52 protein-coding genes (2 of these 52 running past the window's edge) are annotated in these 56288 nt (G+C 72.6%); 21 read left to right on the forward strand and 31 right to left on the reverse strand.

Annotated elements, in window-relative coordinates; genetic code table 11:
• Positions 1–115 carry the start of an ABC-F family ATP-binding cassette domain-containing protein gene (locus ACZ434_RS08740; RefSeq protein ID WP_468453294.1) on the reverse strand. 1508 nt of this gene lie to the left of the window's left edge, so the window shows 115 of its 1623 coding nt (coding positions 1–115); its start codon is at positions 113–115; its stop codon lies off the left edge, out of view.
• A 149-nt stretch (positions 116–264) separates the two neighbouring features.
• Between ACZ434_RS08740 and ACZ434_RS08745 the strand changes: the two genes are divergently transcribed.
• Both ACZ434_RS08745 and ACZ434_RS08750 read left to right on the forward strand, forming a co-directional pair.
• The gene (locus ACZ434_RS08745; protein WP_468453296.1) at positions 265–1086 is read left to right on the forward strand and encodes a methyltransferase domain-containing protein; all 822 of its coding nucleotides are present in this window, start codon (positions 265–267) and stop codon (positions 1084–1086) included.
• A gap of 42 nt (positions 1087–1128) precedes the next feature.
• The gene (locus ACZ434_RS08750; protein WP_468453298.1) at positions 1129–1299 is read left to right on the forward strand and encodes a hydrophobic protein; all 171 of its coding nucleotides are present in this window, start codon (positions 1129–1131) and stop codon (positions 1297–1299) included.
• A gap of 59 nt (positions 1300–1358) precedes the next feature.
• Here ACZ434_RS08750 and ACZ434_RS08755 read toward each other — a convergent pair whose 3' ends face one another.
• The 13 genes from ACZ434_RS08755 to ACZ434_RS08815 form a co-directional block, all read right to left on the reverse strand.
• Positions 1359–1682: a gas vesicle protein K gene (locus ACZ434_RS08755; protein ID WP_468453300.1), complete on the reverse strand. Its 324-nt coding sequence runs from the start codon at positions 1680–1682 to the stop codon at positions 1359–1361.
• The gene (locus tag ACZ434_RS08760; RefSeq protein WP_125502909.1) at positions 1679–1867 is read right to left on the reverse strand and encodes a gas vesicle protein; all 189 of its coding nucleotides are present in this window, start codon (positions 1865–1867) and stop codon (positions 1679–1681) included. The genes ACZ434_RS08755 and ACZ434_RS08760 overlap by 4 nt, the downstream gene beginning before the upstream one ends.
• Positions 1864–2643 (reverse strand): GvpL/GvpF family gas vesicle protein, encoded by a 780-nt coding sequence (locus tag ACZ434_RS08765; RefSeq protein WP_468453302.1) that lies wholly within the window; start codon positions 2641–2643, stop codon positions 1864–1866. Before ACZ434_RS08765 ends, ACZ434_RS08760 begins: the two co-directional genes overlap by 4 nt.
• Positions 2640–2981 carry a gas vesicle protein gene (locus ACZ434_RS08770; RefSeq protein WP_468453304.1) on the reverse strand — a complete coding sequence of 114 codons (342 nt, stop codon included), beginning with the start codon at positions 2979–2981 and terminating at the stop codon, positions 2640–2642. The genes ACZ434_RS08765 and ACZ434_RS08770 overlap by 4 nt, the downstream gene beginning before the upstream one ends.
• Positions 2978–4201 carry an SRPBCC family protein gene (locus tag ACZ434_RS08775; protein ID WP_468453306.1) on the reverse strand — a complete coding sequence of 408 codons (1224 nt, stop codon included), beginning with the start codon at positions 4199–4201 and terminating at the stop codon, positions 2978–2980. The genes ACZ434_RS08770 and ACZ434_RS08775 overlap by 4 nt, the downstream gene beginning before the upstream one ends.
• Positions 4198–4827, reverse strand: a complete 630-nt coding sequence (locus ACZ434_RS08780; protein WP_468453308.1) for a DNA primase — start codon at positions 4825–4827, stop codon at positions 4198–4200. Before ACZ434_RS08780 ends, ACZ434_RS08775 begins: the two co-directional genes overlap by 4 nt.
• Positions 4824–5087: a gas vesicle protein GvpG gene (locus tag ACZ434_RS08785; protein ID WP_468453310.1), complete on the reverse strand. Its 264-nt coding sequence runs from the start codon at positions 5085–5087 to the stop codon at positions 4824–4826. Before ACZ434_RS08785 ends, ACZ434_RS08780 begins: the two co-directional genes overlap by 4 nt.
• A 4-nt stretch (positions 5088–5091) precedes the next feature.
• Positions 5092–5865 carry a GvpL/GvpF family gas vesicle protein gene (locus tag ACZ434_RS08790; RefSeq protein ID WP_468453312.1) on the reverse strand — a complete coding sequence of 258 codons (774 nt, stop codon included), beginning with the start codon at positions 5863–5865 and terminating at the stop codon, positions 5092–5094.
• Positions 5862–6296, reverse strand: coding sequence for a gas vesicle structural protein GvpA (locus ACZ434_RS08795; RefSeq protein WP_468453314.1), 435 nt, complete (start codon positions 6294–6296; stop codon positions 5862–5864). The genes ACZ434_RS08790 and ACZ434_RS08795 overlap by 4 nt, the downstream gene beginning before the upstream one ends.
• A gap of 46 nt (positions 6297–6342) precedes the next feature.
• The gene (locus ACZ434_RS08800; RefSeq protein ID WP_468453316.1) at positions 6343–6714 is read right to left on the reverse strand and encodes a gas vesicle protein GvpO; all 372 of its coding nucleotides are present in this window, start codon (positions 6712–6714) and stop codon (positions 6343–6345) included.
• A 108-nt stretch (positions 6715–6822) separates the two neighbouring features.
• Positions 6823–7749: a non-homologous end-joining DNA ligase gene (ligD, locus tag ACZ434_RS08805; protein ID WP_468453318.1), complete on the reverse strand. Its 927-nt coding sequence runs from the start codon at positions 7747–7749 to the stop codon at positions 6823–6825.
• Positions 7746–9593, reverse strand: coding sequence for a transketolase (locus ACZ434_RS08810; RefSeq protein WP_468453320.1), 1848 nt, complete (start codon positions 9591–9593; stop codon positions 7746–7748). Before ACZ434_RS08810 ends, ligD begins: the two co-directional genes overlap by 4 nt.
• Complete coding sequence (locus ACZ434_RS08815; protein ID WP_468453322.1) at positions 9590–11239, reverse strand: NAD(P)/FAD-dependent oxidoreductase; 1650 nt, start codon at positions 11237–11239, stop codon at positions 9590–9592. Before ACZ434_RS08815 ends, ACZ434_RS08810 begins: the two co-directional genes overlap by 4 nt.
• A 143-nt stretch (positions 11240–11382) precedes the next feature.
• Between ACZ434_RS08815 and ACZ434_RS08820 the strand changes: the two genes are divergently transcribed.
• Positions 11383–12345, forward strand: coding sequence for a TIGR03557 family F420-dependent LLM class oxidoreductase (locus ACZ434_RS08820; RefSeq protein ID WP_468453324.1), 963 nt, complete (start codon positions 11383–11385; stop codon positions 12343–12345).
• Between the two features lie 1113 nt (positions 12346–13458).
• Here the strand turns inward: ACZ434_RS08820 and ACZ434_RS08825 are convergent.
• On the reverse strand, positions 13459–13869 hold the full coding sequence (locus ACZ434_RS08825; RefSeq protein WP_468453326.1) for a phage holin family protein: 411 nt from the start codon (positions 13867–13869) through the stop codon (positions 13459–13461).
• 120 nt (positions 13870–13989) lie between these two features.
• On the opposite strand from ACZ434_RS08825, the gene ACZ434_RS08830 reads away from it, so the two are divergent.
• Complete coding sequence (locus ACZ434_RS08830; protein WP_468453328.1) at positions 13990–14337, forward strand: VOC family protein; 348 nt, start codon at positions 13990–13992, stop codon at positions 14335–14337.
• A gap of 9 nt (positions 14338–14346) precedes the next feature.
• Here the strand turns inward: ACZ434_RS08830 and ACZ434_RS08835 are convergent, their stop codons facing one another.
• The 6 genes from ACZ434_RS08835 to ACZ434_RS08860 all read right to left on the reverse strand — a co-directional run bounded on the left by ACZ434_RS08835 (position 14347) and on the right by ACZ434_RS08860 (position 22024).
• Positions 14347–16308, reverse strand: a complete 1962-nt coding sequence (locus ACZ434_RS08835) for a DUF5107 domain-containing protein (protein ID WP_468453330.1) — start codon at positions 16306–16308, stop codon at positions 14347–14349.
• 102 nt (positions 16309–16410) lie between these two features.
• Positions 16411–16965, reverse strand: a complete 555-nt coding sequence (locus ACZ434_RS08840) for a GNAT family N-acetyltransferase (RefSeq protein ID WP_468453332.1) — start codon at positions 16963–16965, stop codon at positions 16411–16413.
• Positions 16966–16995: 30 nt separating this feature from the next.
• Positions 16996–17928, reverse strand: a complete 933-nt coding sequence (locus ACZ434_RS08845; RefSeq protein ID WP_468453334.1) for a S66 peptidase family protein — start codon at positions 17926–17928, stop codon at positions 16996–16998.
• Positions 17925–19877: a S9 family peptidase gene (locus ACZ434_RS08850; RefSeq protein WP_468453697.1), complete on the reverse strand. Its 1953-nt coding sequence runs from the start codon at positions 19875–19877 to the stop codon at positions 17925–17927. Before ACZ434_RS08850 ends, ACZ434_RS08845 begins: the two co-directional genes overlap by 4 nt.
• Before the next feature lie 16 nt (positions 19878–19893).
• Positions 19894–21198 (reverse strand): M20/M25/M40 family metallo-hydrolase, encoded by a 1305-nt coding sequence (locus ACZ434_RS08855; protein ID WP_468453336.1) that lies wholly within the window; start codon positions 21196–21198, stop codon positions 19894–19896.
• Positions 21191–22024, reverse strand: coding sequence for a M55 family metallopeptidase (locus ACZ434_RS08860; RefSeq protein WP_468453338.1), 834 nt, complete (start codon positions 22022–22024; stop codon positions 21191–21193). The genes ACZ434_RS08855 and ACZ434_RS08860 overlap by 8 nt, the downstream gene beginning before the upstream one ends.
• 386 nt (positions 22025–22410) lie before the next feature.
• Here ACZ434_RS08860 and ACZ434_RS08865 point away from each other — a divergent pair, with 386 nt between their 5' ends.
• Positions 22411–23310, forward strand: coding sequence for an alpha/beta fold hydrolase (locus ACZ434_RS08865; RefSeq protein ID WP_468453699.1), 900 nt, complete (start codon positions 22411–22413; stop codon positions 23308–23310).
• 9 nt (positions 23311–23319) lie between these two features.
• Here ACZ434_RS08865 and ACZ434_RS08870 read toward each other — a convergent pair whose 3' ends face one another.
• From ACZ434_RS08870 to ACZ434_RS08885, 4 genes are all read right to left on the reverse strand, one after another.
• Positions 23320–24045: a methyltransferase domain-containing protein gene (locus ACZ434_RS08870; protein ID WP_468453340.1), complete on the reverse strand. Its 726-nt coding sequence runs from the start codon at positions 24043–24045 to the stop codon at positions 23320–23322.
• Between the two features lie 149 nt (positions 24046–24194).
• On the reverse strand, positions 24195–26654 hold the full coding sequence (locus ACZ434_RS08875; RefSeq protein ID WP_468453342.1) for a SpoIIE family protein phosphatase: 2460 nt from the start codon (positions 26652–26654) through the stop codon (positions 24195–24197).
• Positions 26655–26798: 144 nt separating this feature from the next.
• Positions 26799–29195, reverse strand: coding sequence for an MFS transporter (locus tag ACZ434_RS08880; RefSeq protein WP_468453345.1), 2397 nt, complete (start codon positions 29193–29195; stop codon positions 26799–26801).
• A 162-nt stretch (positions 29196–29357) separates the two neighbouring features.
• On the reverse strand, positions 29358–29801 hold the full coding sequence (locus tag ACZ434_RS08885) for an SRPBCC family protein (protein ID WP_468453347.1): 444 nt from the start codon (positions 29799–29801) through the stop codon (positions 29358–29360).
• 159 nt (positions 29802–29960) lie between these two features.
• On the opposite strand from ACZ434_RS08885, the gene ACZ434_RS08890 reads away from it, so the two are divergent.
• The 3 genes from ACZ434_RS08890 to ACZ434_RS08900 all read left to right on the forward strand — a co-directional run bounded on the left by ACZ434_RS08890 (position 29961) and on the right by ACZ434_RS08900 (position 33382).
• Positions 29961–31007: an Rv2578c family radical SAM protein gene (locus tag ACZ434_RS08890; RefSeq protein ID WP_468453349.1), complete on the forward strand. Its 1047-nt coding sequence runs from the start codon at positions 29961–29963 to the stop codon at positions 31005–31007.
• A gap of 136 nt (positions 31008–31143) precedes the next feature.
• On the forward strand, positions 31144–32727 hold the full coding sequence (locus ACZ434_RS08895; RefSeq protein ID WP_468453351.1) for an alpha/beta hydrolase: 1584 nt from the start codon (positions 31144–31146) through the stop codon (positions 32725–32727).
• A gap of 127 nt (positions 32728–32854) precedes the next feature.
• Positions 32855–33382, forward strand: coding sequence for a GNAT family N-acetyltransferase (locus ACZ434_RS08900; protein ID WP_468453353.1), 528 nt, complete (start codon positions 32855–32857; stop codon positions 33380–33382).
• Positions 33383–33390: 8 nt separating this feature from the next.
• Here ACZ434_RS08900 and ACZ434_RS08905 read toward each other — a convergent pair whose 3' ends face one another.
• Positions 33391–33996: an adenylosuccinate lyase gene (locus ACZ434_RS08905; RefSeq protein ID WP_468453355.1), complete on the reverse strand. Its 606-nt coding sequence runs from the start codon at positions 33994–33996 to the stop codon at positions 33391–33393.
• 351 nt (positions 33997–34347) lie between these two features.
• Between ACZ434_RS08905 and ACZ434_RS08910 the strand changes: the two genes are divergently transcribed.
• The 9 genes from ACZ434_RS08910 to pssA all read left to right on the forward strand — a co-directional run bounded on the left by ACZ434_RS08910 (position 34348) and on the right by pssA (position 45313).
• Positions 34348–36153: a 3-hydroxyacyl-CoA dehydrogenase family protein gene (locus tag ACZ434_RS08910; RefSeq protein ID WP_468453357.1), complete on the forward strand. Its 1806-nt coding sequence runs from the start codon at positions 34348–34350 to the stop codon at positions 36151–36153.
• A 163-nt stretch (positions 36154–36316) separates the two neighbouring features.
• Positions 36317–37129 carry a TetR family transcriptional regulator gene (locus ACZ434_RS08915; RefSeq protein ID WP_468453359.1) on the forward strand — a complete coding sequence of 271 codons (813 nt, stop codon included), beginning with the start codon at positions 36317–36319 and terminating at the stop codon, positions 37127–37129.
• A gap of 392 nt (positions 37130–37521) precedes the next feature.
• On the forward strand, positions 37522–38865 hold the full coding sequence (gene ccrA, locus ACZ434_RS08920) for a crotonyl-CoA carboxylase/reductase (protein ID WP_468453361.1): 1344 nt from the start codon (positions 37522–37524) through the stop codon (positions 38863–38865).
• Between the two features lie 10 nt (positions 38866–38875).
• Positions 38876–40903 (forward strand): protein meaA, encoded by a 2028-nt coding sequence (locus ACZ434_RS08925; protein ID WP_468453363.1) that lies wholly within the window; start codon positions 38876–38878, stop codon positions 40901–40903.
• Complete coding sequence (locus tag ACZ434_RS08930; protein WP_468453365.1) at positions 40900–41862, forward strand: HpcH/HpaI aldolase/citrate lyase family protein; 963 nt, start codon at positions 40900–40902, stop codon at positions 41860–41862. Before ACZ434_RS08925 ends, ACZ434_RS08930 begins: the two co-directional genes overlap by 4 nt.
• A 5-nt stretch (positions 41863–41867) precedes the next feature.
• Positions 41868–42437 (forward strand): MaoC family dehydratase, encoded by a 570-nt coding sequence (locus ACZ434_RS08935; RefSeq protein WP_468453367.1) that lies wholly within the window; start codon positions 41868–41870, stop codon positions 42435–42437.
• A gap of 2 nt (positions 42438–42439) precedes the next feature.
• Positions 42440–43645, forward strand: a complete 1206-nt coding sequence (locus ACZ434_RS08940) for an acyl-CoA dehydrogenase family protein (RefSeq protein WP_468453369.1) — start codon at positions 42440–42442, stop codon at positions 43643–43645.
• 170 nt (positions 43646–43815) lie between these two features.
• On the forward strand, positions 43816–44472 hold the full coding sequence (locus ACZ434_RS08945; protein WP_468453371.1) for a phosphatidylserine decarboxylase: 657 nt from the start codon (positions 43816–43818) through the stop codon (positions 44470–44472).
• A gap of 22 nt (positions 44473–44494) precedes the next feature.
• Entirely contained in the window at positions 44495–45313 is an 819-nt protein-coding gene (gene pssA / locus ACZ434_RS08950) for a CDP-diacylglycerol--serine O-phosphatidyltransferase (protein WP_030211852.1), read from the forward strand.
• Between the two features lie 230 nt (positions 45314–45543).
• Here the strand turns inward: pssA and ACZ434_RS08955 are convergent, their stop codons facing one another.
• Positions 45544–46713, reverse strand: coding sequence for a glycerate kinase (locus ACZ434_RS08955; protein WP_468453373.1), 1170 nt, complete (start codon positions 46711–46713; stop codon positions 45544–45546).
• 147 nt (positions 46714–46860) lie between these two features.
• Here ACZ434_RS08955 and ACZ434_RS08960 point away from each other — a divergent pair, with 147 nt between their 5' ends.
• The 4 genes from ACZ434_RS08960 to ACZ434_RS08975 all read left to right on the forward strand — a co-directional run bounded on the left by ACZ434_RS08960 (position 46861) and on the right by ACZ434_RS08975 (position 49676).
• Positions 46861–47943, forward strand: a complete 1083-nt coding sequence (locus ACZ434_RS08960; protein WP_468453375.1) for an ADP-ribosylglycohydrolase family protein — start codon at positions 46861–46863, stop codon at positions 47941–47943.
• A gap of 172 nt (positions 47944–48115) precedes the next feature.
• The gene (locus ACZ434_RS08965; RefSeq protein WP_468453377.1) at positions 48116–48253 is read left to right on the forward strand and encodes a hypothetical protein; all 138 of its coding nucleotides are present in this window, start codon (positions 48116–48118) and stop codon (positions 48251–48253) included.
• A 132-nt stretch (positions 48254–48385) separates the two neighbouring features.
• A complete protein-coding gene (locus tag ACZ434_RS08970) occupies positions 48386–48889 on the forward strand; it encodes an NUDIX domain-containing protein (RefSeq protein WP_468453379.1) in 504 nt (167 codons plus the stop codon).
• Between the two features lie 61 nt (positions 48890–48950).
• Positions 48951–49676 carry an SIR2 family NAD-dependent protein deacylase gene (locus ACZ434_RS08975; RefSeq protein WP_468453381.1) on the forward strand — a complete coding sequence of 242 codons (726 nt, stop codon included), beginning with the start codon at positions 48951–48953 and terminating at the stop codon, positions 49674–49676.
• Here the strand turns inward: ACZ434_RS08975 and ACZ434_RS08980 are convergent.
• The 4 genes from ACZ434_RS08980 to ACZ434_RS08995 form a co-directional block, all read right to left on the reverse strand.
• Positions 49673–50155: a methylated-DNA--[protein]-cysteine S-methyltransferase gene (locus tag ACZ434_RS08980; RefSeq protein ID WP_468453383.1), complete on the reverse strand. Its 483-nt coding sequence runs from the start codon at positions 50153–50155 to the stop codon at positions 49673–49675. The genes ACZ434_RS08975 and ACZ434_RS08980 overlap by 4 nt on opposite strands.
• Before the next feature lie 21 nt (positions 50156–50176).
• Positions 50177–51646 carry an AlkA N-terminal domain-containing protein gene (locus tag ACZ434_RS08985; protein ID WP_468453701.1) on the reverse strand — a complete coding sequence of 490 codons (1470 nt, stop codon included), beginning with the start codon at positions 51644–51646 and terminating at the stop codon, positions 50177–50179.
• A 91-nt stretch (positions 51647–51737) separates the two neighbouring features.
• Entirely contained in the window at positions 51738–52580 is an 843-nt protein-coding gene (locus ACZ434_RS08990) for a DUF72 domain-containing protein (protein ID WP_468453385.1), read from the reverse strand.
• 39 nt (positions 52581–52619) lie between these two features.
• Positions 52620–56288, reverse strand: the 3' portion of a protein-coding gene (locus ACZ434_RS08995; protein ID WP_468453387.1) for a glycoside hydrolase family 2 TIM barrel-domain containing protein. The gene runs 225 nt beyond the window's last position; 3669 of the gene's 3894 nt are visible here — the last part of the coding sequence; its start codon lies off the right edge, out of view — the gene reads right to left on this strand; its stop codon occupies positions 52620–52622.

Here is a 56288-nt window from a genome sequence, read left to right on the forward strand (position 1 = left end):
TGGGGCCCACCAGGGCCATGACCGCGCCTTCGCCGACCCGGAAGGACACATCGCCCAGAAGGGCCCTCCCGTCGGGGAGGTAGTACTCCAGATGTGCTGCTTCCAGGTGGCCCATGGTGGGGATTGTGCGGGGTCGCCGGCCTGGGTGGCAAACGGGTTTCGACACGGACCCTCGTCCCATCATGTGATATGCGGGTCTCATCATCCGGGTGGTGCGCGTAGCGTGGGAGTCCTTCTACGAGAGCCGGAAGGGGTGGGTTCGGCATGCCGGAAGCGCGGGAGACCGCCGTCTATACCCATGGGCACCACGCATCGGTCCTGCGGTCGCACACCTGGCGGACCGCCGAGAACTCGGCGGCGTACCTCCTCGGGGTCCTGCGGCCGGACATGCGGATCCTGGACATCGGGTGCGGGCCCGGCACCATCACCGCCGACCTCGCGGCGCTCGTCCCCGACGGACGGGTGACGGGCCTCGACCGGGAGCCGGGCATCCTGGAGCGGGCCCGGGCGGTCGCCGGCGAGCGGGGGCTGACGAACGTGGGCTTCGCGGCGGGGGACGTGCACGCGCTGGACTTCCCGGACGACAGCTTCTGCGTGGTCCACGCCCATCAGGTGCTCCAGCACGTGGGCGATCCGGTGCGGGCACTGCGCGAGATGCGGCGGGTGACCCGGCCGGGCGGCTTCGTCGCCGTACGGGACTCCGACTACGCGGCGATGACCTGGTACCCCCGGTCCCCCGGCATGGACGACTGGCTGAAGCTGTACCGGCGGGTCGCCCGGGCCAACGGCGGCGAGCCGGACGCCGGACGGCGGCTGAAGTCCTGGGCGCTCGCCGCGGGGTTCACGGACGTCACGGCCGGCTCGGGCACCTGGACCTTCTCGACCGCGCCGGAGCGGGCCTGGTGGAGCGGTCTGTGGGCGGAGCGCACGGTGGCGTCGGACTATGCCGCGCGAGCCGTCGAAGGGGGTCACGCCACCCGCGAGCGGTTGCGGAAGGTGTCCACGGCGTGGCGGGAGTGGGGCGCGCGGGAGGACGGCTGGTTCAGCGTGCTGCACGGAGAAATTCTCTGCCGCAAGGAAGTCTGAATCGCGGTTTCCGGGCAATCAGAGTGTCAGGAGGTTGACATTATGGTTCCCATTCTGCTCGTTCTGCTGCTGGCGCTGATCCTTTTCGGTGCCGGATTTGCGGTAAAGGTCCTCTGGTGGATTGCCCTGGCCGTCCTCATCGTATGGCTGCTGGGATTCTTCATGCGCAGCACGTCGGCAGGCGGGGGCAGGAGCCGCTGGTACAGGTGGTGACGTGACACAAGAAATTCCCCGGGACCGTGTCCCGGGGAATTCTTGGTTTTCGGGGGGAATCAGTTCCGGGGAAGCAGCGGGCCGAGCGGCCCGAGGTCCAGGTTCAGGTCCTCGGGCCGCAGGCCGTACCGGTCCCGCAGCTCCGCCATGCGGTCCTCGAGCAGCATGAGGGTCAGACCGACCCGCTCCTCCTGCTCCTCGGTGAGGTCCCCCTCGTCGAAGCGGCGCACCGCCTGGCGCTCCATCAGCTGGCGCAGCAGTTCCACGACCGTCAACACCAGTTTGATCAGGTCCCGTTCGACCGTGTCCGGCTCCAGGTCCAGCCGCTTGCGCCGGCTGCCGTGCGGCTCGACGCGGTGGTCGTGGTCGGGGGCGGCGGTCACGGTGACTCCTCGAAGGGGGACGGGACCTGCGCGTTCACCGAGCTGATGAGCGCGTTGAGGTCGATACGGACCAGGTCGACGTCCGCGATGCGCAGGGTGATGTCGCCCGTGATGACGACTCCGCCGGCCAGGAGCCGGTCGAGCAGGTCGACCAGGGCTATCTCGCGGCGTTCGACGACGGTCACGGATCCTCCTTCCCGGCCGATTCCTCACCGGCGAACGAATAGGCCGCCCAGGGCCCGGTGAGTTCGACGCGTATTCCGGGAGCGCCGTCCTTCGTCCGGTCCACCCGTTCCACGAATTCCTCGGATTTCACGCGCGGCACGAGGTAGGCGGCATTGAGCACATTGCGCCCGGAGGCGCCGGAGAGCGTGGGATTCTGCGGTGCGTGCAGCCGGGAGTCCTCGGCGCTCTCGGAAAGGGTCCGGTGCAGTTGGGTCGCGAAGGTCTCGGCCTGCTGCCACAGGGCGTCCTGCGATTGTGTCCGCATACGGCGCTGCCGCAGGTAGTCCCGGCCGGACGCGGGCTTCGCCGCCGGCGCGGCGGGCGCGTCCTGCGCCCGCTCCGCGTCGATGAACACCTTGACCCCCCACTCGACCCGGCCCTCCAGCCGGTCCAGGGTGCGCCGGAAGCCCTCCTCACGCGCCTGGAGCATCGTCCGTACGCCGCTGTCGTCGCGGAAGACGGTGCCGAGCCGCAGCGGCAGCGGGGTGGTGACGGTGGTGAGCGCGTCGATGACGCCCTGGTGGGCGCGGGCGACCGCGGTCAGCCAGTCGAGGTCCTCCAGATGGGCGCGCAGCGGCTCCTCGGCGAAGTCCCCCTCGGGCACATGGCTGACCACGGCCACCAGGTCGCCGTGCGGCAGCAGCCGGGGCGGATCGCCGCCGACCCCGGTCAGCTGTGCCTGGAGCGGCGTGCCGAAGGGGCGGCAGACCGCGTAGACGTACCGCAGTCCGGTCACGGGCTCTCCTCCCGGGCGCGACGGGGCTCCAGTTCCAGTTCCTCCAGCCGGGCCAGCCGCTCACGCAGCTCGGCGTTCTCCCGCGCCAGTTCGTCACGGCGGGCCCGTGAGGACAGGGCCGGGTCCGACTCCCACCAGTCGATCCCCATCTCCTTGGCCTTGTCGACGGAGGCGACGACCAGACGCAGCTTGATGGTGAGCAGCTCGATGTCGAGCAGGTTGATGCGGATGTCGCCGGCGATCACGACACCCTTGTCCAGCACCCGTTCGAGGATGTCGGCGAGATTGGCGCCGCTGCCCGAGCCGTAGGGGTCGGGCAGCCGGCTGGGGGTGGTCATCGGCGGCTCCGGCTCTCGTTCCGCTCGTCCCCGGGCTCGTCCTCGTACGTGTCCTCGTACTCGTCCTCGTACGCGTCCTCGGGCTCCGGCTCTTCGGCCTCGGCCGCGGGCTCGGGCTCGGCGGCGTCCTGGTCCTCGTACTCGTCGTCCGGGTAGGCGTCGTCCTCGTAGGCCTCGGCGGGCTCCTCGTCCTCGGACTCCCCCTCGTACCCGTCCTCGGCCTCGGCGCCGGGCGCGTCCTCGTACGCCGCGTCCTCGGAGTCCTGCTCCTCGCCGGATTCGCCGGCGTCGGCGTCGGCGTCCGTGTCGCCGGAGTCGGCTTCCTCCTCCTCGGCCAGCGCGTCCTCGTGGCTGCGGACGACCTCGCCGTCGCGGATCTCGCCCCGCCAGCTGTCCTCGGCCTCGCCCTTGAGGGTGATGAAACGGGCGAAGTTCTTCAGGTCCAGCCGGGCGCGGCGGCCCTGGGCGCGCCAGATGTTGCCGGTCTTCTCGAAGAAGCCCGACGGGTAGTACTCGATGACCAGCAGCACCCGGGTGAGGCCGTCGGCGAGGCGGTGGAAGGAGACGACGCCCTTGGTGGTGCCCTTGGCGCCCTCCGAGGACCAGGCGATACGGTCGTCGGGCACCTGTTCGGTGGTCTGCGCCTTCCAGCCGCGGTTGGACCACAGGACCTTCAGCTGCCAGTCCGAGGTGGTGTCGTCGGCCTTGTTGGCGCTCTTGACGCCCTTGGCGAAGGTGCTGAAGTCCTGGTACTGGGTCCACTGGTCGTAGGCCGTGCGCAGGGGCACCCCGACGTCGATGTGCTCGATGATGACGGTGGGCTTGTTGCCCGAGGAGCGCTTGCGCTTGCTCTTCCCGCCGCCGCCCAGGCCCTTCAGCTTGCCCATCACGGTGTCCTTGGCCCGCGAGGTGCCGAGTTCCAGGGCGCTGCGCAGCGGGCTCTTGCCCTCGGCGAGCTTGCGTCCGCCGTCGGCGGCGAGCTTGGCGAAGCCCGGGCTGTTGCCGTCGGCGATGTCGTTCAGTTTGTTCGTGGTCTCGCCGAGCTTGTGGCCCAGCCCGCTCAGCACGCGGGTGGCCTGGGCGGCGAGGTAGTCCTGCACTTCGGCCTTGAGCCGGTCGGCGGCCTCGCTGTGGGCGAGGTCGGCGAGCGGGTTCTTCGTGGCGGCCCCGCCCGCCCCGTCACGCGCGGCGGACGTGGCCTTTCCGAGGGTCTCGGTCATCGCTCACCGCCTCCCTTCGGCGTTCGGGGGCGGTCACCGCGGGGGGCGGGCGCGGTCTTCTTCGCGGCCGCCTTCCCGGCGGGGGCCGCCCTCTTGGCCGCGGCCTTCTTCACGGGCACGGCCTTCTTCGCGGGCACGGGCTTCTTCGCCGGCGCCTTCTTGGCGGCGGCCTTCTTCGCCGTCCGCCCGGGGGCCGGTTCCTCCTCGCGGTCCCGCTCGCGCTCCTCGTCGCGAGGCTGCCCGCGCTCCTGTTCCTCCGGCTCGTCGGCGTCGACGTCCTCGTCGTCGTCCGCCCGGTCGCGGGGGCCGCCGCCGTTCAGCTGGTCGCGCATCTCGGCGGTACGGCCGTGCAGCCGGTCGGCGAGCGAGCCGAGCTGTCGCTCGACCAGCGCGCCGGAGGCCGCCTTGCCGACGCCGCGCAGATCGCCGCGCAGCTGGTCGCCGAGCTCCTTGAACTGCGGATTGTCACGCAGCTGCTGGGACACCAGCTCGGCGACCATCCGGGGGCTGAGGTTCAGCTTCTTTCCCGCGACCAGCCCGCCGACGGCGACCGCCATCTTGAGCTTCCTGGTCCGTCCGAGAAGATATCCGGCCCCGATCGCGAGGCCCAGTCCCATTCGATTCATCGTGCCGTCCCGTCCCCGCTGCCCGCGCCCGTGCGCGTCGCGGTCTCCAACCGGTCGAGGAGTTCGTCCTCCTGCCGGTCGAACTCCTCCTCGGTGATCTCTCCGGCTTCCAGCAGTTCCTCCAGGCGGGCCAGCTCGGCACGGATGGTCGCGGGGTCGTAGTAGATACGCTCCGCTTCCTGCACCACCTGCCGGATGGCCCAGGCGCTGCCGCGCACCGGGGCGAACGGCAGCAGCAGCACCTCCGAGATCAGGCCCATGACGTCACCCCGCTCCGGTGTCCGCCCCACCGGCCGCGGTGCCCGCCGGCTCGGCCGGGCCGGGCTCGACGAAGCTGTACGGGGGGAGCGGACCGTTCAGACGGACCTCGAGGTGGGGCATGTCCTTGCGGACCCGCTCCACCGCGGCCAGGAAGTCCTCCGCCGTCTCCCGCTTCACCAGGTAGGAGACGTTGGCGAGCCAGCCCGTGGACTCGGGGCCCACGCTCACGGCGTCGGCGGCCCCTTCCAGGGCGTGCTCCAGTGCGGTGCCGTCCTCGGACTCCTTGGCCTTGACCGCCGCGGCGACCATCTCGCCGAGACGGATCTTCTCCTCGTAACCGCCCCCGCCGGACTGGCGGTTGGCCTCCGCGAGGGCACGTATCTCCGGGTTGCCGGCCATCACGTGGTGGAGGACGGCCTCCTCCACGTGGTTGGCCTTGACGTTGTACTCGACCCGGTCGTCCAGCGCGCGCAGCCGCTCCAGGTAGTGCTCGGCGCGCTCGGCGAGGACGCCGGTGACGGAGTCGTCGCCAGGGGCGACGCTGCCGAACCGCATGGGCAGCACACAGCCGGCCGCGCCGATCTCGCTGAGCACGTTCTGGTGGGCGAGCAGTTCCCGGCGCTTGGGGCGCAGCCCGTCGGGGGCGTCGCTGACGACGGCCGCCAGCTCGCCCTGGCGCAGGATGCGCACCGGGCGCGGCGGATCGCCGACCCCGCCCATGCCCTCGGGCAGCGACGGGTGCGTCACCGCCGTGATGCCGTAGACGTAGGTGCTCACTCCTGCTCCTCCTTCCGGCGGGCGGCCGTGCTCCTGCGGGCCCGCGGGCGGGACTCGGTCTCGCGCTCGGAACCGTCGTCACGCGCCTGCTTGAACGCGTCGGAGATGGTCTCGGCCGCGCCGGAGAGGGCGCCCTTCGACTTGCCGCGGGCACCGGACTCGGTGACCTCGCCGACGATCTCGGGCAGGCCCGGGCTCTTGCGGGGCCCGGCCTCCAGGTCGAGGCGGTTGCACGCCTCCGCGAAGCGGAGATAGGTGTCGACGCTGGCGACGACGACCCGTACGTCGATCTTGAGGATCTCGATGCCGACCAGGGACACGCGCACGAAGGCGTCGATGACGAGCCCCCTGTCCAGAACAAGCTCAAGCACGTCGTAGAGGCCGCTGCTGCCGCCCCCACCGCCGGTCTGTTGTGCCGGTACGACTGTCATGCCGGCTGTTCCTCCTTGTCTGTAGGTGTGTGTCCGGTCGGGCGGCCTAGCGGCCGCCGGGCCTGCGCGCGTCGGCACGTCCCCGCTCGTAGCGGCGGACCCGCCGGTAGCCGGTGAGCTGCCCGTCCGGGTCCAGCTCCACCTGGTAACTCGCCATCAGGCTCATCGTGTCGGGCACCCGCTCGAGTTCGAGGACCTCGATCTCGAGCGCCCAGCCCTCCTCCGTCTGTTCGAAGGACGACACGGACTCGGCTTCCATACCGGTGAGCTCGGCGAGCTGCCCGCGCGCCTGGCGCAGCACCTCCATCGGGCTCGGCCGTTTGCTGCTTCTGTTGTCGTCGGACTGCTTGCGGGATGTCTGTGAGCTCCGGGATTCCTGTGAACCCTGTGACTCTTCGGTGTTGTTCGTGTTCGCCATGGCCACCTCCCACTCCGTGTGGCCGCAAGTCTGTTCGCCAAACCTCCGCGGGCTCACCCGGTTGCCACGGCCGGGTGGCGCACCCGGCCGGTGGGGTGTCCGCGTCGCTCAGCCCCGCAGCCCGGCCAGCCTGCGCCGGGCGGGGCCCAGGGAGCGTCCCCGGCTCAGCAGGCCGGCCCACGGGTCGGTGCGGATCTGTTCGACGGCGTTCGCGACGGTCCAGCGGCGGGCGTGCAGCTCCGGGTCGTCCAGCTGGTCCCAGGAGACGGGCACCGCGACGGGGGCGCCGGGCAGGGCGCGTACCGTGCAGGGGGCGACCGCGGTCTGCGCGTAGGCGTTGCGCTGCACGTCGAGGTAGAGCCGGTCGCCGCGGTCCTTCTTGCGGGCGGCGGTGGTGAGCCGGTCGGGGTGGGCGCCGGCGAGGGTGTCGGCGACCTCGCGGGCGAAGGCGCGTACGTCGTCGAAGTCGTGGTTGCCGGTCAGCGGCACGACGACGTGCAGGCCCCGGGAGCCGGTGGTCATCAGCGCCGAGGGCAGGTTCAGCTCGTCCAGCAGCTCCCCCAGCAGCCGCGCCGCCTCCCGTACCGCCTCGAAGTCGTCGCCGGCGGGGTCGAGGTCGAACACCAGCCGGTCGGGGTGGTCGATGGCGCCGGTGCGGGAGAGCCAGCGGTGCAGGGTGATGCTCGCCTGGTCGACGAGGTAGAGGAGGGTGGCGGCGCTGTCGCACACCGTGTGCGTGACGGTGCCGCCCTCCTTGGGGACCTCGGCGCGGGTGATCCAGTCCGGGTAGCCGTCCGGGGTGTTCTTCTGCATGAACGACGGGCCGTCGATACCGTCCGGGCGCCGGTCCAGCATGAGCGGGCGGCCCCGCAGGTGCGGCAGCATGTACGGGGCGACGGCCCGGTGGTAGTCGACGAGGTCGCCCTTGGTGTACTCCCCGGTGTCCCGACCGCCGGGGAAGAGCACCTTGGCGGGCCGGTGGATCTCCACCGAGCGGCGGCCGGCCCGTACGGTGCGCGACCCGTCGTCGCTCACGACACGATCGCCTCCCCCACCAGCAGCCGGCCGGCCGCGGCGATCGACTCGGCGTCGATACCGGCGGCGTGCAGCTGCTCCTCCGGGGAGGCCGAGCCCGGCATGTCGCGCACGGCGAGACGCACCAGCCGCGGTACGGGCCGTCCGTCGCCGAAGGCCTCCGCGACCGCGTCCCCGATTCCGCCCTCGGGGTGGTGGTCCTCGACCGTCATGAGACAGCCGGTCTCCTCGGCGGCGGTGCGCAGGGTCTCCCGGTCGACCGGCTTCACCGAGTACAGGTCGATCACCCGTACGGCGATGCCCTCGCCCTCCAGGGCCTCGGCGGCGGCCAGCGCCTCGGGCACGGTAACGCCGGCGGCGACGAGGGTGAGCCGGTCGTTCCCGGAGGAGCGCAGCACCTTGCTGCCGCCGACGGGGAACTCCTCGTCGGGGCCGTAGATCACCCGGCTCTCACCGCGCGAGGTGCGCAGGTAGCGGATGCCGTCGAGGCCGGCCATGCCGGCGACCAGCCGTGCGGTCTGGTTGGCGTCGCACGGGTACAGCACGGTCGATCCGTGCACCGCGCGCATCATGGCCAGGTCCTCCAGGCCCATCTGGCTCGGGCCGTCCTGGCCGATGGCGACGCCCGCGTGCGAGCCGACGAGGTTGATGCCGGAGCCGCTCACCGACGCCATGCGGACGAAGTCGTGGGCGCGGGTGAGGAACGCCGCGAAGGAGGAGGCGTACGGCGTCCAGCCGCGCGAGGCGATGCCGACCGCGGCCGCGACCATCTGCTGTTCGGCGATGTAGCACTCGATGTAGCGCTCGGGGTGCTCCTTGGCGAAGAACTCCGCGCGGGTGGAGTCGCCGACCTCGCCGTCGAGGGCGACGATGTCGCCGCGGGCGGTGCCGAGCGCGGTCAGCGCCTCGCCGAAGGCGTTGCGGGTGGCCACCTCCTCGCCCTTGTCCCAGCGGGGCAGGGCGGGCTCCGCGGTGTGCCGGGCGGGCCGTGCTCCGTCGGCGGACGGCGGGTTCGCCCGGATGCGCAGGTCGCGCGGGCCGCCGAGTTCGGCGATGGCGTCCTCGGCCTCCGGCAGCGGCTTGCCGTGCAGGCCCTCGCGGTCCTGGACGGACTCGACGCCCTTGCCCTTGAGGGTGCGGGCGAGGATCACGGTGGGCCGGCCCCTGGTGGAGAGGGCCTCGCCGTAGGCGCGGTCGACGGCGTCCACGTCGTGGCCGTCCGCCTTGACGGTGTGCCAGCCGAAGGCCTCGAAGCGGCGGGCGTAGGCGTCGAGGTCGTGGCCGTGCCGGGTGGGGCCGCGCTGGCCGAGCCGGTTGACGTCCACGATCGCCGTGAGGTTGTCCAGGTGCTCGTACGACGCCTGCTCGGCCGCCTCCCACACCGAGCCCTCGGCCAGCTCGCTGTCCCCGCACAGCACCCACACCCGGTAGTCGGCGTGGTCCAGCCGCTTCCCGGCCAGCGCGATGCCGGCGCCGACGGGGAGGCCCTGGCCGAGCGAGCCGGTGGCCGTCTCGACCCAGGGCAGCTGCCGGGGCGTGGGGTGCCCTTCGAGGCGGCTGCCCTTCTCGCGGAAGGTGAGCAGTTCCTCGTCGTCGATGGCGCCGGCCGCCTTGTAGGTGGCGTACATCAGGGGTGAGGCGTGGCCCTTGGACAGGACGAAGCGGTCGTTGGCGGGGTGGTCGGGGCGGTCGAAGTCGTAGCGGAAGTGGCGGGCGAACAGGACGGCCATCAGGTCCGCCGCGGACATGGACGACGTGGGGTGCCCGGAGCCCGCGGCGGCCGCGGCACGGACGCTGTCCACGCGCAACTGCTGCCCGAGCTCGACGAGTTCACCGGTGTTCATGAGTCTCCTTCGGTAAAGCGGTCGGTGCGCCTGACGGGTCCGGGTGCGACGTCCGGGCCGGGCGGCGGCTGGTCGGGCGGCGGCACGACGGCGGGCTGGTTCCTGGCGGGCTCACCGCCGGGCTGGTTCCTGGCCGGTTCCCCGCCGGGCTGGTTCTTCGCGGGCTCACCGCCCGGCTGGTTCTTCGCGGGCTCGGCTCCCGGCCGGGCCTCGGTGGGATCGGCGTCCGGGCCGGAGGGCTCCGGGAACTTCGGGGGGTTCGGGGACTTCGGGGACTTCGAGGGGTTCGGGGACCCCTCGGACGGCGAAGCCCGTTCCCCGGGCTCCTGCTTCGACTCGGGAGGACCCGGCATCCGCGCCAGTTCCGGCGACGCCGTGTCCAGCGGCACCGACCAGGACCGTACGAGTCCCAACTGCACGGCCTGGCGGGGCAGTACGGCGTCGAGCAGCCAGTCGGCCGCCACCCGCACGCGGTTGCCGGGCATGGCGGCGAGGTGGTAGCCGCGGGTGACCGCGCCGGCCGCCACACCGGAGAGGTTCACACCGAGCGGGTTGGCGGCGGCCTTGACACCGCCGAGGTCCACCACGAACCCCATGTCCTTGTGCCGGTAGGCACGCCGCTCACCGTCGCCGAACGACGCGGCGATGTTGTGCCCGCACACCTTGCCCTGCCGCCACGCGTGCTGCGCCGTCATCGGGGTGTACGAACCCGGCTTCTCCAGATCGGGCACCGCCGCCGCGTCACCACAGGCGAACACCTCGGGCCGGCCGGGCACCTGAAGGTGCGGGTCGACGAGCAGCCGGCCGCGTTCCAGCGGCAGCCCCAGGGACTCGGCGAGCGGGTCGGGGCGTACGCCCACGCACCACACCAGGGTCTGGGTGTCGACGAAATCCCCGTCGGTCAGCAGCACTCCGTCCCGCGTGGCCTCCTTCACCGAGGTCCCCATCCGTACGTCCACGCCCCGCGCGCGCAGCACGTCGTCGGCCGTACGGGAGAGGCGTTCGTCCAGCTCGGGCAGGACCCGGTCGGCGATGTCGAGCAGCATCCAGCGCGGCCGCATCCCGGTCCGCATCGGATGCTTCCTGACCTGCGCGTCGGTGAACAGCTGCCCGTGCGCGGCGACTTCGGTGCCGGTGTAGCCGGCGCCCACCACGACGAAGGTGCAGCGGGAGGCGCAGGTCCCGGGGTCGTCGGTGGCTGCGGCGAGCTCCACCTGACGGGTCACGTGATCGCGCAGATAGAGGGCTTCGGGCAGGCCGCGGAAGCCGTGCGCGTGCTCGGCGACGCCGGGGATCGGCAGCAGCTTGTTGACGCTGCCGGCCGCGAGCACCAGCCGGTCGTAGGAGAGGGTGCCGCCGTCCCCCTCGGGCCCGGTGTAGTGGACCTCCCGGGCGTCGAGGTCGATGCGGTCGGACTCCCCCAGCACCAGCCGCACGTGCGGCAGCGTGCCGGAGAGGGAGATCGTGACCCGGCGCGGCTCCAGTATGCCGGCGGCGACCTGGGGCAGCAGCGGAAGGTACAGGAAGTAGTCGGTCGGGTTGAGCAGGACGATCTCGGCGCGGCCCCTGGCCAGGCGGGACAGGGTCTGGGCCGTGCGGTACCCGGCGAAGCCGGCACCGACGATCACTATGCGGGGTCGACTCACGGTTCGCCTCCGGCGCTGTCGCGTACGTCGGGAGCCTTCCGCGTCCCCCTGGCCGGGGCCGCCAAACGTCGGGCCGGTTTCCGCCCGGGCCCCCGGGTACCCGGCCCGGGACCCGAGCCGCCCATGTCGCGGAGGCGACCCCCATGCCCGAGTACGGTTATTTCCTCTCGTGCGAGCAGTACGGTCCCGCGGAGCTGATCGAGCAGGCGCGGATGGCCGAACAGGCCGGATTCCAGTCGTTGTGGATCTCCGACCACTTCCATCCGTGGAACGACGAGCAGGGGCAGAGCCCCTTCGTGTGGTCGGTGATCGGCGCACTGTCCGAGGCGGTGTCCCTGCCGGTGGAGACGGCGGTGACCTGCCCCACCGTGCGGACGCACCCGGCGGTGGTGGCGCAGGCCGCGGCCACCGCCGCGGTGATGTCCCCGGGGGAGTTCCGGCTGGGCGTGGGCACGGGCGAGGCCCTGAACGAGCACATCCTGGGCGACCACTGGCCGCCCGCGCACGTACGGCTGGAGATGCTGGAGGAGTCGATCCAGGTGATGCGCCGGCTGTTCGGCGGCGAGGAGGTCAACCACCACGGCACGCATTACACGGTGGAGAACGCCCGGCTGTACACCGTCCCGGAACAGCCCGTCCCGATCGACATCTCCGGTTTCGGGCCCGCCGCGACCAAGCTGGCGGCGCGGGTCGGCGACGGCTACATCACGATGATGCCGGACGCCTCGATGGTGGAGCAGTACCGCAAGGGCGGGGGCGGCGGGAAGCCGGTCGGCGGCGGCACCAAGGTCTGCTACGGCACCGATCGTGACGCGTGCGTGCGCACCGTGCACCGCCTGTGGGGGAACGAACAGCTGCCCGGCGAGCTGGGCCAGGTACTGTCCTCGCCGAAGCACTTCGAGCAGGCGCAGACGCTGGTCACCGAGGACATGGTGCGCGAGAGCCGGGTGTGCGGCGACGACGTGGACGAGCATGTCGCCGAGCTGCGCCAGTTCGCCGACGCGGGCTTCGACCGGGTCTACGTCGCCCAGATCGGGCCGGATCTGCGCGGCTTCTTCGACTTCTACCGCACGAAGGTGCTGCCGCAGCTCCAGCAGGCGGGCTGAGTGGTCGGGGGGATGACCGGCACCGGGTGCGGTGCCGGTCATCCCCCCGAACGCTCGGCCCGGACGGGCGCCCGGGCACTCCGGCCACCAGGGGCACGGTGAGATCTCGGCCGGACGGCCGGTCGCGGGATTGCGGGCCCCGGCGCCCGCTCGGCGGACAGCCGGGACCGGCCCGCGCACTTGACCATCCGGCCGGTGGTACGGCGTCGGCAGCCCCGGTGTGCGAGACGCCCGGGCCGGGCACCGCCAACCATCCGGGCCGGTGCCGGGATTCCCCGGCAGGGCCTGCGGGATGTGCGGGCAGAGGTCGGGGGCGGCCTGCTCGTGATGGCCGACTTGTACCTCGACGAGACCACCAACCCCAGGCACCGCGGGGTCCCCGACGCGCGGGACGGGTCGCCGACGACGCCGCCGCCCCGGAGCGGTACGCCGTGACGGCGCGGCTCCGGACCGACGCAGGCCCTTCCTCGGCAAAGCGCGTCACGCCGTCGCGAGAATCGGCGCGGACGGCGCCGGACACGGCTGCTCCCGGGCACGGACTGACCCGCGCCCGCCCGCCGGGCCGTTCAAGGCGGGGTCAGGCGCGCGGCGGGTGGGCGGGGTGACGCTCACCGTGGGCGGGGACGAAGGCACCGGCGGGACGTGGCGTCCCGGCCACCGCCCGGCGCGGGATCGCCCCCACCCCGGTCGGCGGGCGTTCAGGGTGGGGTCAGGCGCGGGGCGTACCCGGGTGGGGCGGAGTGGGGCCCACCGTGGGCAGGGACGAAGGCACCGGTGGGACGGTGACCTCCCGGCCACCGCCGGCGCGGGATCGCCCCACCCCGCCCGCCGGGCGTTCAGGGTGACGTCAGTCGCGGGGCGTGCCCGGGTCGGGCAGGGTAGCGCCCACCGTGGGCGGGGTCGAAGGCACCGGTGGGACGGTGGCGTTCCGGCCACCGCCCGGCGCGGGATCTCCCCCACCCGCCCGCCGGGCGTTCAGGTGGGGTCAGGCGCGGGGCGTACCCGGGTGGGGCGGGGTGGGGCCCACCGTGGGCGGGGACGGCACCGGCGGGACGTGGCGTCCCGGCCACCGCCCGGCGCGGTGATCTGCCCCCGCCCCGGCCGGCAGGCCGTTCAGGCGCGGGGCGTGCCCGGGTGGGGCGGGGTGGGGCCCGCCGTGGGCGGGGTCGAAGGTACCGGCGGGACGGGGGCGTTCCGGCCACCGCCCGGCGCGGTGATCTGCCCGGAGGGGCCCGTGGGCCGGGCCGCGCCGTGCAGGGCGTAGGCCGCCGCGCCCAGGAGGGCGGCCGTGATCAGCGCGGCGGCCCAGCCCGGCAGGACCAGGGCGAGGGCGAGCCCGACGGCCAGCGCGACGGCCGCGCCCGCGTACAGCGCGGCGGCGCCGGACCCGGCGTACAGGGCGGCCTTGCGGCGCTGTCCCCGCGCCTGCTCGCGCAGTTCCTCGCGTACGGTCTCGCGGGCCACCTGGGCCAGCTCGTCGACCAGGTGCCTGTCCAGATGCTCCAAGTGCTCCAAACGCTGCATGGCCGACGGGTACCCGTGGCCCCGGGCGCGTAACTCCCGCCCGGACACGGTGTGAAGAGCGGTGTGGAGATCGTCCGGGGTGAACCCCGGGCCCCGCCCGCTGCAACTAGGCTCGTGGGCATGGAGATTCTGGGTGCCACACTGCGCGTCTGCGTCGACGACATCGAGACCGCCATCCCCTTCTACGAGCGGCTGGCCGGCGGCAAGGCCCTCCGCTTCGAGCGGGCCGGCGTCCAAGTCGCCGCCGTGGGCTGCTTCTTGCTGATGAGCGGCCCGGCGGCGGAACTGGACGTGCTGCGCAGGGTGGCCGCGACCATCGCGGTGCAGGACGTCGAGGAGGCCGGCCGGGTGCTCGCGGAGATGGGCGCGGACATCATCGCGGGCCCGGTCCCCACGCCGGTGGGCCGCAACCTCATCGCACGGCACCCGGACGGGGCGGTCTACGAGTACGCGGACCGCCGCGCCTGACCCGCCCGCTCAGGGTGTGGGCCGCATCCGGAAGTCGTAGCGCTCCGGCAGGGGTTCTCCGGTGAGGGCGGTCCACAGCCGCCCGATGACCTCGTCCCCCTCCCGCAGGTCGGCGACCTCGAAGCCCGCGTCGAACACGGCGCGGGCCTCCTCGTGCCGCCCCTCGGCCAGCAGCAGCCCCGCCTCGGCCAGCCGGAACCGGCCCCGGGCCCGGGTCGCCGGGTCCAGCCGCCGCCACACGGACCGCGCGTCCGCCGTACGGCCCACGGTGAGCAGCGCCTCGACCGCCTCCCGGCCGAGCGCCGCGGTGACGGCCGCCCACGCGCCCGCCGTGTCGCCCGCCTCGCGGCAGAGGTCGTCGAAGGCCTCCAGGTAACGGTCGGCGGCCCGCTCGGGGTGGTGGTCCTCCTGGTCGGAGACGGCCAGGCAGCGCAGTGCCGGCCATGCCGACGCGCCGTGCCGCAGCCCCCGCTCCCAGCTGCGTACCGCCTGCGCCCGGTCACCGGCGTGCCATTGGGCGACGCCCAGGTGGTACTCGGTGTGCGGCGTGGCGGGCGCGGTCTCCAGCATGTCGCGCCAGTGCCGGGCGACCAGCGTCCCGCCGGGCGGCCGGCCGGGGGCCCGCTCGGGGAAGGAGCCGGCGCGCAGCAGGTGCAGCCAGGGTGCCTGTTCCCCGTCCAGGGTGGTCTCGTCGAAGGGGGTGCCGGGCAGCTTCCAGCCGGCACGCAGCACCTCCAGCGCGCCCCAGCCGGAACCCGTCGCGAGCCGCTCGCCCGGTTCGGTGTCGGCAGCCTGCTGCCGCCAGGCCGCGTACGCGGACTCGACCCCGGCGCGCGGAAGGTCCGCTTCGAGGCGGGCCTCCGCCTCGCCCAGTACGTCGTTCCACTGCCCCTCGGGCCGCGCGGTGAAGGGTCCGTACGCCTCCAGCCAGGACACCTCGCTCTCCGCCTCCAGCGCGACGTGTTCCAACTGGGTGCGGGCGAGCCCCGCCTGGATCTCGCAGTAGCCTCCGGTGCCGGGCTCGGTGAGCCACCGCTGCCAGCTCCGCCCGCCGGGGCCGCGGCCCCACACGAACAGCTTGCGGCCGCGCAGCACGTCGGTGGAGGTCTGCACCAGGCCGTGGCCGCCGGCGTCCAGTGCGGCGATCCAGCGCCTGCGGTGCGCGGGGACGTCGTAGAAGTAGTCGGCGGCGTAGGTGCTGTTGAGGGGGTAGGTGCGGTCGACGCCGTCGTACTCGGGGACGGGCACGCGGCGCAGTCGCTGCTCGTAGCCGAACTGGTAGGCCTCGTCGGCGGGGGCGAGGACGCGGCACTCCTCGGGGACGGCGATGTTGGACCACCAGTACGTCGGTACCGGCTTCTCGTGCGGGTTGCGGATCCGGACGCCGGCGTACAGGAAGTCGGAGCCGTCCGGCAGCCACAGGTCGACCTGGAACGGCAGGTCGCGCAGCCGCTCCCACTCCCACAGGCGCAGCATCTCCCCGCCGCCGGGGGCGGGGACGCGGGCGGCGTGCACCGGTGAGCAGGACAGGGTGGTGTGGCCGGTGGCGCCGATGTTCCACTCGATGCCGCCGGAGAACCAGGCACCGTTGAGGGCGAAGTTGGCGGGCTGGAACACCGGGTTGCGGTAGAGGAGTTCGCGGCCGGTGGGCTTGTGGACGAGGGAGGCGATCCGGCCGCCGAGCGCGGGCAGCACGGTGGCGCGGAGCCGGTCGTTCTCGATCACCAGGGCGTCGACGGGGCGGGGTGCGCGCCGGCGGTCGTAGCCGTCACGGACGGGGACGGGCAGCAGGCTGTGCAGGGGCGCGTGGCCGATCTGCCGGGCCATGTCGCGCGGCAGGTCCTCCTTGTCGCGGTCGTCGATGCGGTGCGTCTCGTCGAGCGGACGCAGTGCGGGCAGCGGGTTGTCGGGGCCCAGGTGCGCGGCGGGCAGCGTCAGTACCTCACGTCGGATCGTCGTCACGATCTCCATGGAAGCCGCCGCGGGCCCGCCTGAACAGGGGCGGTACGGGCCGGGGTTGCCCCGCCCGGCCCCGGGCGGCAGCGTGCCCGGCCGGCAGCCGGTGTCCGGTCCTCACCGGCCGGCCGTCATCTCCCTGGTGATCGCCCAGCGCTGGTGGTCGCACCAGGCGCCGTCGATGAAGAGCATCTTCGGGGAGAAGCCCTCCAGGCGGAAGCCGCAGGCGCGGGCGAGAGCGATGGAGGCCGCGTTGCCGGGCTGTACGTTGATCTCCAGGCGGTGCAGCCGCATCGGGCCGAAGGCGTGGCGCACGACGAGGCCGAGGCCTTCGCGCATCAGTCCGCGTCCGGCCGCGTGCGCGAAGGCGCCGTAGCCCAGCGCGCCGCACAGGAAGCCGCCCCCGACGATGTTGTTGATGTTGATGAACCCGGCGAGGGCGCCGTCCGCCTCCTTCTCGCAGACCAGGAACCCGGCCTTGGTGCGGTCCTCGATCAGCCGCCCGGCGTAGGCGGCGTAGGCCGCCGCGCTGTCCGGCGGGAACAGCCAGGGGTGGTGCAGGTCCTTGCTCTCCCGGGCGCGGGCGGTGAACTCGGCGCCGTCCGCGTGGGTGAAGTGACGCAGCCCCACGCGGGCGCCCTCGGCGAGATAGCGGGAAGCGGTGTGCGGCACCCCGCCACCCTACGCCGCCCCGGCGGCGGTTCAGCTCAGCGCCGGTTCGTCCAGTGTCAGCGTGCCCGCGTCGGCGTCGAGTTCCGCCGTCGCGCCGAACGGAACGGTCAGCGCGTCGTCGCAGTGGCCGAACCCGAACTGCTCGGCCACCGGCACCCCGAGGCCGCCGAGCCGGTCGGTGAGCATCGCCCGCACCCCGTCGTACGGCTCGCACTGCGCCCAGGAGCCGAGCAGCAGCCCGGAGACGCCGTCCAGCCAGCCGGCCCGCAGCAGCTGGGTGAGGTAGCGGTCCAGCCGGTAGGTCTCCTCCCCCACGTCCTCCAGGCAGAGCAGTCCGCCGCGCGCGGAGGGCCGGGCGTGCGGGGTGCCCAGGTCGCCGGCGAGCAGGGAGAGACAGCCCCCGAGGGTGACACCGCGGGCGCGTCCGGGGACCAGCGCCGTGCCGTCCGAGCGGATGACGCGGACCGTCTCGGGGTCGAAGAGGGTGGCCCTGAGGTGGTCCTGGGCCCGCGCGCTCTTCACGAAGTCGAGGCCCGCGGCCATCGGCCCGTGCAGGGTGGCGAGGCCGAGCCGGACCGCGAACGCCTCGTGCAGCGCGGTGATGTCGCTGAAGCCCACGAACACCTTCGGCCCGGCCGCCCGCATCGCCTCCCAGTCGAGGGAGTCGACCATGCGCTGGACGCCGTAGCCGCCGCGCGCGCAGATCACCGCGTCGACGCCCGGGTCGCACCAGGCGGTCTGCAGATCGGCGGCCCGGTCGGCGTCACCGCCCGCGAGGTAGCGGAACTCGCCGTGCCGGTCGAGGACATGGGGCGCCACCACCGGGTCGAGGCCCCAGCCGCTTAGTACGTCGAGGCCGGCCAGGAGCCGGTCCTCGGGCACCGGGCCGCTGGGCGCGACGACGGCCACCCGGGCGCCGGGGGCGAGGCGGGACGGCCGCCGCAGCGGCTCGACCCGGCTCACGTGCCCAGCTCCAGCACCGGGACACCCGGCGGTTTCATGCCGAACACCTGGGCGTACAGGGACAGTTCGGCCTCCAGCGCGCGCACCATCGTCTCCGCCCGGCGGAAGCCGTGGCTCTCGCCCTCGAAGGTGAGGTACGCGTGCGGCACGCCCCGGCCGGCCAGCCGGGCCAGGAACCGCTCGCACTGCACGGGCGGGCAGATCACGTCGTCCAGCCCCTGGAGCATCAGGAAGGGCACGGAGAGCCGGTGGGCGTGTTCGACGGGTGAGCGCTCCGCGTACCGCCCGGGCACCTCGGCGCGCGGGCCGACCAGGCTCTCCAGGTACTGCGACTCGAAGTCGTGGGTCTCCCCCGTGCCCCAGCCGGCGAGGTCCAGCACCGGGTAGATGATGGTGCCGCAGGCGTAGACGTCGGTCGTGGTGAGCGAGGCGGCGGTGGTCCAGCCGCCGGCGCTGCCGCCGCGGACGGCGAGCCGGTCGCGGTCGGCGGTGCCCTCGTCGGCGAGGGCCAGCGCGACGGCCGCGCAGTCCTCGACGTCGACCACGCCCCACTGTTCGCGCAGCCGGTTGCGGTACGCGCGCCCGTAGCCGGTGGAGCCGCCGTAGTTGACCTCGGCGACGCCGATGCCGCGCGAGGTGAAGTAGGCGACCTCCAGGTCGAGCACGAGCGGCGCCCGTCCGGTGGGGCCGCCGTGCGCCCAGATCACGTACGGGGGAAGCTCGTCGGCGGGCCCGGTGCGGTCCGGGTGGTGCGGCGCGTACACCTGCGCGTGGATCTCGCGGCCGTCCGGTCCGGTGAACGTGCGCACCTGCGGCTCGGGGTAGTACGACGGGTCCACGGCGTCCCGGTGTGCGGCGCCGATCACGCGGGCCCGGCCCGTCCTGGTGTCCAGCTCCACCACCTCGTGGCCGCTGCGCGGGCCGGCCCCGACGGCGACGACCCGGTCGCCGTGGGCGGCCACGGAGGGCGCGAACTCGGTCCAGGGCCCGGCGGCGTCGACGACCTCACCGGTCTCGGGGTCGAGCACGCCGAGCGCGGGGGCGCCCCGGCCGTGCAGGACCGCGATCAGTCCGCCGTCCAGCGGGGCGAACCAGCGGTGCCCCAGCTTCCACAGCGGCCCGCCGAACTCCTCCTCGCGCGGGCAGAGCGGCTCGCCGTCCCGGTAGAGGTTCCACCAGCCGGTGCGGTCGCTCGTCCACAGCAGCCGGCCGTCGTGGGTCCAGTCCACCTGGGGGACGGACTCCTCGGGCCCGCCGGCCACCTGGCGGGTGCCGGTCAGGGTGCCGTCCGGGGAGACGTCGGCGACGAGGAGGTCGGTGCCGTCCCACGGCATGCGCGGATGGTCCCAGCCGATCCAGGCGGCGCGCCGGCCGTCGGGCGACAGGCGCGGCCCGGTGACGAACCGGTGCCGCCCGTCGCTCAGTTCGCGGACGGCGCCGCGGTCGCCGGCGGCGGAGCCGTCCAGCGGCACGGCGGCCAGGACGCGGCGTACGTCGCTCGGGCCGTCGCCGGTGAACTCCTCCAGCACGCACCACACCTCGCCGCGCTCCGGCAGCAGGACCGGCTCGGCCCAGCGCAGCCCCTCCCCGACCGGCGAGACGGGGGTGAGCGGGCGGGGCTCGCCGCCCGGCTCGTAGCGGTAGAGGCGCTGGTCGGCGAAGTTCACGAACACCACGACCGGGACGTCGTCGCGCACGGCACCGGCCCACGGGAGGCCGCCGTACTCGATGACCCGGGTGCGCACGTTCCACGGCGCGGGCAGCACGGACTCCTCCGTGCCGTCGGCGTGCCGCCGCACCAGCGTGCGCCGGCCGCCCTCGGCGGGCCGGGGTTCGGTCCACCACACCTCGTCGCCGACGAAGCGCGCGAACTCGGGGCTGCCGTCGTGGGCCGCGGCCGTGGCCGCGTCGATGGGCGAGGGCCACTCGCCGTACGCCACCGTCTGCACTGTCTCCCCCACTCGTTCAGGCCGACCGCAGGAACCGGTCGAGGACGCGGACGCCGAAGTGGAGCGCCTCGACCGGGACGCGCTCGTCGACCCCGTGGAAGAGGGCCTGGTAGTCGAAGCCCTCCGGCAGCTTCAGCGGCGCGAAGCCGTAGCCGGTGATGCCGAGCCGGGAGAACTGCTTGGCGTCCGTGCCGCCCGACATGCAGTACGGCACGACGTGCCCCTCGGGCGCGAACTCCTGCACGGCGGCCCGCATCCGGGCGAACGTGGGCGAGTCCACCGGTGCCTGGAGGGCGGTCTCGTGGTGCGCGAACTCCCAGTCGACGTCCGGTCCGGTGAGCCGGTCCATGGTCGCGCGGAACTCGTCCTCGGCGCCCGACAGGAACCGGCCGTCGACGTGCGCCACGGCCTCGCCGGGGATCACGTTGAGCTTGTAACCGGCGTCCAGCATGGTCGGGTTGGCGCTGTTGCGGACGGTCGCCTCGACGAGTCTGCCCGCCGTGCCGAGCTTCTCCAGCAGGGCGTCCACGTCGGACAGGTCGGTCTCGATGCCGTACACCGCGGCGATCTCGGTGAGCGCGGCCCGGACCGTCGGGGTGAGCCGCAGCGGCCACTCGTGCTCGCCGATGCGGGTGACGGCGGCGGCCAGGCGGGTCACCGCGTTCTCCCGGTTGACCTTGGAGCCGTGTCCGGCCCGGCCGCGCGCGGTGAGCTTCAGCCAGGCGGTGCCGCGCTCGCCGGCCGCGATCGGGTAGAACTGCCGGCCGTCGCCGTCGTGGAAGGTGAAGGCGCCCGACTCGCTGACGCCCTCGGTGCAGCCCTCGAAGAGGTGGGCGTGGCGGTCGGCGAGGAATCCGGAGCCGTCCTCGGCGCTGGCCTCCTCGTCGGCGGTGAACGCGATGACGATGTCGCGCCGGGGCCGCACGCCCTGGCGGGCCCAGGCCCGCACCACGGCGAGGATCATCGCGTCCATGTTCTTCATGTCGACGGCGCCGCGGCCCCACACGACCCCGTCGCGGATCTCCCCGGAGAACGGGTGCACGCTCCAGTCGGCCGCCTCGGCCGGTACGACGTCCAGGTGCCCGTGGACGAGCAGCGCGTCGGCCGACGGGTCGCTGCCCTCCAGACGCGCGACGACGTTGGTGCGGCCGGGGGTGCGCTCGAGGAGCACCGGCTCCAGGCCGGCCTCCGCGAGCCGCGCGGCGGCGTACTCGGCGGCGGGCCGCTCCTGGCAGTCGCCCCCGCCCCTGTTGGTCGTGTCGATCCGGATCAGGTCGGACGTGAACGTCACGACCTCGTCCAGGGCCCGCTCGTCAGCCATACTGCTCCTCCACCGCGTTCGAGGCGATCGTGGTGACCGCCTTGAAGGTGCGGATTCCCTCGTACATGGTGCGGCTGGTGTACGCGATCTTCCGCTCGCCGGTCCGGGTCACGCCCGGGACGACGGTGGCGGCCATCGCCAGATGCTCCGCGTCGAACTCGACCGCGACGGTGAAGGGCCCGCCGTCGACCGGCTCCCTGCGGACCGCCAGCGCCGCGGCCTCCTTGGCCGCCGCGCGGATGTCGGCGGCGGTCCGGGAGGGCGTGCGGCACACCGCCGCGTACCGGGACACATGGTCCTTGACGGCGACCTTCCGTGCCTCGGGCGCGTAGCCCAGCGCGTCCTCGCAGGCCACGTCGTCGCCGGTGACCAGGACCACCGGCACTCCGTACTCGGCGACCACATGCGCGTTGAGCAGGCCCTCGCTGGCCCGTACGTCGTCGACCCACACCCCGGTGATGGAGTTGGCGAGGAAGGTGTGCGCGAGGACGCCCTCCATGCCGGCGCCCGCGTGGTAGCCGATGAAGGCGATGCCGTCGACGTCTCCGTGCTGCACGCCTTCCACCATGGACAGGGGCTTGTGCCGGCCGGTGAGCATCTCGGCCCGCTCGTCGAGCTGTTCCAGGAGCAGGTTGCGCATGGTCCAGTGGGCCTCGTTGATCAGCACCTCGTCGGCGCCGCCGTCGAAGAAACCCTGCACGGCCGCGTTGACGTCCGAGGTGAACATGGACCGGCACCGCTCCCACTGGGGAGTCCCCGGCAGCACGTCGGCCGGCCAGGTGACACCGGTGGCGCCTTCCATGTCGGCGCTGATGAGGATCTTCATGCGGATGACGCTACATGCCGAAGAATATGCTGACCAGGGGCGACTCGACAGTCATAGGTCCACACCACTGACACGCGTCACGGCCCCTCCCCCCTCGGGCCGCCACACAGGTGCCGCCTGCATGGCAGGGCCGTGCCCCATGCAGTCGCACCACATGGTGGCGGTCAGTGGCGCGCAACACACTGCCGGGTACCGCCCAGGACCCGGTGATCCGATCCATGACGGACCCGCGTCCCCCGGGCGTATCCACCGCCGCACCGAGGAGCCGTCCGGTCGTGCGCGGATCCGTCATCCTTCCCGCCGCCGTGGCCGTGGTCGCCACCGCGCTCACCGCCTCGTGCTCCAGCCCGGGCAGCCGCACCGCCTCCGGGCCGGAGGAGGAGCTCATGACCGCGTCCGGCCCGGGCACCCCGGGGAGTCTCACCGTGCCGGTGAGCGGCGGCGGACTCACCGTCACCCGGTGGCCGGGCGACGGCCCGCCGGTCATCGCGCTGCACGGCATCACCGCCAACTCCCTGGCGTTCGCCGCCGTGGCCGACGCGCCGCCCGACACCGACCTCTACACCCCCGACCTGCGCGGCCGGGCCGGCGGCGCGGAGCTGCCCGGCCCGTACGGTCCGGCCGCGCACGTCCGTGACGCCCTCGTGCTCCTCGGCCACCTCGGTCACCGGCAGGCGGTGCTCCTCGGCCACTCCATGGGCGCCTTCGTCGCCGCCCTGGCCGCCGCCCGTCACCCGGAGCGCTTCCCGCGCGTGGTCCTGGCCGACGGCGGCCTCGGCTTCCCCGCCCCGCCGGGCACCGACATCGACGCACTGCTCCGGGCCGTCATCGGCCCGGCGATGCAGCGGCTGTCGATGACCTTCGAGGACCGGGCGGCCCACCGGGAGTTCTTCCGCGCCCACCCCGCGCTCGCCGCGCACTGGAGTCCCCAGGTGGCCACCTGCGTCGACCGCGACCTCACGGGCCGCGCGCCCCGGCTGCGCAGCAGCTGCGTGCTCGACCCGGTCCGCGCGGACGGCGCCGACGTGCTCGGTGACCCCGAGGTCCTGGCCGCGGTCCACCGGCCGCGGGTGACCGGCACCCTGCCGTGGGCCGGGCGCGGACTGCTCGACGAACCGCGGGCCCTCTACGATCCGGACCGTGTCGCCGCGGCACACCTCGACCCCGGCCGGATGCCCGCCCACCGGATCGACGGCACCCACCACTACTCCGTCCTGTTCCCGCCGGCCGCCGGCGAAGTCGCCGACGCGGTACGGGACTCGGCGCACGCGCTGGACGGCCGGTGAGGCCGGAAACTACCCGGTGCGCCCCGCCACATGCCACGTGGACGGCAGCTCGATGCGGCTGCCGTCGGGGGCGTACTCGGTGGTCGCCAGCGGCAGGGTGCCGCTCGCGTGCACGGTCAGCCCGGCCGCGGTGAGCAACTCCGGTATCGCCGAGTCGGCGACCTCGCCGGGCGCTATGCCGTGCCGGAGGACCGGCGCGAGTTTCGGCGGCGGGCCGCCGGGGCCGGCCGCCACGCGGCGCAGTACCGCTCCGGCGGTCTCGGACGGCTCGACGAGGAAGGCCCGGCCGTGCTCGCCGACGAGCGTGGCGATGCCGTCCGCCAGCGCCTGCCGGTCGCCTGCCTCGCACTGGTGCAGCACACCGCGCACATACACGTTGGCGTCGCCGAGTTCGGCGTGCAGCGTCTGCGTCGCGGCCTTCTCCACGGCGTCCAGCAGGCGGTAGCCCGCCCGGCCCGCCGGGTCGGCGGCGCGGGCGTGCTCCAGGGCGGCGGCCGACAGGTCCGCGCCGAGGACGTACGGGAAACGCCCGGCGAGGAAGCGGGTCTGGGTGCCGTTGCCGCAGCCCAGGTCGACCAACGGCAGTCCCGGGTCGACCAGGTGGGGTTCGAACAGGGCGAGGTGGCGGGCCACGGTGATCGCGGGCTCCGCGTCCCAGAACACGGCCCCCTGCTCGCCCGGTGCCTCACGCCAGAAGCCCTCCCAGGCCTCCCGGTACCGACTCGTCACGCTCATGACCGACTCCCCAGGGTGCAGCACCGGCCCGCCCGTGCGGCGGGCCAGTACGGTGTATCGCGCCCCGGGCGCGCGGACAAGCGCGTGAGCGCGTCCGTTGCCGGCTCGTCCGCCGTCGAACGCGCCGTCGTACCGACGAAAGTCCGCGCTCAGCGGCGCGGCAGCGTCAGTTCGAACCACACGCTCTTGCCGGCCGTGGTCCGGCTCGTGCCCCACTCCCTGGCGAGGGTGGAGACCACGCGCAGTCCGCGCCCGGTCTCGTCCGTCGGGCGCGCGTCGATCAGCGTCGGCAGCTCGTGGTCGTCGTCCTCCACCTCGCACAGCAGCGTGTCCCCGCGCACCAGCCGCAGGGCGACGGGGTGCGCGTGGGAGTGCCGTACGGCGTTGGTGACGAGCTCGCTCACCATCAGCCCGGCGCTGTCGACGAGTTTCGGCAGGCCCCACTCGTGCAGCTGCTCGCGGACCACCGCGCGGGCCCGGCCGGTCTCGGAGGGTTCGGGGCGCAGCCGCCACTCGGCGACGTCGTCGGGTGCGATGCCGCCGAGGCGGGCCATCAGCAGCGCCACGTCGTCCTTGCGGCCACCACGCACGTTGAGCGCCCTGATGATGGTGTCGCAGGCGTCGTCCATGGACGCGGCCGGGTGGGCGGCGGACTCGCACAGGGCGGCGAGCCCGACACCGATGTCCTCGCCGCGCACCTCGACCAGTCCGTCGGTGCACATCACCAGCCGGTCACCGGGCTCGACGCGCACCCGCACCGACTCGAAGGGCACTCCCCCGACGCCGACGGGCGCGCCCGTGGGCAGGTCGAGCAGTTCGCTGCGCCCGTCCGCGGCACGGACCAGTACCGGCGGGACGTGTCCGGCGTTGGCGAGGCACAGTTCGCTCGCGATGGGGTCGTAGACGGCGTACAGGCAGGTCGCGAGGTAGGTGTCGCCGAGGCGCTGGGCGAGGTCGTCGAGGTTGCGCAGGAGTTGCGCGGGCGGCAGGTCCAGGGCGGCCATGGTCTGTACGGCGGTGCGCAACTGGCCCATCATCGCGGCCGAGTTCAGGCCGTGCCCCATGACGTCGCCGACGACGAACGCGGTGCGGGCGCCGGGCAGTTTCACCGAGTCGAACCAGTCGCCGCCGATCCGTCCGAGGAGGGTGCCCGGCAGATAGCGGGTGGCGATGTCGCAGCCCGCCATGCGCGGCGGGATGTGCGGCAGCATGCTGTCCTGGAGCGTCTCGGCGACGTTCTCCTGGTACGTGTACATGCGCGCGTTGTCGAGCACGAGGCCCGCGCGGGCGGCGAGTTCGGCGCCGGTGACGCGGTCCATGTCGTCGAACAGGCGCCGTTCGGGGTGGCGCAGCAGGATCATGAAGCCGAGGACGACCTGCCGTGCCTTCAGCGGTACGACCAGCATGGAGCGGCCGGTGATCAGCGGCCGGATGTCGCGCTTGTCGAACTGGGAGGCGATGGCGTGGCCCATCTCCTCGCTGATGTGCGGGACCAGGACGGGTTCGCCGGTGGTCATGCACTGGAAGAACGGGGTGTGCGCCGGGAAGGGCATGGCCTCGCCGACGGGCACGACGTCGTCCCACCGGCCGGGTTCGTCGGTGTGTTCCAGGGCGACCCGGTGCCACAGGGTGGTGGTGTCGGGCACGCCCTCGTCGAACCCCTCGCCGGCGACGACCTGTTCGCGCAGATAGGTGCCGGCGACGTCGGTGAAGCGGGGCACGACGGCCTTGCTGACCTCGACGATGGTGCGGGAGAGGTCGAGGGAGGTGCCGATGCGGGAGCTGACCTCGTTGAGGAACTCCAGGCGTTCCCGGACGGCGGCGTACTCGAGGTCCTCGCTCTCGTCCCGCAGTTCCTCGGGCACCGGTTCGCCGGCCGCGAGCGCGCGGGCGGCCCGTTCGCGGCGCTCCCGGCGTTCCACCCGCCGGGGCACACCCCAGTCGGGGGTCACCGGCACCCGGTCGTTCTGGCTGAACTCGAGGACGGGGTAGCCGAGTTCGAGGACCTGGGAGGCGATCCGGGCGCCGTCGTCGACGCTCATGCTGGGGAGGATCTCGGGGAGCCGGCGGGCGAGGTCCTCGGAGCCGGGGAAGTCGGTGTGCAGGGCGAAGCCGGGCGCGATGCGCTCGAACACCCCTGGCTCGTCCGCGCGCAGCGCGTCCGCGTCGGCGGCCAGCACCAGCAGCCGCTCGCGTCCCGGGCCCACCAGTGGATAGGCCCACCACAGCACGTCGACGCGCCCGCTCCCGGAGGCGGCGAGACGGGCCCGGCCCGCGGCGGGGTAGGCCAGGCCCCCGCCGAGGGAGGCGCCGAGGCCCGGTCCCAGTCCGTCGTAGGGGGCGTACGCCCCGTACGGGGTGTCCTCCTCGTCCTCGGGCAGGGCCCCGGTCACCGGCAGCAGGTCGACCGCGGGGCGGCCGAGCGCGTCCTCCCTGGGGAGGGAGAACAGGCGCCGCGCGCCGGTGCTCCAGTGCGAGACGAGTCCGTCGCGGTCGACGACGACCACGGCCAGCGGGATCCGGCCGGCTTCGCCGTGTCCGCTCACCGTGCCGTCCCCGGTGCGCCGATCGGGAGGTTCGCCCGCGTTCCGCTCGGTGCCACGGTCCATGGCCCAGGCCCTCTCTCCCCCGGCTGTGCAAGATCTGTACCGCCGTGACCACCGTAGGGGCACGGCCGGTCGCGATGTGCGGCAATTCGGGAATTGCCCGCCGGTGCGCGCACCGGCGTGCGCTTCCCCTTGCGGAGGACCGTTTCAGTCCTCGTGACCGAGTTGGAGGTCGCGTTCCGTACGGCCCCCGCCGGCCACCTGGAGCACGGTCGCGACCGGCGGGTAGCCGGCGGCGATGACGGTGTACTCGCCGGAGGAGAGGTCGACGAAGCGGAAGGTGCCGTCGGGTCCGGTGGTGAGGGTGTCGACGACGTTGCCCGCCGCGTCCAGGAGGGTCACGCGCGCCTCCTCGACGGGCCGTCCGCCGCCGGCCCGCACGGTGCCGCGCAGTACGGCGCCGCCGGCGAGTTCGACGTCCTGGCGGGTCTCGCGGGCGGCCTGGACGGTGACCGGGAGGGCGGCCGGGCGGAAGGCGGGGGCGCTCGCGGCGAGGGTGTACTCGCCGGCCACCAGCTCGGTGATGACGTAGCCGCCCTCCCGTCCGCTGCGGGTACTGGCGACGACCTCGCCGTGGACGTTGGTGAGGGTGACGGCGGCGTCCCGCACCGGTGTGCCGTCGGCGGTGAGGACGCTGCCGGCCAGGCGGCCCGCGCCGCCGAGGACGACGTCGAGTTCGACGGGCCGCTCGCCCACGGTCACGGAGACCGCCTGCGGCTGGTGACCGCCGGCGGCGGCGATCAGGACGTACGCGCCCGGTCCCGGCGTGGCCAGCGCGTACCGCCCGTCCGGGCCGCTGGCTCCGCGTCCGGTCTGCTGTCCCGAGACGTCGATGAGGGTGAGCGCCGCGCGCGGTACGGCGGTCCCGTCCGGGTGCTGCACGGTCCCGCAGACGGGGATGCCGCCGGTGTGCGGTGAACGTGCCTGGGGGACACGGCCGTCGCTGTGCGGTGCTTCCCGGACCGGGTCGGCGATGGGGGTGTGGTGGGACACCAGTGGTTTCTCCTTGAGGAAGAAGGCGATGAGCAGGCCGAGGACGAGCACCGGCACGAGGTAGAGGAAGATGCGCGGCATGGCGTCGGCGTAGGCCTGCACATAGGCGTCGCGCAGCCCGGGCGGCAGCGCGTGCACCAGCTCGGGGCTGATGGACTCGGCGTCCGGCGTGTCCGCGTCCGCGGGGAGGCGCTCGGCGAGCGCGTCGGTGAGCCGGTCGGCGAAGAGCGTGCCGAAGACGGCGGCGCCGACGCTGCCGCCGATCTGCCGGAAGTAGTTGTTGGCGCTGGTGGCGGTGCCGAGGTCGGCGGGGCACACGGAGTTCTGCACGGCGAGGATCAGCACCGGCATCACCATGCCGATGCCGGCCCCGAGGACGGCCATCCAGAGGCTGTAGTGCAGCCGGGGCGTGCCGGTCTCCAGGCCGGAGAGCAGCCACATGCCGGCGACCGCCAGGGCGGATCCGGCGACGGGGTGCCACCGGTAGCGTCCGCTGCGGCTGATGAGCTGCCCGGAGACGATCGAGGCGACGACGATGCCGCCCATCATGGGCAGCATCAGCAGCCCGGACTCGGTGGCGGAGGCCCCGTCGACCATCTGCAGGTACGTCGGCAGGTAGCTGGCGGCGCCGAAGAGGGCGACGCCGGTCACCAGGCCGACCAGGCCGGTGATGTTGAAGACGGAGTCGCGGAACAGCCGGAGCGGGATGAGGGGTTCGGCGGCGAAGCGCTCGACGACGACGAAGAGCACGGTGGCCGCGGCGGCGCCGGCGCCGAGACCGAGTACGACGCGGGAGCCCCAGGCGTACTCGGTGCCGCCCCAGGTGGTCAGCAGCACCAGGCAGGTGGAGGCGGCGGCGAGCAGCAGGGTGCCGAGGACGTCGAAGCGGCCGCGCGCGGGCGGCTTGGGCAGCTTGAGCACCAGGGCGACGACGATCATGGTGACGATGCCGAACGGCACGTTGATGTAGAAGCACCAGCGCCACGAGAGGTGGTCGGTGAAGTAGCCGCCGAGCAGCGGGCCGGCGACGGAGGCGAGGCCGAAGGCGGCGCCGATCAGCCCCATGAAGCGGCCGCGCTGCCGCGCGGGCACGATGTCCGCCATGATCGCCTGGACGCCGATCATCAGGCCGCCCGCGCCGACGCCCTGCACCGCGCGGTAGGCGATCAGCTGGTCCATGGTGGTCGCCCGGCCGGCCAGCGCGGAGCCGATGACGAAGACGAGGATCGCGAACTGGAAGACGCCCTTGCGGCCGAGCAGGTCGCCGAGCTTGCCGTACACGGGCAGCCCGATGGTGGAGGTGAGGAGATAGGCGGTGATCGCCCAGGACATGCTGTCCAGTCCGTGCAGCTCGCCGACGATCTTCGGGAGCGCGGTGGCGACGATCATCTGCTCCAGGGCGGCGAGCAGCAGCGCCAGCATCAGGGCGACGAAGACCAGCCGGACCCGGCGGGGGCTCAGCCCCGGTTCCGCGACCGGAGCCGGGGGCGGCGGGCCCTCGGCCGGTGGTGCCGTGACCGGCTCGTCCTGCGTCAGAGTGATCCCGCCCACGTGCCGCTCCCCTCGTCGCACCGCCGGACATTTCCCGCGTAAAAGCGACAACTACGAGCAAGCGCGGCGAGTTACGGGACAGAGGCGGTCCGTTGCCGGATCACCCGAACCGGTGAGGAGTCAACTCCCCACCGGTTCTCGGTTCTTGAGGGGGCTTACTGGCTACTTCTCGACCTCGGCGGCCAGTTTGGCCAGCAGGGCGTCGTAGATCCGGGCGAGCCCCTTGGGCGCGAAGGTCTTCTCGAAGAAGCCGCCGATGCCGCCGGCGCCGTCCCACACGGTGGTCACGACGACCCGGGAGCGGCCCTCGCCGGCCGGGGTGACGCGCCAGGTGGTGACCATGGAGGAGTTGCGGTCCTTCTCCACGAGCTCGCCGTCGGCGGGTTCGGTGACCTCCAGCAGGCAGTCGCGCACGCGCTTGCTGGTGGCCTGGAGCTTCCAGTGCACGAGGGTGCCCTCGCCGTCGCCGCCCTCGCGGACCTCGTACTCGCTGTACTGCTCGGGCAGCACCTTCGCGCGGGTGCCGCTGTAGTCGGCGAGGGCGTCGAACACCGTCTCCGCGTCCGCCGCGACGATCCGCTCCGTAGTGGCCTCGACCTGCGCCATCGCTTTCCTCCAGGGCATGGGGTACCGGGGTCGGGGCAAGCCAACCACCCCCCTGCCCGGCCGCCCAAATCGGGGTTCCGGTTCTGACCGAACATGTCATCCGCACGATCAAGGGAACACTTGTTCTATTCTGTGGGCCAGTGCTACCGAGGAGGCGTCATGCGCTGGGAGAACCTCACCCCGGACTCCGGACACGGCAGGGCCGACGCCGCGCTGTTCGGCGCGGAGGCGGTGATCACCCGCACCTTCGACACGCCCGAATTCGCCGGAATCACGTTCCACGAGATCCGGGCCCGCTCGATCGTCAACCGGGTGCCGGGAGCCTCCCGCATGCCCTTCGAGTGGACGGTGAACCCCTACCGCGGCTGCACACACGCGTGCGTCTACTGCTTCGCCCGCAAGACCCACAGCTACCTGGACCTCGACACCGGCCTCGGCTTCGACAGCCAGATCGTGGTGAAGGTGAACGCGCCCGAGCTGCTGCGCCGCAAGCTGTCCTCCCGCGGCTGGCAGGGCGAGCACATAGCGATGGGCACCAATGTCGACTGCTACCAGCGCGCGGAGGGCCGCTACCGGCTGATGCCGGGCATCATCGCCGCCCTGCGCGATCACGCCAACCCGTTCTCGATCCTCACCAAGGGCACGCTGATCCTGCGGGACCTGCCGCTGCTCCGGCAGGCCGCCGAGGTGACCGACGTCGGCATCTCCGTCTCGGTGGGCTTCACCGACGAGACCCTGTGGCGCACGGTCGAGCCGGGTACACCGGCTCCGGAGCGGCGGCTGGACGTGGTCCGCACGCTCGCCGGGCACGGCATCGGCTGCGGAGTGCTGATGGCGCCGGTGATCCCGTTCCTGAGCGACCGCCCGGAGCAGCTGCGGGCGACCGTGCGGGCCATCGCGGCCGCGGGCGCCACCTCCGTCACTCCGCTGGTGCTGCATCTGCGGCCCGGCGCCCGCGAGTGGTTCATGTCCTGGCTGGCACGGCACCACCCGCACCTGACCGGCCGTTACGAGCGGCTCTACGCGGAGGGCGCCTACGCGCCGAAGTGGTACCAGCGCCGGATCACCGGTCAGGTGCACGAGCTGGCGCAGGAGTACGGCATCGGCCCCGCCCGCGCGGGCATGCCGCGACGCCTCCGGCCCAGCGGGCCGGCCGGTCCGGCCGCATCCCCGGCGGACGAGCCGACCCAGCTGACGCTTCTCTGAGCGCATCCGAGCGCATCCGGCGGACCAATTGGGTCAACAATTGATCGAACGCGTTCATATGGGACCGCATATCGGGACGATGCCGCGTGGACCGTGAGCCTCGCGGTCTTCCGCACCTCCGTCCTGGGAGGACCCCATGAGAAGACGCGCAGCCGTGCTGTGCGGTGCCGCCGTCGCCCTGGCCGGAAGCCTCACGGCCGTCCCCGCCGAGGCCGGCACACCGCGCGCCGCGGAACCCTTCCCCGCCGCGAAGCCCGCGTGGAAGAAGTGCGGCACCGACGACTACCCGACGCTGCAGTGCGCGTCCGTCGAGGTGCCGCTGGACCACTCCGACCCCACCGGACGCACGATCACGCTCGCGCTGTCCCGCGTCCCGCACACCGCGAAGAAGTACCAGGGCCCCCTGCTGGTGAACCCGGGCGGCCCCGGGGGCAGCGGGCTGACGCTGGCCGGGTTCGTGGCGTCCTCGCTGCCGGAGAAGGTGGCCGCCCAGTACGACGTCATCGGCTTCGACCCGCGCGGGGTCGGGGCGAGCGAGCCCGCGCTGGACTGCGTCCCGGACCACTTCGGCCCGGTGCGCCCCGACTCGGTACCGACCTCGCCCGAGGTCGAACAGGCCAACCTCCGGCGGGCGAAGTCCTTCGCGGAGGCCTGCGGCAGGAAGTACGGCGATCTGCTGCCGCACATCAACACGGGCGCCACGGTGCGCGACATGGACGTGATCCGGCGGGCGCTCGGCGCCAAGAAGATCAACTACTTCGGCTACTCGTACGGCACCTACCTGGGCGCCGTCTACGCCAAGCTGTTCCCGGAGCGGGTGCGGCGCCTGGTCCTTGACTCGGTGGTCGACCCGACCGAGGTCTGGTACGACTCCAACCTGAACCAGAACCACGCCTTCAACGCGCGTCACCGGGCCTTCATGGACTGGGTGGCCAAGTACGACGCGAGGTACCGCCTGGGCACCGACGCGGAGAAGATCGAGGCCAAGTGGTACGCGATGCGCGCCGAGCTGAAGAAGGACCCGGCCGGCGGCAAGGTGGGCGCCGCCGAGCTGGAGGACACCTACATCCCGGGCGGCTACTACAACGGCTACTGGCCCTACCTCGCCGAGGCGTTCGCCGCGTACGTGAACGACCGGGACGACGGTCCGCTGATCGAGGCGTACGAGAACTTCGGCGCGAACGACGCCGCCGGGGACAACGGCTACAGCGTCTACACGGCGGTCGAGTGCCGGGACGCCGCGTGGCCGCGTGACTGGGCGCAGTGGCGCAAGGACAACTGGGAGATGTACGAGCGGTCCCCGTTCCTGGCCTGGAACAACGCCTGGTACAACGCGCCGTGCGCGTTCTGGCCGACGGAGTCCCTGCGGCCGGAGCGCGTCCACAGCAACAGCGCGCTGCCGCCGGCGCTGCTGTTCCAGGCGACGGACGACGCGGCGACCCCGTACCAGGGCGCGGTCACCGTCCACCGGCTGCTGGAGCGTTCCAGCCTGGTGGTGGAGTCCGGCAGCGGCAACCACGGCATCACGCTGAGCGGCAACGCCTGCCTGGACCGGCACCTGGCGGCCTACCTCACCGACGGCACCGTGCCCCGCGGCAGCCACGGCGAGGCCGACGCGGTCTGCACGGCACTGCCCGACCCGAAGCCCCTGACGTCGAAGGCGGCCCCGAGCACGTCCCGCGGCTCCACCCTGCACGGCCTGCTCGGCGTCCGGGGCTGAGGACCTGACGCACCGTCGGGTGCCGGGTTGTCGTACCCATGGTCCATGATGAACGCATGAGCGAGCTGACCCGTATCCCCGCCCCCGAGTTCCCGAGGGAGACCGAGGCGCTCGCGGTGGTGGACGCATGAGCGCGGTCACGGTGCGGCCGATGACCGCCGACGACTGCGAGCAGGTCGCGGGCATCCGGATACGGGGGTGGCAGCACGCGTCTCGCGGGCTCGTCCCGCAGTCGTATCTCGACGGGCTCGACGTCGGGGCGGACGCCGAGCGGCACCGTGCGCGGCTGCTGGCGGGCGACGGCGGCGTGGTGAACCTGGTCGCCGAGGGCGAGGGCGGCGGGCTCGCCGGATGGGCCGCGTTCGGTCCCCACCGGGACGGCGACGTGCGCACCGACGACGCCGAGCTGTACGCGCTGTACGTGGGCCCCGAGCACATCGGCCGGGGGGTGGGACGGACGCTGATGACCGAGGCGACGCTGCGGTGCGCCGCCGCCGGTCACCGGAGCATGTATCTGTGGGTGCTCAAGGAGAACGCCCGGGCCCGCCGCTTCTACGAGCGCGCGGGCTTCGAATCCGACGGCGCCGAGGAGCCGTTCGAGGTGGACGGGGTGGCGGTGCCGGAGGTGCGGTACGTGAGGGAACTGGCCGGCTGACGGCGGGGCTACCGCTGTCCGGGGATCCTCGGCCGTCCGCCTCCCTGCCGGGGGATCCGGGCCAGGGCGTGGACCGCCGCCTCGGCCAGCGCCGGGTGGGCGAGGGCTTCGTTCAGCACGGGTTCGGCGCGCGCGTCGGCGAGTTCGCCCAGTCCTTCGACGCAGGCGAGGGCGACGCGCCGGTAGGGATCGTGGGGGCGCAGTCGGCGCCGCAGCGTGGTGATCAGGGCCGGCACGGCCTCGGGGGCGCGCAGTGCGGTGAGCAGCCGGACGGGGTGCAGGGCGTAGGCGACCCGCAGTTCGTTGGTGGCGAGGGCGGCGGCGGCGCGGGCGGTGCGCGGGTCGCCGAGGCGGGCCAGGGCGTGGGCGGCGGCGGCACAGCGCGGCGGGTCACGGTGGTTGAGGAGGAGCACGAGCGCCTCGAAGGCCCTGCGGTCCCCCGCCAGTCCCAGCCGGAACGCGGCCAGTTCCCGTGCCCACAGCGGCTGTCCGGGCGCGGTGAGGACGCCGGCCAGGGTGTCGGGGTCGTCGGTGCCCAGCAGACGGTCGTACGCCGCCGATCCGCCCGACTCCGTCCGTAAGCGCTCCGTGAGCGATCGCGACTCTTCGTCCATGTCCCCGAGGTTAGGGGCCGGGCGGGGTACTCGGGACCTACATCACAAACCCGGGGGCTGGCGCGCTCGTTACCCGCGGGTTAAGCTCAGACGAGCGAGTTACCCACTCGCGACCCTCCTCATGGCGGTCTGGTGACGCGGCCGCCCTGAGTCGCAGTCGGTTCGGTACCCCGTGTACCGCAGTACGGCTCGGCCCCGGGACAGGGCCGGTCGGATCCCCCGCCGCTCTTCGCGGCGCCGGGCGTGTGCGCTCGCAGCCCGGTCCACACCCGCATCCCGCACGCACCCGGTGCGCCCTTCGGCGCAGCCGGGCGTGTCCTCCGTCGTCACCCTCATTCCTGGAGTCCCGCGATGGCCACTCCCCTCTCCGACACCCCTCTGTCCCCGCTGCGCACCGTCGCCGTGGTCGGCCTCGGCACGATGGGCACCGGCATCGCCGAGGTCCTGGCCGCGGCCGGCCGCGATGTCGTCGGCATCGACATCACCGAGGCCCAGGCGGCGCGGTGCGTCGCCGCCCTGGAGGCCTCGACGGCCCGCGCCGTGCGGCGCGGCCGGCTCACCGAGCAGCAGCGCGCGGAACTCCTCGCCCGCGTCACCACCTCCACCGACCTCACGACCGCGGCCGGCGCCGATCTGGTGATCGAGGTGGCCCCGGAGTCGTACGAGATCAAGCAGCAGATCTTCCGTGAACTCGACGGCGTCGTGCGGCCGGAGGCGATCCTGGCGACCGGCACCAACGCCCTGTCCGTCACCCGGCTCGCCGCCGAATCCGCCCGCCCCGAGCGGGTGCTGGGCATGCACTTCTTCAACCCGGCTCCGGCGATGAAGCTGGTGGAGGTCGTCTCCTCGGTGCTCACCGCGCCCGCGGCCGTCACCGCCGTCACCAACCTCGCCCTGGACCTGGGCAAGGAGCCCGTGGCGGTCGGCGACCGGCCCGGATTCGTCGCCGACGGCCTGCTGTTCGGCTACCTCAACCAGGCCGCCGCGATGTACGAGGCCCACTACGCCTCCCGTGAGGACATCGACGCCGCGATGCGGCTGGGCTGCGGTCTGCCCATGGGCCCGCTGGCGCTGCTCGACCTGATCGGCATCGACACCGCCCGCACCGTCCTGGACGCCATGTACGCCGAGTCCCGGGACCGGCTGCACGCCCCCGCTCCCGTCCTCAAGCAGCTCAGCGAGGCGGGCCTGACCGGCCGCAAGGCGGGGCGCGGCTTCTACACGTACGAGGCACCGGGCAGCGGAACGGTCGTGGCCGACGCCCTCACCCCGCGCGAGGACGCCGCGGCGGCCGCGGGCCGTCCGGTGCGTTCGGTGGGCGTGGCGGGCTCGGGAACGATGGCCTCCGGGATCGCCGAGGTGTTCGCGAAGGCGGGCTACGAGGTGGTCCTGGCCGCCCGCAGCGAGGAGAAGGCGCAGAGCGCCAAGGCCCGGATCGGCAAGTCCCTGTCCCGCTCGGTCGACAAGGGCCGGATGACCGCCGAGGCCGCCGCGCAGACCCTGGAGCAGGTCCGTGCGACGGGCACCTACGACGACTTCGCCGACGTGGATCTCGCGGTCGAGGCGGTGGCGGAGGACCTGGAGGTCAAGCGGCAGCTCTTCGCGACGCTGGACAAGGTCTGCAAGCCGGGCGCGGTGCTCGCCACCACCACCTCCTCCCTCCCGGTGGTCGCCTGCGCCCGGGCCACCTCGCGTCCGCAGGACGTGATCGGCATGCACTTCTTCAACCCCGCGCCGGCCATGAAGCTGGTCGAGGTGGTGCGTACGGTGCTGACGGCCGACGACGTCCACGCCACCGTGCGCGAGGTCTGCGGCACGATCCGCAAGCACGCCGTGGACTGCGGCGACCGGGCCGGGTTCATCGTGAACGCGCTGCTGTTCCCGTACCTCAACAACGCGATCAAGATGGTGCAGGAGCACTACGCCTCGCTCGACGACATCGACGCCGCGATGAAGCTGGGCGGCGGCTACCCGATGGGCCCCTTCGAGCTGCTGGACGTCGTCGGGCTCGACGTCTCGCTGGCGATCGAGAAGGTCCTGCACCGCGAGTTCCGCGACCCGGGTCTCGCCCCGGCACCGCTGCTGGAGCACCTGGTGGCCGCGGGCTGCCTCGGCCGCAAGACCGGCCGTGGTTTCCGCGAATATGCCAAGCGCTGAGGCGCGCCCCGGCGACTGGTTCGAGGGTGGCGCGGAGTGGGGCGGACTGCTCGACCCCGACCGGTTCGCGCCGCACGCCCGCAGCGCCCCTCCCCCGCCCGCCGAGGGCGGGGGAGCCCCCTCTCACGCGCATCGAGCTGCGCACATGCAGTACGTTCAGGGCATGTCCCAGCCCGCCAAGTCCGCACGTACGCCAGCCACGACCGAGCCGCCGGAGAGCGCCGCGGGCTCCCGTGCCGCCGCCCAGCGGCTGAAAATGCGCCGGGAGCTGGCGGCCGCCGCGATGGAGCTGTTCGCGACGAAGGGGTACGAGGCCACCACCGTCGACGAGATCGCGGCCGCCGCCGGAGTCGCCCGCCGCACCTTCTTCCGCCACTTCCGCTCCAAGGAAGAGGCGATCTTCCCCGACCACGACGACACCCTGGTGCGTGCCGAGGCGGTGCTCAACGCCGCCCCCGCGCACGAGCATCCGCTGGACACGGTGTGCCGCGGCATCAAAGAGGTCATGAAGATGTACGCGGCCCGGCCGGAGATCTCGGTCGCCCGCTACAAGCTGACGCGCGAGGTGCCCACGCTGCGCGAGGCCGAGATCGCGTCGGTGGCCCGCTACGAACGGCTCTTCACCCGCTATCTGCTCGGCCACTTCGACGAGCACGCGCACGACGACGACGCCAACGACGACCCGCTGCTGGCGGAGGTCGCCGCGTCGGCCGTGGTCACCGCGCACAACCATGTGCTGCGGCGCTGGCTCAGGGCCGGCGGCCAGGGCGAGGTGGAGGCCCAGCTGGACCACGCCTTCGCGATCGTCCGCAAGACCTTCGGCAGCGGCATCATGGCGGGCCGGCGCACCGCGGCCCCGAAGCCGCCGGCCGCCTCGGCGTCGGCGCAGGGCGAGGTCCTGGTGACCGTCGCGCACGTGGACGCCCCGCTGGACGAGGTGATGCGGACCATCGAGCAGGCGCTCAAGGAGCGCTGAGCGGCCCGCCGGCGCGCGCCGGCCGCTGTGATGACGGCCACCCCACCGGGTGGCCGTTTTGCCATGTCAGGGCCCCTTTTCTCACCCGCTCCGGGGCCCGTTCGATCGATCATCGCTCATCTGATGGGTAAAGATTTCACCTGAGCCCAGGTTCTGACACTCAGTGCCTTGCGAGCTGACACGGCGTGCCATACGTTGAAGGAGTCCGGGCGAGTCCCGGCGGGCTCACCGCCCGCACGTCCGGACGCCTGCGTCACAGGCAACCTCCCGCGCACACCAAGCGCTGCCGAAGCACCACCGCCGAACCGACGGCACCCCTCAACCCTCAGCAGCACACCCGACGAAACCCTCAGCGCCCCTCCCTCAGGGCGCTCACCGCCGGAGGCAACACCGTGACCGTGAAGGACATCCTGGCCGCGATCCAGTCGCCCGACTCCACGTCGGAGGACTTCGCCGCCCTGCCGCTTCCCGAGTCGTACCGCGCGATCACCGTGCACAAGGACGAGACCGAGATGTTCGCGGGCCTCGAGACCCGCGACAAGGACCCCCGCAAGTCGATCCACCTGGACGACGTGCCGCTGCCCGAGCTCGGCCCGGGTGAGGCCCTGGTGGCTGTCATGGCCTCCTCGGTCAACTACAACTCGGTGTGGACCTCGATCTTCGAGCCGCTCTCCACGTTCGGCTTCCTGGAGCGCTACGGCCGGGTCAGCAAGCTCACCAAGCGCCACGACCTGCCGTACCACATCATCGGCTCCGACCTCGCCGGCGTCGTGCTGCGCACCGGCCCCGGCGTCAACGCCTGGCGGCCCGGCGACGAGGTCGTCGCCCACTGCCTCTCCGTCGAGCTGGAGTCGTCCGACGGCCACAACGACACGATGCTCGACCCGGAGCAGCGCATCTGGGGCTTCGAGACGAACTTCGGCGGTCTCGCGGAGATCGCGCTGGTGAAGTCCAACCAGCTGATGCCGAAGCCGGACCACCTCAGCTGGGAGGAGGCCGCCGCCCCGGGCCTGGTCAACTCCACCGCGTACCGGCAGCTGGTGTCCCGCAACGGCGCCGGCATGAAGCAGGGCGACAACGTCCTCATCTGGGGCGCGAGCGGCGGACTCGGCTCCTACGCCACCCAGTTCGCGCTGGCCGGCGGCGCCAACCCGATCTGCGTCGTCTCCAGCGAGCAGAAGGCGGACATCTGCCGGTCGATGGGCGCGGAGGCGATCATCGACCGCAGCGCCGAGGGCTACAAGTTCTGGAAGGACGAGCGCACCCAGGACCCGAAGGAGTGGAAGCGCTTCGGCAAGCGCATCCGCGAGTTCACCGGCGGCGAGGACATCGACATCGTCTTCGAGCACCCGGGCCGCGAGACCTTCGGCGCGAGCGTCTACGTCACCCGCAAGGGCGGCACCATCACCACCTGCGCCTCGACCTCGGGCTACATGCACGAGTACGACAACCGCTACCTGTGGATGTCGCTGAAGCGCATCATCGGCTCGCACTTCGCCAACTACCGCGAGGCCTGGGAGGCCAACCGCCTCATCGCCAAGGGCAAGATCCACCCGACGCTCTCCAAGGTGTACGCCCTGGAGGACACCGGCCAGGCCGCCCACGACGTGCACCGCAACGCGCACCAGGGCAAGGTCGGCGTGCTGTGCATGGCGCCGGAGGAGGGCCTGGGCGTGCGCGACCACGAGAAGCGCGCGAAGCACGTCGACGCCATCAACCGCTTCCGGAACGTCTGAGGGCCGGACCATGACAGAGCGTCAGAAGGACCGTCCGTGGTTGATGCGGACCTACGCCGGTCACTCCACCGCCGAGGCGTCCAACGAGCTGTACCGGCGCAACCTCGCCAAGGGCCAGACCGGTCTGTCGGTCGCCTTCGACCTGCCGACGCAGACCGGCTACGACTCCGACCACATCCTCGCCCGCGGCGAGGTCGGCCGGGTCGGCGTGCCGGTCGCGCACCTCGGTGACATGCGCCGGCTGTTCCAGGACATCCCCCTGGAGCAGATGAACACCTCGATGACGATCAACGCCACCGCCATGTGGCTGCTGGCGCTCTATCAGGTCGTCGCCGAGGAGCAGGGCGCGGACATCACCAGGCTCCAGGGGACGACCCAGAACGACATCGTGAAGGAGTACCTGTCCCGGGGAACGCACGTCTTCCCGCCGGGGCCCTCGCTCCGCCTCACGACGGACATGATCGCGTACACGGTCTCCCACATCCCGAAGTGGAACCCGATCAACATCTGCAGCTACCACCTGCAGGAGGCCGGCGCCACACCGGTGCAGGAGATCGCGTACGCGATGTCCACCGCCGTCGCCGTGCTCGACGCCGTGCGGGACAGCGGGCAGGTGCCGCAGGAGCGCATGGGCGACGTGGTCGGCCGGATCTCCTTCTTCGTCAACGCGGGCGTCCGCTTCGTCGAGGAGATGTGCAAGATGCGCGCCTTCGGCCGCATCTGGGACCGCATCACCCGTGAGCGGTACGGCATCGAGAACCCCAAGCACCGCCGCTTCCGCTACGGCGTCCAGGTCAACTCCCTCGGCCTGACGGAGGCGCAGCCGGAGAACAACGTCCAGCGGATCGTCCTCGAGATGCTGGCCGTCACCCTCTCCAAGGACGCCCGCGCGCGTGCCGTGCAGCTGCCGGCCTGGAACGAGGCGCTGGGCCTGCCCCGCCCCTGGGACCAGCAGTGGTCGCTGCGCATCCAGCAGGTCCTCGCCTACGAGAGCGATCTGCTGGAGTACGACGACATCTTCGAGGGCTCGAAGGTGATCGATGCGAAGGTGGAGCAGCTGGTCGCGGACTCGCTCGCGGAGATCGAGCGGATCCAGGAGATGGGCGGCGCGATGGCCGCCGTGGAGTCCGGCTACCTCAAGTCCCAGCTGGTCTCCTCGCACGCGCAGCGCCGGGCCCGGATCGAGTCCGGCGACGAGAAGATCATCGGGGTCAACGCCTTCGAGGGCACCGAGCCCAACCCGCTCACCGCCGACCTGGACACCGCGATCCAGACGGTCGACCCGGCGGTGGAGGCCCGGGTGATCGCCTCGCTGCAGAACTGGCGCGACACCCGCTACCAGCCGCCGTTCAACCATCCGCGCCCCTGCAAGGCGCTGGAGAAGCTGAAGGAGGCCGCGCGCGGCACCGACAACCTCATGGAGGCCACCCTGGAGTGCGCCAGGGCCGGCGTGACGACCGGCGAGTGGGCCGGGGCGCTGCGCGAGGTGTTCGGCGAGTTCCGGGCGCCGACCGGTGTCTCCTCCGCCCCGGTGGCGGTCGCCGCCGAGGAGGGCTCGGCCCTGTCGGCGGTCCGCCGGAAGGTGGATCTGACGGCCGGGGAGCTGGGCGTGGGCAAGCTGCGCTTCCTGGTGGGCAAGCCGGGCCTGGACGGTCACTCCAACGGCGCCGAGCAGATCGCCGTCAGGGCCCGCGACGCCGGGTTCGAGGTGGTCTACCAGGGCATCCGGCTCACCCCGGAGCAGATCGTGGACGCCGCCCTCGCGGAGGACGTGCACGCGGTGGGCCTGTCCATCCTCTCCGGCTCGCACGCCCAGCTCGTGCCGGACGTGCTCGAACGGCTCCGTGTGGCCGGTGCCACAGATATACCGGTGATCGCCGGTGGCATCATCCCGAACGGTGACGCCGAAGAACTGCGGGCCGCGGGAGTGGCCGCGGTCTTCACCCCGAAGGATTTCGACATCACCGGGATCATCGGACGCATCGTCGACGAGATCCGCAACGCGAACAAGCTCGACCCCCTGGAGGTCCCCGCATGACAACCGTCGATCGCCTTCGCCCCCGCCGCTCCTGTCTGGCGGTCCCGGGAAGCAACCCGCGCTTCCTGGAGAAGGCCCAGGGCCTCCCCGCGGACCAGGTCTTCCTGGACTTGGAGGACGCCTGCGCGCCGCTCGCCAAGCCCGAGGCGCGGCACACCATCGTGAAGTTCCTCAACGAGGGCGACTGGACCGGCAAAACCCGCGTCGTGCGCGTCAACGACTGGACGACCGAGTGGACGTACCGGGACGTCGTGACGGTCGTCGAGGGCGCCGGCCAGAACCTCGACTGCATCATGCTGCCGAAGGTCCAGGACGCCCAGCAGATCGTCGCGCTGGACCTGCTCCTCACCCAGATCGAGAAGACGATGGGCTTCGAGGTCGGCAAGATCGGCATCGAGGCGCAGATCGAGAACGCGCAGGGCCTGAACAACGTCAACGAGATCGCGCAGGCCTCCCAGCGCGTCGAGACGATCATCTTCGGCCCGGCCGACTTCATGGCGTCCATCAACATGAAGTCCCTCGTCGTGGGCGAGCAGCCGCCCGGCTACCCGGCGGACGCCTACCACTACATCCTGATGAAGATCCTGATGGCCGCCCGCGCCAACAACCTCCAGGCGATCGACGGCCCCTACCTCCAGATCCGCAACGTGGACGGCTACCGCGCGGTCGCCCAGCGCGCCGCCGCCCTCGGCTTCGACGGCAAGTGGGTGCTGCACCCGGGCCAGGTCGAGGCGTCCAACGAGATCTTCTCCCCCTCGCAGGAGGACTACGACCACGCCGAGCTGATCCTGGACGCGTACGACTACTACACGTCCGAGGCCGGCGGGAAGAAGGGCTCCGCGATGCTCGGCGACGAGATGATCGACGAGGCCAGCCGCAAGATGGCGCTGGTCATCTCGGGCAAGGGACGCGCCGCCGGTATGCGGCGCACGTCGAAGTTCGAGATCCCGGAGGCCTGAGCGCGATGCAGTTCGGACGCACCTACGAGGAGTTCGAGGTCGGGGCGACGTACAAGCACTGGCCGGGAAAGACGGTCACCGAGTACGACGACCACCTGTTCTGTCTCCTCACGATGAACCACCACCCGCTCCACATGGACACCAACTACGCCGAGAAGACGACGGACTTCGGCAAGAACGTGGTGGTCGGGAACTACGTCTACTCCCTGCTGCTCGGCATGTCGGTCCCCGACATCTCCGGCAAGGCGATCGCCAACCTGGAGATCGAGTCGCTGAAGCACGTGGCGCCGACCTTCCACGGGGACACGATCTACGGCCAGACGACCGTCCTCGACAAGTGGCCGTCGAAGTCGAAGAACGACCGCGGGATCGTGTACGTCGAGACCAAGGGCTACAAGCAGGACGGCACGCTGGTGTGCGTGTTCCGCCGCAAGGTGATGGTGCCCACCGAGACGTACATCAAGGAGCGCGGCGGCGAGCAGCCCGGCCGCCCGCCCGTCTCCCACCACCACCCTCAAGGGACGCCCCTGCGGGGCGACACCCTTGGTTCCGAGCTCACGGAGCAGGAGAAGTAGAGATGACCCGTCTCGCCCAGACCGCCGGTCTGACCGACGTCCAGCAGGAGATCCTCTCCACCGTCCGCGACTTCGTGGACAAGGAGATCATCCCGGTCGCCACCGAGCTGGAGCACCGCGACGAGTACCCGCAGCAGATCGTCGACGGCCTCAAGGAGTTGGGTCTGTTCGGCCTGATGATCCCCGAGGAGTACGGGGGTCTGGGCGAGTCGCTCCTCACCTACGCGCTGTGCGTGGAGGAGATCGCCCGGGGCTGGATGTCGGTGTCCGGCATCATCAACACCCACTTCATCGTGGCGTACATGCTCAAGCAGCACGGCACGCAGGAGCAGAAGGACCACTTCCTGCCGCGGATGGCGGCCGGCGACATCCGCGGCGCCTTCTCGATGTCGGAGCCGGGCCTCGGCTCCGATGTGTCGGCCATCACGTCGAAGGCGGTGAAGGACGGCGAGGAGTACGTCCTGAACGGCCAGAAGATGTGGCTGACGAACGGCGGAACGTCGTCGCTCGTGGCCGTTCTGGTGCGCAGTGACGAGGGTCACCCCGAGGGGACGGCGCCGCACAGGTCGATGACCACCTTCCTGGTGGAGAAGGAGCCGGGCTTCGGCGAGGTCCGTCCGGGCCTCACCATCCCGGGCAAGATCGACAAGATGGGCTACAAGGGCGTCGACACGACCGAGCTCATCATGGACGGCCTGCGGATTCCGGCCGACCGGGTGCTCGGCGGGGTCACCGGCCGAGGTTTTTACCAAATGATGGACGGTGTCGAGGTGGGCCGCGTCAATGTGGCGGCCCGTGGCTGCGGCGTCGCGCAGCGTGCCTTCGAGCTCGGCGTCCAGTACGCCCAGCAGCGTCACACTTTCGGCAAGCCGATCGCCCAGCACCAGGCCATCCAGTTCAAGCTGGCCGAGATGGCTACCAAGGTGGAGGCCGCGCATGCCATGATGGTGAACGCGGCTCGCAAAAAGGACTCCGGAGAACGAAACGACCTTGAAGCAGGGATGGCGAAGTACCTCGCCTCCGAATACTGCAAGGAAGTCGTGGAGGACGCCTTCCGGATCCACGGCGGCTACGGCTTCTCCAAGGAGTACGAGATCGAGCGCCTCTACCGCGAGGCACCGATGCTGCTGATCGGTGAGGGCACCGCCGAGATCCAGAAAATGATCATCGGCCGCCGGCTGCTCGAAGAGTATCGATTCCAGGGCTAGATGTCCGGATACGGGGTGTTTTCTTGGAGAAGAGGATCACACCCCGTACGCACCCTTCGGCCGTCGACTTGGCTGCCTGGCTTACCCAGTTGTCGTCCGGAGCCGCTACGATCGCCGGAAAGCCGCCGTCCCCCGCAGTTGCGCGGCATCATCCGCTACGAAGGTCATCCATGCCCCACAGCCAAACCTCTGCACACCGCGACAGCCTCGCCGGCGTACGCCTCGCGCGCGGAGCCTCGCCGTGGCTCCTGCCGACCGTCGCCACCGCAGCCGTCAGTCTGCTCCGCGCCCGCCGCTCGGGTGCCGCCAAGGCCGTCGCCGTCCCCGCCACCGCCCTGGCGGCGGGGATGCTGTGGTTCTTCCGCGACCCCGAGCGCGAGATCGCCCGGGGCAGGGTCATCTCGCCCGCCGACGGTGTGGTGCAGAGCATCATGCCGTGGAAGGACGGACGCACCCGCGTCGCGATCTTCATGAGCCCGCTCAACGTCCACGTGAACCGCGCCCCGCTGGCCGGCACGGTGACGTCGGTCGAGCACATCCCCGGTGGCTTCGTTCCCGCCTTCAACAAGGAGAGCGAGAACAACGAGCGCGTGGTGTGGCACTTCGACACCGAGCTCGGTGACATCGAGATGATCCAGATCGCCGGCGCGGTGGCCCGCCGCATCGTCCCCTACGTGCCGCAGGGCACCAAGGTCGAGCAGGGCGAGCGCATCGGTCTGATCCGCTTCGGCTCGCGCGTCGACATCTACCTGCCCGAGGGCGTGGAGGTGGCCGTCGAAGTGGGTCAGAAGACCGTGGCTGGGGTGACTCGAATTGACCGTGGTTGATCCGGAGACTCAGGCCGGCTGGGTGCCGGAGGCCGACGAGGCGGACGACGAGGAGGAGATGCCCCTCTCGCTCCGCCTGTCGATAGCGGACACCCTCACCCTGGGCAACGCCACCTGTGGCTTCATGGCGGTGTACTTCACCACCACCGGCATTCTCATCCCGCACCTCCAGGGCAGCCAGGAGACCGGCATGGCCCGCCACAGCGCGGCCACCGCCGTCATCCTGATGCTGTGCGCGGCGGTCTTCGACCTGTTCGACGGCCTGGTGGCGCGCAAGCTGCGCTCCTCGCCGATGGGCGCGGAGCTGGACAACCTGTCCGACCTGATCAGCTTCGGCCTGGCGCCGGCGTACTTCGTGCTCGTCTACGGCATGGTCGCGGACGACGCGCACCAGAGAGTGGCCGCGGTCGGGGCGATCGTGGTGCTGCTGGCGGTGGTGCTGAGGCTTGCGCGGTTCTCCTGCGTCACGGTGAAGGACGGCACCTTCCAGGGCATGCCGTCACCGTTCGGCGCGCTGACCGTCGTGTCGATCGTGCTGCTGGAGCTGCCGTTCGTGGCGACACTGCTGGCGATCATCGGTACGGCGTGGCTGATGGTGAGCCGGGTGGAGTACCCGAAGCCGCGGGGCCGCCTCGCGGTGGCGATGCTGTCGTGGATCGTGCTGTCGATGGGGCTGCTGGCGGCGTGGGCGTTCGACGCGCCGAGCGGGCAGTTGCTGCTGCAGACGGGGTGTGCGCTGCAGCTGGTGATGGGTGCGGTGATTCCGCTGTTCGCCACGGCTCGCCGGGTGAACAACTTCCGCGACAATCGCCGCGAGGCGCGGGCGGCGCAGCTGCCGTAACGCGGTGCGTTGTGCTTGGGCCCCGGACCCGGATGGGTTCGGGGCCCGTTCGTTTCGCCCCCGCCGCCCCTTCCCGTTCCCGTTCCCCGGGGGCGCTGCCCCCGGACCCCCGCTCCTCAAACGCCGGAGGGGCTGAGTTCCAGCCTCTCCGGCGTTTGAGGAGCGGGGTCTGGGGCGGAGCCCCGGGTTCGGGACGGGAAGGGGCAGCGGGGGCGGAGGAAAGCCCCGCCTCAGCGCAGAAAGTCCCGCGCGATGCGTTCCGCCGTGCGCTCCAGGATCGGCCCCGCATCGGCGATGCACACAGCGACATCCGGCTCGAGATCAGTCAGCGCGTACGCCCGCCGAATCCCCGCCCGCCCCAACACCTCCGGCGGCAACGCCAACCGCCCGCACACCGCGACGACCTCCTTGTCCGCCGCCCGCGCCGCCGCCGCCACCCCCGCCGGCGCCTTCCCGTGCAGCGTCTGCTCGTCGAGCGACCCCTCCCCCGTGATCACCAGATCCGCCCGCTCCAGCGCCGGCGCGAAGCCCAGCACGTCCAGCATGACCTCGATGCCCGGCCGGAACGCGGCGCCCAGCAGCAGCGCCCCGAACCCGATACCGCCCGCCGCCCCCGCCCCCGGCGACGCCGCGTACGCGGCGGCCCGCGGCCCGACGGCGGACTCCAGCACCTTCGCGAAGTGCGCCAGCGCCGCGTCCAGCCGCGCCACGTCCTCCGGCGACGCGCCCTTCTGCGGCCCGTACACCGCCGGCGCCCCCTTCGGCCCGGTCAGCGGATTGTCGACGTCGCTGGCGAGCACGAACCCGACCGACGCCAGTCGCGGATCCAGCCCGGACAGATCGGCGGACGCCAGCTCGGCCAGCCCCCCGCCCCCCGGCCCCACCGGCGCACCGGCGGCCGTCAGGAACCGCGCACCCAGCGCCGACAGCATGCCCGCACCACCGTCGGTGGTCGCGCTGCCGCCCACGCCGAACACGATGCTGCGGGCCCCCGCGTCCAGCGCGGCCCGCAGCAGTTCCCCGGAGCCGTACGTCGACGCCGTCAGCGGCGCGAACATGCCCTCCGGCAGCCGCTGCAAGCCACTCGCCTCCGCCATCTCCACGACGGCGGTACCGTCACGCAGCGCGTACGCCGCGATCACCAGCTCCCCGACGGGGCCGGTGACCCGTACCTCCCGCCGCTCGAACCCGGCCGCCACCGCCGCGGCCACCGTGCCGTCGCCGCCGTCGGCCACCGGCAGCGCCTCGACCTCCAGGTCCGGTACGACCCGGCGCAGCCCGGCGGTCACCCGCCCGGCGACCTCCACGGCCGTCAGCGATCCCTTGAACTTGTCCGCGGCGACGAGCACCCGCCGTGCCGACCGCGTCGTACGAGTGCCGTTGCCTGCAGCGTCCGTCACGTGCTTTCCCCTCGCTCTCCGGGCCCCGCGCGCGTGTCGAGGCCAGTCGCGCCGCTGTGACCCTAAACCGGCGGGCGCCGCCGCCGCCACGCCCTGCCCAGCCCGTGGAACGGCACGGACCGGCCCGGAAACGGGTACACCGGTCCCATGACCGCGACGACCGCTGTGGGCACGGAACCAGGACTCGCCGACCGCGTCCTCGGAGGCTGGCTGGGCCGGATCGCGGGCAACATGCTCGGCAAACCGGTGGAGCAGGGCGAGGTGTGGACACGGGAACGCATCGACCGCTACCTCCGGCTCGCCGACGCCCTCCCCCTCACCGACTACCTGCCCGAGCCGCCGACCGCGAGCGAGGCCCGCGACCTGCGCCCGGAGTGGCGGGACTGCGTCCGCGGCCGCGTCCACGGCAGCAGCCGCGACGACGACATCGACTACGCGATCCTCGGCCTGGACCTGCTGGAGACCCACGGCTTCGCCTTCAGCACCGAGCAGGTCGGCGACCTGTGGCTGCTGCGGCTGCCGTACCTGCAGACCTTCACGGCGGAACGGGCGGCGTACCGGAACCTCGCGAACGGTCTGAGGCCCCCGCTGACGGCCACGTACGACAACCCGTACCAGGAGTGGATCGGCGCCCTCATCCGCGCCGACATCCACGGCTGGACCTCGCCGGGCGACCCGCGCCGCGCCGCCTCGCTCGCCCGCAGGGACGCGGTGCTGTCCCACACCGGCAACGGCGTGTACGGCGCGATGTGGGCGGCGGCGCTGATCTCGGCCGCGTTCACGGCGCCCACCGTGCGGCACGCGGTGGACGAGGCGCTGACGGTGATCCCGGCGAGCAGCCGCCTCGCCCGCACGGTGCGCCGCGTGACCTCCCTGCACGGGACCGGGCTGGCCTGGGAGGACACGCTCACCACGCTCGAGGGGGAGACGGCGGGCCTCGGCTGGATCCACACGGTCCCGAACGCGGCCGTGCTCACCGCGGGCCTGCTGTACGGCGACGGCGACTTCACCCGCACCGTCGCCCTCACGGTGCGCGGCGGCCTGGACACCGACTCCAACGGAGCGACGGCGGGCTCGGTGACCGGCGTCCTGTGCGGCGCCGCGGCCGTCCCGGCCCAGTGGAAGGATCCGCTCCGGGACACGGTGCGCAGCGCGGTCTTCGGGTTCGACGGCGTGGGGATCGGCGAACTGGCGGAACGGACGCTGCGGCTCGCGCGGGCGGCGGACTGAGCCCGTCCCGCCCCCTTGCCGGGCTCCGGCAGATTGTCGTGCCCACTGCTGCCGGTCGGTGCGCTTCCCCTGCGCACCGGGGCGGCCCGACACTACGGGTGACGTCACCGGCCCGGCCGGGGGTGGGGAGTCGCGCGCCGCCCAGCGCGACCCGGCAGGGGGAGGCAACCGTATGCGCCGCTTGGGACTGTACGAGCTGCGTGGTTTCAGCAAGGCTCACTTCCGCGCCGCGTGGCTGCCGGTCGCCGTCGTCGCGTTCGTCCGGGCCCTGGTGACGGCCTCGGCGAGAGCGTCCGGCACTCCAGGGTGAGCCCGCCGCGGCCGACGCGCCCCGGCGTGTGCGCCTCCGGTGTCGATCATGGGACGGCGTGTGCTGCCGTGCGCCCCGCCGCCCGGGCGCCTTCACCGCGGCCGGGTCCGGCGGCGCCGTTACCCTTCCCGCATGACCATCACCCAGCCCGTCCAGGACTTCGCCGCCTACATCGCCTCCCTCCCCCGTGTCCTCGCCGGCGCGGGCGCCCTCTTCCGGGACGGGGAGGGACGGGTGCTGCTCGTCGAGCCGAACTACCGGGAGGGGTGGGCGCTGCCCGGCGGGACGATCGAGTCGGACGAGGGGGAGAGTCCGCGTGAGGGGGCGCGGCGCGAGACGGCCGAGGAGATCGGGCTGGACCGGGAGCTGGGACGGTTGCTGGCGGTCGACTGGGCGCGAGGGTCGGGCCGGCCGCCGCTGGTGGCGTATCTGTACGACGGTGGTGTGCTCGGCGAGGACGAGCTGGGCTCGATCCGGTTGCAGGAGTCGGAGCTGCTGTCGTGGCGGCTCGTGCCGCGCGAGGACGTGACGGAGTACCTGCACGGCTCCCTGGGCCGCCGGGTGCTGGCGGCGCTGGACGTGCTCGCCGACGGCTCGGGCACCGCGGAGCTGGAGGACGGGTACCGGGTGCGCTGAGCCCGCGCCCAGCGCCTTGTCCGCTCGCCGGACCGGCGCCCCGCGGCCTACCCTCGGCCGCATGAGCAAGCCCCTCGTCGCCCTCCTCACCGGTGCCGGTGTCAGCACGGACTCCGGTATCCCGGACTACCGCGGCCCGAACGGACTGTGGCGCCGCGATCCCGAGGCCGAGAAGCTGGTGACGTACGCGTACTACATGGGCGACCCGGAGATCCGCCGCCGCTCCTGGCTGATGCGGCGGGAGAACTTCGCGCTCGCCGTCGAGCCGAACGGCGCGCACCGCGCCGTGGTCGAACTGGAGCGCTCGGGCGTACCGGTGCGGGTGCTCACGCAGAACGTGGACGGGCTGCACCAGCTGGCCGGCATGCCGGACCGCAAGGTGCTCGAACTCCACGGCACCGTGCGGAGCGTGGTGTGCACCGAGTGCCGTGCGCGGGGTTCGATGGAGGACGCCCTGGCCCGGGTCGAGGCCGGTGAGGAGGATCCGCCGTGCCTGGAGTGCGGCGGCGTCCTCAAGCCGGCGACGGTGATGTTCGGTGAGCACCTCGATCCCGTGGTGCTGGGCGAGGCGGCGGCGATCAGCAAGGCGTGCACCGTGTTCATCGCGGTGGGCACCGGTCTCCGGGTCCACCCCGCAGCCGGGCTGGCGGAGGTGGCCGCCGGCCACGGTGCCCGGCTGATCATCGTCAACGCGGAGCCGACCCCGTACGACGATCTCGCCGACGAGGTGATCCGCGAGCCGATCGGCGCCTCCCTGCCCGGACTGCTGCGCCGGATCGCCGCCTAGAACAACGCCGTTCCGCGTTCGAAGTCCAGCAGGCGGCGCTTGCGGTCCAGGCCGCCGCCGTAGCCGGTGAGGCCGCCGCTCGCGCCGATGACGCGGTGGCAGGGCACGATGATGCCGATCGGATTGCGGCCGTTGGCGAGGCCGACCGCTCGGGAGGCCTTCGGGTTGCCGAGAACGTCCGCGAGTTGGCCGTAGGTGCGGGTCTCGCCGTAGGGGATGCGCGCCAGCTGCTCCCAGACGCGGCGCTGGAACGCGGTGCCGTGCAGGCGCAGTTCGAGGGTGAACTCCTTCAACTCGCCGGCGAAGTACGCCGTGAGCTGTTCCTCCGCCGCGGCGAAGGGGGTGTCGTCGGGGGTGCCGAAGGTGTCCTCGGACGGGCGGTGGCGCTGGTCGGTCATGTAGAGGCCGCACAGGACGCCGTCGTCGGCGACGAGCGTCAGCGGGCCGTAGGGGCTGTCGATCACGGTGTGCTGCTTCATCGGTGTCACGTTCCTGGTCGCTCAGACGGGGAGGACGTTGATCGGGTGGCTGTCCGTCGCCCACAGGTACTGCACCGCGTACGCGCGCCAGGGCCGCCAGGCCGCCGCGCGGGCGGTGAGGGCCGCCGGGGTGGAGGGCAGGCCCAGCTCCCGGGCGGCGCGGCGGACGCCGAGGTCGGTGGGGAGGAAGGCGTCGGGGTCGCCGAGGGCGCGCATCGCGATGACGTCGGCCGTCCAGGGTCCGAAGCCGGGCAGGGCGAGGAGCAGGGCCCGGGTCCCGGGCCAGTCGCTCTCCACGCCCAGGTGGAGTTCGCCGCCGGCCAGTCGGCGGACCAGGGTGGTGAGGGTGGTGCGGCGGGTGCGCGGCAGGGCGAGGGACTCGGGGTCGAGCGCGGCCAGTTCCCCGGGGGAGGGGAAAAGGTGGGTGAGGCCGCCCTCGGGGTCGTCGACCGGTGTGCCGTGCGCGGCGACCAGGCGGGCCGCGTGGGTGCGGGCGGCGGCCGTGGAGACCTGCTGGCCGAGGACGGCCCGGACGGCGAACTCCGCCTCGTCGACGGTACGCGGCACCCGGCGGCCGGGCGCCTTGTCGACGAGGGGTGCGAGGACCGGGTCCGTGCGGAGCTGGTCGTCGACGGCGACCGGGTCGGCGTCCAGGTCGAGCAGACGGCGGCAGCGGCTGATGGCGACGGTGAGGTCGCGGGGGTCGGCGAGGGTGAGACGGCAGGCGATGTGGTCGGGGTGCGGGGTGAGGGAGGCGATGCCGTGCCCGTACGGCAGCCGGAGGGTGCGCCGGTAGGCGCCGTCCCGCCACTCCTCCACTCCGGGTACGGCGGTCGCGGCGAGGTGGCCGAAGAGGTTGTCGGGGTTGAGCGGGGCGCGGAACGGCAGGCGGAGCGACAGCGTGCCGGGGGTGCCGTGGGGGGTGTTCCTCGGTGCGCGGGCGCGCAGGTCGCTCGGGGAGAGCGCGAAGACCTCGCGCACCGTGTCGTTGAAGGTGCGGATGGAGGAAAAGCCGGCCGCGAAGGCGATCTGCGCCATGGGGAGCGCCGTCGTCTCCACGAGCAGCCGGGCGGTCTGTGCGCGCTGGGCGCGGGCGAGCGCGAGGGGGCCCGCGCCCAGCTCGGCGAGGAGCTGGCGTTCGACCTGCCGGGTGCTGTAGCCGAGCCGGGCGGCGAGCCCGGGGACGCCCTCGCGGTCCACGACGCCGTCGGCGATCAGCCGCATGGCGCGGGCCACGAGGTCGGCGCGGTGGTTCCACTGCGGTGAGCCGGGGCTGGTGTCGGGGCGGCAGCGTTTGCACGCCCGGAACCCGGCCTGCTGGCAGGCCGCGGCGCTCGGGTGGAAGACCATGTTCTCCGGCTTGGGCGGTACCACGGGGCAGCTCGGCCGGCAGTAGATCCCGGTGGTCAGGACGGCGGTGAAGAACCAGCCGTCGAAGCGTGCGTCCTTCGACCGTACGGCGCGCACGCAGCGCTCGGTGTCGGTGTGCATCCTCGGGTGCATGTCTCCAGGATCGGGCACGGGAGGCGCCCGGTCCGGCGGGAATCCGACATGGATGTGCCGGGGCCTGGGCCGGTCCGGTTCACCCCAGCAGTTCCCGCATGGTCTCGGCGGCGCGTACGGCGGCGTCCGCGCAGCAGTTGTTGAACAGGACGTGCAGTTCGTCGGTCCGTCGCGCCGCGCGCCGCAGGCGTGGGACCCAGGCGGCGAGCTCGGTCACGTCGTAGTCGTGGCGGAAGCGGTCCTCCTTGCCGCCCCTCCCCCAGGCCGGGCTGCGTCCGTGGAACCGTACGACGGCGAGGGCGGGGCGGCTGACGGGCGCGAGGGGCGGCAGGGAGCCGGTGAGTCCCTGCGCCATGTCCACGCCGACGGCGGTGGCGCCGAGCCCGGACAGCAGCGCGCGGGTGTCGTCGGCCCGGTCCGCCGCCCACCACGCCGGGTGGCGGAACTCGACGGCGAGCGGCCAGCCGGCCGTGCGCCGCGCGCAGTCCTCCAGTGTCCGCTCGGCCCTGGCCCCGGGGGCGAGCCAGGGCGGGAACTGGAACAGTACGGTGCCCAGCCGTCCGGCAGCGCGCAGCGGCCCGACCGCGTCCGCGAACCGCTGCCACACCTCGTCCAGCAGCGCGCCGTCCACCGCCCGGGTCCGCAGGTCCGCGGGCAGCGCCTCGGGGCGGGTGGGGTGGCCGGTCAGCAGGGAGAACGCCTTGATGTCGAAGCGGAAGCCCTCCGGGGTGCGCTCGATCCACAGCTCGCTGTTGCGGCGGCGCGGCAACGCGTAGTAGGCGGAGTCCACTTCGACGACCGGCAGTCTGGAGGCGTAGTGCCGCAGCCGCCCCTCGGCGTCCCGCCGTCCGCGCGGATACCAGCCGCTCGTGACGAGTTGACGGTCCGTCCATGAGCAGGCCCCGACCAGAATGTCACCCATGGGAGTCCGGTTACCCGGGCTCCCGTGGATGTGTCCCCCCTATGCGGTCGCCGTGGGCCTCCGCGAGGCCGCCGTCGCCTCCCGCACGTCGGTCAGCGGGCGCAGCCGGTAGGTGTACGCGTAGTCGCGGTCGGCGAAGAGCTTGAACTCGTCGTGGGTGTGGGCGCCCCAGCTGTTGTCGCCGCCCACGCCCATCTGCCGGTGGTTGACCCGCAGGACGACGGCGTCCCGCGGGGTCAGCTGGTAGTCGTGCCGTGCGCCGGCCGACAGGTCCTCGGGGGTGAAGTGGGAGGCGTTGATCTCCAGGAGGGGTTCGCCCGTCACCAGCAGGCCGCGCCCGGCGCCGTCGGTGAGGGCGGCCCAGCGGACGTCGGTCTTGTTGCCGTTCTCCTGCGGGCGGATGTACGGGGTCCACTGGCCGGCCACGGTGGAGGAGTAACGGCCCACGTCCGTACCGGTGTTGCGGTCCCAGTGGTTCTCCTCGGGGCCGCGGCCGTAGTAGTGCAGGCGGTCCAGACGGCGCGGCAGGAACAGCAGCGTGCCGACCTCGGGAAGGTAGGGCAGGTCGGCGGCGCCCGGACGGAGGGTGTTGTCGACCTTGATCTCGCCGTTGCCGAACACCGTGTACACGGTGGTGCAGGCGGACTTCACCGTGGTGGGCAGCGTGCCGGCGACCGTGATCTCGACGGCCCGGTCGCCGAGCGCCCGCACGGTCACGTCCGTGACCTCGCGGCGGGCGCCGGCGTCGCGCCAGGTCCGGTTGCGGAGGTGCTGACCGTTGCCGTGGTCGTTGTCGGTGGGCGCCCGCCAGAAGTTGGGCACGGGTCCCGAGGTGATCAGGCGGGTGCCGTGCGCCTCGTAGGAGGTGAGGGTGCCGCTGCCCTTGTCGACGGTGACCGAGAAGCCCTTGCCGGTGATCCGGATGTCCTTCTCCCGGTCCTCGTGCCGCAGGGCCGGGACGGTGCGCAGGGGGACGGGTGTCACGGCCGGGCTTCCCGCGTCGAGCGGGAGCTGCTGCCGGGCCACCTCGAAGCCGGCCTTCGCCCACTTCACGGACTCCCGGGTGGTGAAGGAGAGCTGGAGGAAGTACTCCGTTCCCGGATCGGGGTCGGCGGGCAGGCGTACGGGCAGGGTGATGTTCCCGGCGGACCGCGGCGGCACGTCGAGCTGGTCCCGGGTCAGCCGTCCGCGCCGGATCACGCGGCCGTCCGCGACGAGTTCCCAACGGCCGTCGAAGTCACGGAGGTTGGTGAACAGGTACTCGTTGGTGAGGGTGATGCCACCGGGGCCGTCCCCGGCGGCGGCGTGGATCGCCTGGTAGACGCGCTTGACCTCGGCCGCCTTGCCGGTGTGCGCGCGGTCGGCGGTGACGATGCCGTCCGCGACGAAGGCGCCGTCATTGGGGTTGTCGCCCCAGTCGCCGCCGTAGGCGAGGAACTCCCGGGCGTCGGGCCGCCGTTGCTCCGTCCGGACGGTGGCGGCGTCGAACCAGAACCGCACGCCGTCGTCACCGGGACCGCGGGCGTCGGAGGCCAGTTCGGCGGCGGTGAGGGCACGGGCGTAGACGCGGGCGCGGCGGACGGTGCCGCTGAACTCGCGGGTCTGGTTGTCGGCGTCGGAGGCGAGCGCGAGGGGCGCGGTGTTGCTGCTGGGCCGCCGGTCGGTGGTGCGGGTGGCCCGCACCGCTCCGTCGGCGTACAGGGTCAGGGTGCCGGCGTCGGCGTCGAAGACGCCCGCGATGTGGTGCTCCCGGCCGGTCCAGTCGTCCGGCAGTGTCCAGTCGGCGGTGATCCACCGGCCGTCGGAGTGGATGAAGAACTCCAGCCTGCGGTCGTTCTGTTTCAGCGCGTACTGGGTGTCGCCCTTGGTGATGACGGGCTGGTGGTAGCCCAGCACGTCCGGGGTGATCCAGGCCTCCAGGGTCAGGGAGCCGGTGAGGTCGAGGCGGTCGTCGCGTTCGAAGACGGTGATGCCGGACAGTCCCCTGTCGCGGTCGAGGCGGCCGCGGGTGGCGAGGATCTCGCCGCGCAGGCCGGCCGGTCCGGAATCGGTGAGCAGGGTGCGGACGGGCACGGGCGTGAAGAGGGACTGGTCGGCGAAGTCCCAGATCCAGCCGCCCTGGAGGACGTCGTGACGGCGCACCACATCCCAGTACTTCTTGAAGTTGCCGCAGGAGTTCCCCATCGCGTGGGCGTACTCGATCATGACGTACGGGCGGGTGTCGGAGGTGTCCCGGGCGCGTTCCTCCACGCGTGCGGGGCTCTCGTACATGCGCGAGCGGATGTCGCTGATGCCGGGACGGTCGTCGCCCTCGTACTGGATGACGCGGGTGGGGTCGTAGGAGCGGATCCAGTCGTGCATGGCGGTGAAGGTGGAGCCGCCGCCGGCCTCGTTGCCGAGCGACCAGATGACCACCGAGGGGTGGTTCTTGTCGCGGTGCACCATGTTCCGGGCGCGGGCGACGCAGGCCGCCGTCCACTCCGGGTGGCTGCCGGGGTAGTCGGAACGGATGCCGTGGGTCTCGAGGTTGGTCTCGTCGACGAGGTAGAGGCCGTACTCGTCGGCGAGTTCGTACCACAGCGGGTTGTTGGGGTAGTGCGAGGTGCGGACGGAGTTGATGTTCAGCCGCTTGATGAGGGTGATGTCCTCGACCAGGTCCTCGCGGGTGAGGGCGGTGCCGCGGGCCGGGTGCATCTCGTGGCGGTTGGTGCCGCGGAAGGAGACGGGGCGCCCGTTGATGCGCATCAGCCCGTCCTTGACGGCGAACTCGCGGAAGCCGACGCGGTGGGACAAGGTCTCGACTACCGTGCCGGCCGGGTCGCGGAGCCTGAGGACGGCCGTGTAGAGGTACGGCTGCTCGGCCGACCACAGCCGGGGCCGGGCCACGGCCTTCGAGGCCCGTACGGTGACGTCCTCGCCGGCGGGGGCGGTGGAGAGGTCGGCGCTCTGCTCCAGCGGCCGGGGCCAGACGGCGTGGCCGCGCGCGTCGTACAGCTGGGTCTCGACGGTGTACCGGCCGCTCGCGCCGTCGCCGTACGCCCGCACGCTCGCGGTGACCGCCAGTTCGCCGCCGGTGTACGTGTCGTCCAGCGGGGTGTCCAGCTTGAAGTCGCGCAGGCGCACGGCCGGGGTGGAGTAGAGGTGGACCGAGCGGAAGATGCCGCTCAGCCGGATCATGTCCTGGTCCTCCAGCCAGTCGCCGTCGGCGTAGCGGTACACCTCCACGGCGATCTGGTTGGTGCCGGGCTTCAGCCGGTCGGTGATGTCGTACTCGGACGGCGTCCAGGAGTCCTCGTCGTAGCCGACGAGTTCGCCGTTGATCCACACGTAGTGGGCGGACTTGACGCCCTCGAAGTGGAGGAAGGTGCGGCGGCCCGACCAGTCGCGCGGGACGGTGAAGGTGCGCCGGTACTGGCCGACCGGGTGGTACCGGGTCGGGGCGGCGGGCGGCCGCGGGTCCTCGCCGCGGCCGTTGGGGCCCCAGTACGGGTAGGTGATGTTCAGGTAGATCGGGAAGTCGTGGCCGTGCAGCTGCCACACGGACGGGACCGGGATGGTGTCCCAGTCGCTGTCGTCGGTGTCGGTGCGGTGGAAGTCGGGGTCCCGGTCGTCGGGGCGGTCGGCGTAGGCGAACTTCCAGGTGCCGTCCAGGCTCAGCCGGTAGGGCGAGCGGGTGCGGTCGCCCGCGAGGGCCTGCCGCACGTCCGC

Source organism: Streptomyces sp. NPDC030893 (genome assembly GCF_055571535.1).

Excerpts from the sequence above, each read along its gene's own strand:
- ACZ434_RS08745 (WP_468453296.1), top strand. The coding sequence starts at position 265 with ATGCCGGAAGCGCGGGAGACCGCCGTCTATACCCATGGGCACCACGCA.
- ACZ434_RS08750 (WP_468453298.1), top strand. The coding sequence starts at position 1,129 with ATGGTTCCCATTCTGCTCGTTCTGCTGCTGGCGCTGATCCTTTTCGGT.
- ACZ434_RS08770 (WP_468453304.1), bottom strand. The coding sequence starts at position 2,981 with ATGACCACCCCCAGCCGGCTGCCCGACCCCTACGGCTCGGGCAGCGGC.
- ACZ434_RS08775 (WP_468453306.1), bottom strand. The coding sequence starts at position 4,201 with ATGACCGAGACCCTCGGAAAGGCCACGTCCGCCGCGCGTGACGGGGCG.
- ACZ434_RS08780 (WP_468453308.1), bottom strand. The coding sequence starts at position 4,827 with ATGAATCGAATGGGACTGGGCCTCGCGATCGGGGCCGGATATCTTCTC.
- ACZ434_RS08785 (WP_468453310.1), bottom strand. The coding sequence starts at position 5,087 with ATGGGCCTGATCTCGGAGGTGCTGCTGCTGCCGTTCGCCCCGGTGCGC.
- ACZ434_RS08795 (WP_468453314.1), bottom strand. The coding sequence starts at position 6,296 with ATGACAGTCGTACCGGCACAACAGACCGGCGGTGGGGGCGGCAGCAGC.
- ACZ434_RS08800 (WP_468453316.1), bottom strand. The coding sequence starts at position 6,714 with ATGGCGAACACGAACAACACCGAAGAGTCACAGGGTTCACAGGAATCC.
- ACZ434_RS08810 (WP_468453320.1), bottom strand. The coding sequence starts at position 9,593 with ATGAACACCGGTGAACTCGTCGAGCTCGGGCAGCAGTTGCGCGTGGAC.
- ACZ434_RS08820 (WP_468453324.1), top strand. The coding sequence starts at position 11,383 with ATGCCCGAGTACGGTTATTTCCTCTCGTGCGAGCAGTACGGTCCCGCG.
- ACZ434_RS08825 (WP_468453326.1), bottom strand. The coding sequence starts at position 13,869 with ATGCAGCGTTTGGAGCACTTGGAGCATCTGGACAGGCACCTGGTCGAC.
- ACZ434_RS08830 (WP_468453328.1), top strand. The coding sequence starts at position 13,990 with ATGGAGATTCTGGGTGCCACACTGCGCGTCTGCGTCGACGACATCGAG.
- ACZ434_RS08835 (WP_468453330.1), bottom strand. The coding sequence starts at position 16,308 with ATGGAGATCGTGACGACGATCCGACGTGAGGTACTGACGCTGCCCGCC.
- ACZ434_RS08855 (WP_468453336.1), bottom strand. The coding sequence starts at position 21,198 with ATGGCTGACGAGCGGGCCCTGGACGAGGTCGTGACGTTCACGTCCGAC.
- ACZ434_RS08860 (WP_468453338.1), bottom strand. The coding sequence starts at position 22,024 with ATGAAGATCCTCATCAGCGCCGACATGGAAGGCGCCACCGGTGTCACC.
- ACZ434_RS08865 (WP_468453699.1), top strand. The coding sequence starts at position 22,411 with ATGACCGCGTCCGGCCCGGGCACCCCGGGGAGTCTCACCGTGCCGGTG.
- ACZ434_RS08870 (WP_468453340.1), bottom strand. The coding sequence starts at position 24,045 with ATGAGCGTGACGAGTCGGTACCGGGAGGCCTGGGAGGGCTTCTGGCGT.
- ACZ434_RS08875 (WP_468453342.1), bottom strand. The coding sequence starts at position 26,654 with ATGGACCGTGGCACCGAGCGGAACGCGGGCGAACCTCCCGATCGGCGC.
- ACZ434_RS08885 (WP_468453347.1), bottom strand. The coding sequence starts at position 29,801 with ATGGCGCAGGTCGAGGCCACTACGGAGCGGATCGTCGCGGCGGACGCG.
- ACZ434_RS08890 (WP_468453349.1), top strand. The coding sequence starts at position 29,961 with ATGCGCTGGGAGAACCTCACCCCGGACTCCGGACACGGCAGGGCCGAC.
- ACZ434_RS08895 (WP_468453351.1), top strand. The coding sequence starts at position 31,144 with ATGAGAAGACGCGCAGCCGTGCTGTGCGGTGCCGCCGTCGCCCTGGCC.
- ACZ434_RS08900 (WP_468453353.1), top strand. The coding sequence starts at position 32,855 with ATGAGCGCGGTCACGGTGCGGCCGATGACCGCCGACGACTGCGAGCAG.
- ACZ434_RS08905 (WP_468453355.1), bottom strand. The coding sequence starts at position 33,996 with ATGGACGAAGAGTCGCGATCGCTCACGGAGCGCTTACGGACGGAGTCG.
- ACZ434_RS08910 (WP_468453357.1), top strand. The coding sequence starts at position 34,348 with ATGGCCACTCCCCTCTCCGACACCCCTCTGTCCCCGCTGCGCACCGTC.
- ACZ434_RS08915 (WP_468453359.1), top strand. The coding sequence starts at position 36,317 with ATGTCCCAGCCCGCCAAGTCCGCACGTACGCCAGCCACGACCGAGCCG.
- ACZ434_RS08925 (WP_468453363.1), top strand. The coding sequence starts at position 38,876 with ATGACAGAGCGTCAGAAGGACCGTCCGTGGTTGATGCGGACCTACGCC.
- ACZ434_RS08930 (WP_468453365.1), top strand. The coding sequence starts at position 40,900 with ATGACAACCGTCGATCGCCTTCGCCCCCGCCGCTCCTGTCTGGCGGTC.
- ACZ434_RS08935 (WP_468453367.1), top strand. The coding sequence starts at position 41,868 with ATGCAGTTCGGACGCACCTACGAGGAGTTCGAGGTCGGGGCGACGTAC.
- ACZ434_RS08940 (WP_468453369.1), top strand. The coding sequence starts at position 42,440 with ATGACCCGTCTCGCCCAGACCGCCGGTCTGACCGACGTCCAGCAGGAG.
- ACZ434_RS08945 (WP_468453371.1), top strand. The coding sequence starts at position 43,816 with ATGCCCCACAGCCAAACCTCTGCACACCGCGACAGCCTCGCCGGCGTA.
- ACZ434_RS08960 (WP_468453375.1), top strand. The coding sequence starts at position 46,861 with ATGACCGCGACGACCGCTGTGGGCACGGAACCAGGACTCGCCGACCGC.
- ACZ434_RS08965 (WP_468453377.1), top strand. The coding sequence starts at position 48,116 with ATGCGCCGCTTGGGACTGTACGAGCTGCGTGGTTTCAGCAAGGCTCAC.
- ACZ434_RS08970 (WP_468453379.1), top strand. The coding sequence starts at position 48,386 with ATGACCATCACCCAGCCCGTCCAGGACTTCGCCGCCTACATCGCCTCC.
- ACZ434_RS08975 (WP_468453381.1), top strand. The coding sequence starts at position 48,951 with ATGAGCAAGCCCCTCGTCGCCCTCCTCACCGGTGCCGGTGTCAGCACG.
- ACZ434_RS08980 (WP_468453383.1), bottom strand. The coding sequence starts at position 50,155 with ATGAAGCAGCACACCGTGATCGACAGCCCCTACGGCCCGCTGACGCTC.
- ACZ434_RS08985 (WP_468453701.1), bottom strand. The coding sequence starts at position 51,646 with ATGCACACCGACACCGAGCGCTGCGTGCGCGCCGTACGGTCGAAGGAC.
- ACZ434_RS08990 (WP_468453385.1), bottom strand. The coding sequence starts at position 52,580 with ATGGGTGACATTCTGGTCGGGGCCTGCTCATGGACGGACCGTCAACTC.